This window comes from Youngiibacter fragilis 232.1 (assembly GCF_000495435.3).
Taxonomy (GTDB): Bacteria; Bacillota; Clostridia; order Clostridiales; family Clostridiaceae; genus Youngiibacter; species Youngiibacter fragilis.
In genome coordinates this window covers 1-49645 of record NZ_AXUN02000135.1, presented here as the reverse complement: position 1 = coordinate 49645, position 49645 = coordinate 1, and the positions used below count along the sequence as shown (strand labels likewise).

Annotated in this window: 42 protein-coding genes, 6 tRNA genes and 1 riboswitch; of the genes, 26 read left to right on the top strand and 22 right to left on the bottom strand. The window is 45.5% G+C overall.

What is annotated here, in order from left to right; all coding sequences use genetic code 11:
- Positions 1-268: 268 nt before the first annotated feature.
- Positions 269-1519: an aminoacetone oxidase family FAD-binding enzyme gene (locus T472_RS06910; protein ID WP_023387789.1), complete on the bottom strand. Its 1251-nt coding sequence runs from the start codon at positions 1517-1519 to the stop codon at positions 269-271.
- A gap of 181 nt (positions 1520-1700) precedes the next feature.
- Between T472_RS06910 and T472_RS06905 the strand changes: the two genes are divergently transcribed.
- The 7 genes from T472_RS06905 (at position 1701) to T472_RS06875 (ending at position 2752) form a co-directional block, all read left to right on the top strand.
- Positions 1701-2087 carry a CoA-binding protein gene (locus T472_RS06905; RefSeq protein WP_023387788.1) on the top strand — a complete coding sequence of 129 codons (387 nt, stop codon included), beginning with the start codon at positions 1701-1703 and terminating at the stop codon, positions 2085-2087.
- A gap of 130 nt (positions 2088-2217) precedes the next feature.
- A tRNA-Glu gene (locus T472_RS06900) sits at positions 2218-2292 on the top strand.
- 17 nt (positions 2293-2309) lie between these two features.
- Positions 2310-2385, top strand: a tRNA-Val gene (locus T472_RS06895).
- Positions 2386-2398: 13 nt separating this feature from the next.
- Positions 2399-2475: transfer RNA gene (locus T472_RS06890), tRNA-Asp, on the top strand.
- 33 nt (positions 2476-2508) lie between these two features.
- Positions 2509-2584: transfer RNA gene (locus tag T472_RS06885), tRNA-Val, on the top strand.
- A gap of 13 nt (positions 2585-2597) precedes the next feature.
- Positions 2598-2674, top strand: a tRNA-Asp gene (locus T472_RS06880).
- 3 nt (positions 2675-2677) lie between these two features.
- A tRNA-Thr gene (locus T472_RS06875) sits at positions 2678-2752 on the top strand.
- A 365-nt stretch (positions 2753-3117) separates the two neighbouring features.
- Here the strand turns inward: T472_RS06875 and T472_RS06870 are convergent.
- The 5 genes from T472_RS06870 to T472_RS06850 all read right to left on the bottom strand — a co-directional run bounded on the left by T472_RS06870 (position 3118) and on the right by T472_RS06850 (position 7119).
- Entirely contained in the window at positions 3118-4101 is a 984-nt protein-coding gene (locus T472_RS06870; RefSeq protein ID WP_023388672.1) for an ATP-binding protein, read from the bottom strand.
- 1 nt (position 4102) lies between these two features.
- A complete protein-coding gene (locus tag T472_RS06865) occupies positions 4103-5053 on the bottom strand; it encodes a DnaD domain protein (protein WP_023388673.1) in 951 nt (316 codons plus the stop codon).
- A 35-nt stretch (positions 5054-5088) separates the two neighbouring features.
- Positions 5089-5910 (bottom strand): MBL fold metallo-hydrolase, encoded by an 822-nt coding sequence (locus T472_RS06860; protein ID WP_023388674.1) that lies wholly within the window; start codon positions 5908-5910, stop codon positions 5089-5091.
- Positions 5911-6086: 176 nt separating this feature from the next.
- The gene (locus T472_RS06855; protein ID WP_023388675.1) at positions 6087-6536 is read right to left on the bottom strand and encodes a hypothetical protein; all 450 of its coding nucleotides are present in this window, start codon (positions 6534-6536) and stop codon (positions 6087-6089) included.
- A gap of 43 nt (positions 6537-6579) precedes the next feature.
- Positions 6580-7119: a hypothetical protein gene (locus tag T472_RS06850; protein ID WP_207643956.1), complete on the bottom strand. Its 540-nt coding sequence runs from the start codon at positions 7117-7119 to the stop codon at positions 6580-6582.
- Positions 7120-7507: 388 nt separating this feature from the next.
- Here T472_RS06850 and murA point away from each other — a divergent pair, with 388 nt between their 5' ends.
- From murA to T472_RS06815, 7 genes are all read left to right on the top strand, one after another.
- A complete protein-coding gene (murA, locus tag T472_RS06845; RefSeq protein ID WP_023388677.1) occupies positions 7508-8767 on the top strand; it encodes a UDP-N-acetylglucosamine 1-carboxyvinyltransferase in 1260 nt (419 codons plus the stop codon).
- Between the two features lie 10 nt (positions 8768-8777).
- Complete coding sequence (locus tag T472_RS06840) at positions 8778-9560, top strand: MBL fold metallo-hydrolase (protein WP_023388678.1); 783 nt, start codon at positions 8778-8780, stop codon at positions 9558-9560.
- 22 nt (positions 9561-9582) lie between these two features.
- On the top strand, positions 9583-9777 hold the full coding sequence (locus T472_RS06835; RefSeq protein WP_242864775.1) for a CxxH/CxxC protein: 195 nt from the start codon (positions 9583-9585) through the stop codon (positions 9775-9777).
- On the top strand, positions 9778-10281 hold the full coding sequence (locus T472_RS06830) for an SEC-C metal-binding domain-containing protein (RefSeq protein ID WP_023388680.1): 504 nt from the start codon (positions 9778-9780) through the stop codon (positions 10279-10281).
- Positions 10282-10573: 292 nt separating this feature from the next.
- Positions 10574-11113, top strand: a complete 540-nt coding sequence (locus T472_RS06825; RefSeq protein WP_023388681.1) for a hypothetical protein — start codon at positions 10574-10576, stop codon at positions 11111-11113.
- Positions 11114-11116: 3 nt separating this feature from the next.
- Entirely contained in the window at positions 11117-11563 is a 447-nt protein-coding gene (locus T472_RS06820; RefSeq protein WP_023388682.1) for a 23S rRNA (pseudouridine(1915)-N(3))-methyltransferase RlmH, read from the top strand.
- 50 nt (positions 11564-11613) lie between these two features.
- Positions 11614-13620 (top strand): LTA synthase family protein, encoded by a 2007-nt coding sequence (locus T472_RS06815; RefSeq protein WP_052011770.1) that lies wholly within the window; start codon positions 11614-11616, stop codon positions 13618-13620.
- Between the two features lie 164 nt (positions 13621-13784).
- Here the strand turns inward: T472_RS06815 and T472_RS06810 are convergent, their stop codons facing one another.
- The 7 genes from T472_RS06810 to T472_RS06780 form a co-directional block, all read right to left on the bottom strand.
- The gene (locus T472_RS06810) at positions 13785-14936 is read right to left on the bottom strand and encodes an iron-containing alcohol dehydrogenase (protein WP_023388684.1); all 1152 of its coding nucleotides are present in this window, start codon (positions 14934-14936) and stop codon (positions 13785-13787) included.
- Positions 14937-15540: 604 nt separating this feature from the next.
- On the bottom strand, positions 15541-16899 hold the full coding sequence (locus tag T472_RS06805) for a PFL family protein (protein ID WP_023388685.1): 1359 nt from the start codon (positions 16897-16899) through the stop codon (positions 15541-15543).
- Positions 16900-16916: 17 nt separating this feature from the next.
- Positions 16917-17186 (bottom strand): ACT domain-containing protein, encoded by a 270-nt coding sequence (locus tag T472_RS06800; RefSeq protein WP_023388686.1) that lies wholly within the window; start codon positions 17184-17186, stop codon positions 16917-16919.
- Between the two features lie 102 nt (positions 17187-17288).
- Positions 17289-17373: riboswitch (glycine riboswitch) on the bottom strand.
- Between the two features lie 121 nt (positions 17374-17494).
- Positions 17495-17824 carry a PTS sugar transporter subunit IIB gene (locus T472_RS06795; RefSeq protein ID WP_023388688.1) on the bottom strand — a complete coding sequence of 110 codons (330 nt, stop codon included), beginning with the start codon at positions 17822-17824 and terminating at the stop codon, positions 17495-17497.
- Positions 17825-17839: 15 nt separating this feature from the next.
- Positions 17840-19276 (bottom strand): glycoside hydrolase family 1 protein, encoded by a 1437-nt coding sequence (locus T472_RS06790; RefSeq protein ID WP_023388689.1) that lies wholly within the window; start codon positions 19274-19276, stop codon positions 17840-17842.
- A 68-nt stretch (positions 19277-19344) separates the two neighbouring features.
- Positions 19345-20703, bottom strand: a complete 1359-nt coding sequence (gene celB / locus T472_RS06785) for a PTS cellobiose transporter subunit IIC (RefSeq protein ID WP_023388690.1) — start codon at positions 20701-20703, stop codon at positions 19345-19347.
- A gap of 85 nt (positions 20704-20788) precedes the next feature.
- Positions 20789-21115 carry a PTS sugar transporter subunit IIA gene (locus T472_RS06780; protein WP_023388691.1) on the bottom strand — a complete coding sequence of 109 codons (327 nt, stop codon included), beginning with the start codon at positions 21113-21115 and terminating at the stop codon, positions 20789-20791.
- A 215-nt stretch (positions 21116-21330) separates the two neighbouring features.
- Here T472_RS06780 and T472_RS06775 point away from each other — a divergent pair, with 215 nt between their 5' ends.
- Both T472_RS06775 and T472_RS06770 read left to right on the top strand, forming a co-directional pair.
- On the top strand, positions 21331-24009 hold the full coding sequence (locus tag T472_RS06775) for a sigma-54-dependent transcriptional regulator (RefSeq protein WP_023388692.1): 2679 nt from the start codon (positions 21331-21333) through the stop codon (positions 24007-24009).
- Between the two features lie 114 nt (positions 24010-24123).
- The gene (locus tag T472_RS06770) at positions 24124-24684 is read left to right on the top strand and encodes a hypothetical protein (protein WP_023388693.1); all 561 of its coding nucleotides are present in this window, start codon (positions 24124-24126) and stop codon (positions 24682-24684) included.
- Between the two features lie 80 nt (positions 24685-24764).
- Here the strand turns inward: T472_RS06770 and T472_RS06765 are convergent, their stop codons facing one another.
- From T472_RS06765 to T472_RS06755, 3 genes are all read right to left on the bottom strand, one after another.
- A complete protein-coding gene (locus T472_RS06765) occupies positions 24765-26174 on the bottom strand; it encodes an SAF domain-containing protein (RefSeq protein WP_023388694.1) in 1410 nt (469 codons plus the stop codon).
- A 30-nt stretch (positions 26175-26204) separates the two neighbouring features.
- The gene (locus T472_RS06760) at positions 26205-27194 is read right to left on the bottom strand and encodes a zinc-dependent alcohol dehydrogenase (RefSeq protein WP_023388695.1); all 990 of its coding nucleotides are present in this window, start codon (positions 27192-27194) and stop codon (positions 26205-26207) included.
- 82 nt (positions 27195-27276) lie between these two features.
- Positions 27277-28608: a GntP family permease gene (locus T472_RS06755; protein ID WP_023388696.1), complete on the bottom strand. Its 1332-nt coding sequence runs from the start codon at positions 28606-28608 to the stop codon at positions 27277-27279.
- A gap of 497 nt (positions 28609-29105) precedes the next feature.
- Between T472_RS06755 and otnK the strand changes: the two genes are divergently transcribed.
- Entirely contained in the window at positions 29106-30389 is a 1284-nt protein-coding gene (gene otnK / locus T472_RS06750; RefSeq protein ID WP_040906943.1) for a 3-oxo-tetronate kinase, read from the top strand.
- Positions 30379-30972 (top strand): class II aldolase/adducin family protein, encoded by a 594-nt coding sequence (locus T472_RS06745; RefSeq protein WP_040906941.1) that lies wholly within the window; start codon positions 30379-30381, stop codon positions 30970-30972. The genes otnK and T472_RS06745 overlap by 11 nt, the downstream gene beginning before the upstream one ends.
- Here the strand turns inward: T472_RS06745 and T472_RS06740 are convergent.
- Together T472_RS06740 and T472_RS06735 are read right to left on the bottom strand one after the other, a co-directional pair.
- Complete coding sequence (locus T472_RS06740) at positions 30969-32870, bottom strand: sigma 54-interacting transcriptional regulator (protein ID WP_023388697.1); 1902 nt, start codon at positions 32868-32870, stop codon at positions 30969-30971. The two genes, T472_RS06745 and T472_RS06740, sit on opposite strands and share 4 nt — an antisense overlap.
- Before the next feature lie 31 nt (positions 32871-32901).
- Positions 32902-33657 carry a nitroreductase family protein gene (locus T472_RS06735; protein ID WP_023388698.1) on the bottom strand — a complete coding sequence of 252 codons (756 nt, stop codon included), beginning with the start codon at positions 33655-33657 and terminating at the stop codon, positions 32902-32904.
- A 93-nt stretch (positions 33658-33750) separates the two neighbouring features.
- Between T472_RS06735 and T472_RS06730 the strand changes: the two genes are divergently transcribed.
- Both T472_RS06730 and T472_RS06725 read left to right on the top strand, forming a co-directional pair.
- Entirely contained in the window at positions 33751-36300 is a 2550-nt protein-coding gene (locus tag T472_RS06730) for a PEP/pyruvate-binding domain-containing protein (protein ID WP_023388699.1), read from the top strand.
- 90 nt (positions 36301-36390) lie between these two features.
- Complete coding sequence (locus T472_RS06725; protein WP_023388700.1) at positions 36391-37134, top strand: phosphatase; 744 nt, start codon at positions 36391-36393, stop codon at positions 37132-37134.
- Between the two features lie 136 nt (positions 37135-37270).
- Here T472_RS06725 and T472_RS06720 read toward each other — a convergent pair whose 3' ends face one another.
- Together T472_RS06720 and T472_RS06715 are read right to left on the bottom strand one after the other, a co-directional pair.
- A complete protein-coding gene (locus T472_RS06720) occupies positions 37271-37864 on the bottom strand; it encodes a TetR/AcrR family transcriptional regulator (protein ID WP_023388701.1) in 594 nt (197 codons plus the stop codon).
- Positions 37861-38454 carry a TetR/AcrR family transcriptional regulator gene (locus tag T472_RS06715; RefSeq protein WP_023388702.1) on the bottom strand — a complete coding sequence of 198 codons (594 nt, stop codon included), beginning with the start codon at positions 38452-38454 and terminating at the stop codon, positions 37861-37863. Before T472_RS06715 ends, T472_RS06720 begins: the two co-directional genes overlap by 4 nt.
- Before the next feature lie 238 nt (positions 38455-38692).
- On the opposite strand from T472_RS06715, the gene fdrA reads away from it, so the two are divergent.
- The 5 genes from fdrA (at position 38693) to arcC (ending at position 45218) form a co-directional block, all read left to right on the top strand.
- Positions 38693-40231, top strand: coding sequence for an acyl-CoA synthetase FdrA (gene fdrA, locus T472_RS06710; RefSeq protein WP_040906939.1), 1539 nt, complete (start codon positions 38693-38695; stop codon positions 40229-40231).
- Positions 40232-41653: a YlbE family protein gene (locus T472_RS06705; protein ID WP_040906938.1), complete on the top strand. Its 1422-nt coding sequence runs from the start codon at positions 40232-40234 to the stop codon at positions 41651-41653.
- Positions 41654-41719: 66 nt separating this feature from the next.
- Positions 41720-42973 (top strand): dicarboxylate/amino acid:cation symporter, encoded by a 1254-nt coding sequence (locus T472_RS06700; protein WP_023388703.1) that lies wholly within the window; start codon positions 41720-41722, stop codon positions 42971-42973.
- Between the two features lie 62 nt (positions 42974-43035).
- Entirely contained in the window at positions 43036-44253 is a 1218-nt protein-coding gene (locus T472_RS06695) for a dicarboxylate/amino acid:cation symporter (protein WP_023388704.1), read from the top strand.
- A 20-nt stretch (positions 44254-44273) separates the two neighbouring features.
- Positions 44274-45218 (top strand): carbamate kinase, encoded by a 945-nt coding sequence (gene arcC, locus T472_RS06690; RefSeq protein ID WP_023388705.1) that lies wholly within the window; start codon positions 44274-44276, stop codon positions 45216-45218.
- Between the two features lie 81 nt (positions 45219-45299).
- On the opposite strand, the gene T472_RS06685 is transcribed toward arcC, so the two are convergent.
- Positions 45300-46493, bottom strand: coding sequence for a DNA polymerase IV (locus T472_RS06685; protein WP_040906946.1), 1194 nt, complete (start codon positions 46491-46493; stop codon positions 45300-45302).
- 209 nt (positions 46494-46702) lie between these two features.
- Here T472_RS06685 and T472_RS06680 point away from each other — a divergent pair, with 209 nt between their 5' ends.
- A complete protein-coding gene (locus T472_RS06680) occupies positions 46703-48454 on the top strand; it encodes a flavocytochrome c (protein ID WP_023388707.1) in 1752 nt (583 codons plus the stop codon).
- Between the two features lie 289 nt (positions 48455-48743).
- Here the strand turns inward: T472_RS06680 and T472_RS06675 are convergent, their stop codons facing one another.
- Entirely contained in the window at positions 48744-49181 is a 438-nt protein-coding gene (locus T472_RS06675; protein ID WP_023388708.1) for an MOSC domain-containing protein, read from the bottom strand.
- Between the last annotated feature and the right edge of the window lie 464 nt (positions 49182-49645).

Here is a 49645-nt window from a genome sequence, read left to right as displayed (position 1 = left end):
AATGGAGCAGAGCTAATAGCTGGAAAGAATGACGACATACCAAGAATCAATGGTGCTATCATTGGTGTTTAATTTGCAGACCCCGTTGCCAGGTACTACTGCCAACGTCCTGGCACTCCAATAAAAAATACTAAGGGACTGGGACATTGAGTCACTTGAACGATGATCCCGGACCCTATAGTAATTGCAACTCCAAATCCATATATAGACTGAAGGAAGCCCATGCTGTTACTCGCCTTGCAGCTGGGCTTCCTTATTTCGTATGGATTTACTTTTTTGTCAGGTTTTTCATTTCAATATCCTCTAGTACGGAATGGGCTGATGACCATGCCCACTGCAGGTTGTAGCCACCGCAGGCGCCTATGACATCAATTACCTCACCGGTGAAATATAGGTTAGGGATCTTTCTTGATTCGAGAAAGTCAGTAAGCTCATTTGTGTCAACTCCTCCATATGTGCCCTGTGCCATATTGAAGCCCTGGGTTCCGGTAATTGCAAATCTCCAGTCCTTCATAATCGATGCCAATCTTGAGAAGCAGGAGTAATCAATAGCCATGGAAGCGCTTGAGGGCTTGTCTGCGCCGCTTTCCTTCAAGAGTGTTGAGATCATCTTTGAATTTATGACTCCCTTCAGAAGGTCAAGTGCGCTTCGTGAACCGAATAGCGCGAGCCTTTCGGCAATCATGTCTCTTACCGTCGATTGTTCCATTTCAGGTAGAAGGTCAAGGCTTATTGTAAGCTTTCTGCCATCTGCTAGAAGTGGTCCAGCGAACCTGGAAAGCTGCAAAATAGGAGGGCCAGATATCCCGTAATCAGTGAACAGGAACTCTCCGAACTCAGTTTGGATTTTTTCCAATCCATCGTAAAGGGTTCCGTAGCCATCGAACTTGATGCCGCTGAGAGCTTTGATGTTAGGATAGTCCAGCTTTAGCTGTACAAGCACCGGAACCGGCGCTAAAACGTTTATACCAAGATTGCGAATGACTTTGTACATCGAGCCGTCTGACCCGGTAGAGGGCATTGAGGCGCCACCACTGGCTATTACAAGAATTTCACATCCGAATGATGATGACTCGGTTTCTACAGTGAAATTTGACTCGTGGTACACGGACTTGACTTTCTCCTCCAGGTAAACGGAAACGCCTTTTTCCATAAGGGACATTCGCATGATATCCACAACCGAGGATGCCTGAAGGGACCGGGGGTACATCTTACCCTCTTCAAGGGTAACAAGTGGAAGTCCCAGGGTGTAGAAATATGCTTCAGCATCAGAACTGCCATACTTTTTGAGGGGTGAATAATTATAGTTAGGATTATGAGATGAATACATGACAGGATTTCCTGCAAGGCTTGAGTTATTTGATATGTTACATCTACCATTGCCGGTGGTCAGCAGCTTCTTTAGGATTCTGTCCTTTGACTCAATAATTGCTACATCATGTCCATAGTCCTTGAGAAGGAGTGAAAGAAAAACACCGGATGCACCGCCGCCTATAATAATGATCTTATGCTTTTTCATAACTTACCTCGCTGTCCAGGTTTCCCTGTAATGAGTTAATGATAGCAAACCAGGGTGAAGGAGTAAACAAATGTGACATCCGGTGTGGAAGTAAAATGTCAGAAAATGTTCACTATTATCCGATTCAGGAAATGTATAATATAATCATATCGGTTATCTGATTTGGAAGGAAGTGCTGTAAATGGATGACAAGTGGTATGAAGCTGAGGATCTGATGGAGTTTAAGAACTGGGTTGTTGCTGGAAATGTCATGGAACCATATAAGTACGCATTCAGGATAATGAATGCTCTATTCAGGAATGGGTATAATGTTCATGGACTTCATCCATTGGATATACATGAGGATGTTGCAAGGAACTTCTCTGAGATAAAGGATAAGGTTGATGTCCTTAACCTGTGTGTAAATCCTGAGAGAGGCATTGAAATTGTCAAAGACGCCAGAGCCCACGGAGTTGATAAAGTGCTTGCACAGCCCGGGGCAAGAAGCAGCGAGATAGAAGAATACTGCAGGAACAATGGGATGGCATATGTTGAAGGCTGCACTCTTGTTGAGCTTGGCAAGCTTTAAAATAAGACCAAATAGTTTCTTAGGTTTTATAAAAAATCAGTTGACAGCATTCCTAAAATTGGGTATTATAGTCTTTGTCAGGTTAAGGCCTGTTAAACATGCGTGAAAAAAGTAAACAAATTTATGACGCGGCCCCTTGGTCAAGCGGTCAAGACACCACCCTTTCACGGTGGTAACAGGGGTTCGATTCCCCTAGGGGTCACCATTTACTTTCTTCATTCTGGGAGCATAGCTCAGCTGGGAGAGCATCTGCCTTACAAGCAGAGGGTCACAGGTTCGATCCCTGTTGTTCCCACCATTTTATTTAATATGGCCCAGTGGCTCAGATGGTTAGAGTGCCGGCCTGTCACGCCGGAGGTCGAGGGTTCGAGTCCCTTCTGGGTCGCCAATTCAATTTTCACAGTAATACTGTGATAAGCATGGGAGCATAGCTCAGCTGGGAGAGCATCTGCCTTACAAGCAGAGGGTCACAGGTTCGATCCCTGTTGTTCCCACCATTTTTCTTAATACGGCCCAGTGGCTCAGATGGTTAGAGTGCCGGCCTGTCACGCCGGAGGTCGAGGGTTCGAGTCCCTTCTGGGTCGCCATATGCTGGTGTGGCTCAATGGTAGAGCAGCTGACTTGTAATCAGCAGGTTGATGGTTCGATTCCGTTCACCAGCTCCACAAAAATACCAAAGCGTTTTAGCTTTGGTATTTTTTTTGCATCTTTTCATAGCCCTATCAATAGCTATAAAGAGTGCCGGAATTCTGCAACAATCCACAAATATGTGGATAAGTGTGGATAACCTGTGACTAACTAACAAAATATGTGGATAAGTCCAAGTGAAATTAGCCCAGACTGATTATTGAAAACATTGACAAGACTGGTAGTATTGCATTTGGATATACTAAATAGTGTGTATTAGGTTGAAATATACTACATATTGTAAGAGCGTGTTAAATATAATGTAAACGAATTACAATATTAATACTATTTATTTGGTTGTGGATAATATGTATTTACAGCGAAATTGAGAAGGACTCTGGATTTAGCCCAGAGCCCTTCTTTTTTCCGCATTTATCTTTATTCTCAGGTCATCCCCGGAAAACTTGTAAAGTGTGAAGTCGCCCATAAGCCTTGAGAAGATCCTCTCCTGGTACTTTGACTTCAAATTGTCGATTGTAAGGTTTGTGGATATCAGCATTTTCTTCTTTCTCAGTAGCTTGGTGTTGATGAAGTTGAACAGTTCTACCTTGGCGAATTCTGTTGTAAGCTCTGTTCCAAGGTCATCGATAATAAGCAAATCGCAGTTCATAAGAACATCCATGAGTTCATCATTGTCATTGAACTTTATGTCCTTAAGGTTTTGAATAAGAGAGTCTGAAGTCCTGTATACAACGAACCAGCCCTTATTGAGAAGTTCTCCTGCCATGCATGTGGAAAGGAAAGTTTTACCGACACCAGGATTACCATAGAAAAGAAGGTTCTCTTCAGTCTTTTCAAAGTTCTGTATATAGTTATAGACTGATTCGAGTATGGATTCTATGTTTTTTCTGGGGCTTGGATCCTCGCTTGAAGAATTGGAGTAAAGGTCGAGTCTGAAATCCTTGAAGGAATATTTCTTTATCATATCATTGAAGTCAGAGTTCTTATAGTATAGATTCACGAGCTTCTGCTTATAGCAGTTGCATTTTGAAGCACCTACATACCCTGTATCAAGGCATTTGCTGCATCTGTGCTGAATACTGAGGTAATCCGGACTTAGTCCTCTCTCGACGAGAGCCTCCATCTTTTCACCTCTGAGCTCGATTATCTCAGATTTTAATCTTTCAAAGGTTTCCTCACGGTTATCCTTTTGCTTGAAGTTCAACATAGCAAGTTCCAGGCTGAGCCTGGCGATCTTCTTTTCTATGTCGACAACACGGGGCATATTCTGTTCAGCCCATCTTTTTCGTTCCAGCAGGGCATTGCTCTCTTCCTGTCGGATTTTTTCATACTCTTCCATTATCAGAAAATGGTATCCTCTTATCATTCTACTCCCTTCCCAGTAGCTTCTTCTCGAGCTCGCTGTAGTCGTACTCTCTTTCAGTGAAATCTGAAGTATCCTTTCTGCCTGGTTTGCCCTTTGCCTTAGGTGGCTTCTTCCTTGAATCCACTTCCTCAGGGGTCTTTATGTTCTCTTCGTTCCATGATCGTAATATCGCATCGATGTATTTCAATTCACCTTTACCGAGATTGTTGAAGCTGATATCACATGCCTTTAATATCATCTCTGTCGAGAATGAATATGTGTTGAACCATTTGTCCAGAAGGTCTTCTTGTGGCTTCATGATTTCAGCTTCTTTCATTCCGAGATATGTGAGGACCTTACGGTAGTTCGACCATTTGTCTTCATGCTTCCTGATGTTGCTTTGTGCAAGCGCGACGGTGTTGATACCAAGAGAGTGCCAGTTGATTGCGACCTTCTCCATATATCTCAAGTCAGACACACCCCTATTAAGACAATGCTGGACAAGCAGCATGACTACCTCTCCTGGGAATGAATATTCGGATTTAAAGGACAGGAAGGTATCCATCTCACGTGTGCTTAGAGGCCTGCCCATCATAGACTCGATTTCCATGAGCATTCCATCTGAATATTCCTGCGCGGTCTCTGTTTTTGCCGATGGTACTGCTGGTCCCTTGCTTTCAATTTGGCTATTCAGCTGGATGGATAGGTTTCCTGCGGCATCTATTGTCTTCATGCTTATAAGACCTTTCTGATGCCAGTACTCCAACGCCTTTAGAACATCAGTCTCAAGAAGCCCAAGAGTGTCTGATAGAAAGGATGTGGTGACTCCAATCTCACCAGTCTGCATGTATCTGACAAGCATTATATAGACCTTAACGTACTCGCCGCGGGCTGCAGGCATGTACTCGTCGACAAAAGTGGCACTTAATGGAACGAAAGCATAGTTTTCTTGTTTGAGCATGAGAGTAGTCATTTATATCTCCTGATTGGGATTATTTCCCATATATATTAAGGTCTTGGCAACGTATATGTCCTGCCGATTTCTCCGGGAACGACTCTTGGGTCGGATAAACGCATCGACTTAAGTTTAAACAATGTATCCTCATCATCATCAAGTGCAAATTGAAATGCCTGATAGTGAATCGGGAAAAACAGGCCTCCATTCATGCGTTTGAACATCCTGTAGGCATCATCGGGGCTTGAATGCATATAGCTCAGGGATTCCGGAAGGTAGTTTCCAACAGGTAGAAATGCAATCGAACATTCATTGCCAGAAAGTACTTCAGTATATGCGGTATCACCCATTACTATTATGCTTACTTTATCGTACATTATTTCATAACCATTGGTGGGCTTTAGCCTTCCTTTGTAATATCTTCTGCCGTCATGGGAAAGCTCGACTGCCCTGACTATGATGTTACCCTCAGTATAGGTCTCACCATGCCTCAGCTCTGTTACGTTCAAGAAACCCTTTGAAATCAAGGCTTTGCCGTATCCAGTGGGTACGATTATCCTGGGATTGCCTTCAATACCTTTGATTGACCTTTTGCTGTAATGGTCCATATGCTCATGGGATATCAGTATGAGGTCTGCACAGTTGTGATTACGGGAATCGAGTATGTACTTCCTCCTGAAAAAAACGAAGCCATTCTCAAATACAGGATCTGTGATTATCCTGATTCCGCCTATGTTCATCGACACGGTCGAATGCCCGAGCCAGTTGAAAGAGTTTTCTTCAAGCGGTTCAGGTATTATTGTCCTCCTCTTCCTAAAAAACATGGTCAGGTTCAATTTGATCAGATGATAAAGAAATCTGTTTCTGTTTTCCATTGGTTCCTCTTCCATATTCTTATAGTCACAATTGTAACAGAACTGCCTTGAAGAAAAATTTGTTCCTGCGAGAACACCTGATTTCAGGTAACTGTCTGCTCATATCCCGGCAGCTCTCTTCTCATCCTCTGATAATAGAATAATAAAAAAGCAGACCGGACAATTGATTATGCCGGTCAGCGGATTTTTTCTAACTCCCCGGCAATCTCCTCTTGTGTCAATCCAAGAGACCCTGCCAACATAAGCATGTCTTCCAGGAGATTTTCATAGCTGTCACTTGTAGGAGACATGAACAGTTCGTTTACATTGATAAACAGATTTATAAGCTGGGTGGTTATATCTACTTCGCTAACTCTCGGTTCACAGGAGCTCATGGCTGAGTCTGTTTCCTTACCAAGGAACAGAACATATTCAAGGGAAAGGGCAAAATATCGAATTATCTCTTCCCTGACAGGACCTTTCCTAATCGATTGAGGCGAAGCTGTTATCGTTGCGCTCGATAACGCACCGAGCAATGTAAGCAGCCGCAGGTAAGATTTCTTCCTTATATTGGAGGGGATGTCCAATGATGGCAATTCATCTCTCTTGATGCTGACTGGTTCGGATAGCAATTTCTTGAGGTTCATGTCACTACCTCCAAGCATCCAGCTTTTTAACGAGCAAATGACTTCATATTATATTCGGATCTACAAGGTCAAAAACAGTATAAACTGATTCCTTCTTGAAGTTCAGGTTCTTCCATAGCTCGAACCTATCCACCCTGAATAACTTGTCGTCTCCAGCTTTGAGCACGGGTTCGATTTTGTCCAGTTCCTTAGCCCGTTCTCCAGAAAACAGCACCAGCTGAGCCGCATTTTCCACGGATTCTTCAGTCCTTACCTTGAATCCGTGGAGACCAAGCATGGTATTGAACTTTCTTGAAAGTCGCTTAAGGTAGCCGAAATTGACAACCTCCAGACCGATGGTCTTGTTGTCCTCATCAAAAACCAGATTGCCTTTGACATCGATCCTGAAATATCGGATAGGCTTTATCATATCCTTCAGGATCTGCTCAAGCTTTGCCGGGTCCGGATCTTCAATGACCTCCATGATCACTCCATAATAGGAGGTCTTTTTTTGGGGGCGGAGTTTCTTAACCAGATTCCGGGTTGCATTTTCAATGATTTTTCCGGAGTTGCGGTCAAGCAGTGCAACTAGATAGTACTTCATATAATGGGACCATTACAGCATGTGCATGATCCCTTCACCTCGCTTCCAAGAATGTCGTAGTGATTATAATTTCTTCATATCTTTGATGTAAAATCCATTTGGTGGCTTTTTGGATGCCAAAGTTTGGATTTAATTCCAGTAGAATAATTATATCATAAATCGAAGGTAAAGAGGATTCATTCGGTACCTTGCAGTATCCTGGGCTATGTTTGGATTCAGTGATTACTGTAAGTATAAAATGAATTTTTTACAGCGTTACTTTATGCTATAATATAGTGGTTATAAAAAATGGGCTGACCATGTACACAGGTCGGATTGTATTGATGATCACTGACAAACAATGGATATGCGGGCTTTATAAGCAATGATTGAATATGAGGGTGAAAAAATGGAGAAACTTGTTGTCAGAGGCGGCAAAAGCCTTTATGGGGAGATTGATACCAGTGGTGCAAAGAATGCCGCTGTAGCGATACTTCCTGCAACTATAATGGCATCTGAAGGTGTATGCGAAATTGAAAACATACCGGATATTGACGATGTTAATTGTCTTGAAAGGATCATCGAATCACTTGGCTGCAAGATCAACAGAAGCGGAAGCAATGTGACTGTAGATGCAAGAGGCGATATCAGAAAAATTGCAGATACTGAAGATGTAAGGAAAATGAGAGCATCCTACTACCTGATCGGAGCTCTGCTTGGCAGATTCAAGGAAGCGAGAGTTGAACTGCCAGGTGGATGCGCTATAGGAGTAAGACCTATTGACCAGCATATCAAGGGCTTTGAGGCACTTGGAGCTGCAGTCAAGATGGAGCATGGGTCAATATATGCCGTTGCTGACAGGCTTATTGGTGCAAACATATATTTTGATGTCGTTTCAGTAGGTGCGACGATCAATGTAATGCTTGCGGCATCACTTGCTGAAGGACAGACAATACTTGAAAATGCCGCGCGAGAGCCCCACGTGGTTGATGTAGCAAATTTCATGAATACAATGGGTGCGGACATCAAAGGTGCCGGTACTGATGTCATAAGGATAAATGGAGTAAAGTCACTGAAGGGATGCTCGTACAGTGTCATACCTGACCAGATCGAGGCGGGAACATACATGATAGCAACTGCCGCCTGCGGTGGCGAAGTTAAGGTAAAGAATGTTATTCCCAAGCATCTGGAATCCATATCAGCAAAGCTTATTGAGATGGGAGTATCCATAAAGGAATATGATGACTATGTAGTTGTAACATCAGACAGGTCAAAGCTCAAGGCTATAAACATAAAGACCATGCCGTACCCTGGATTTCCTACTGATGTCCAGCAGCCAATGAGCGCTCTCATGTGCATTGCCAAGGGCAGGAGCATCATAAACGAGAACATCTGGGAATCAAGGTTCAAGCATGTTGATGAGCTCAAGAAGATGGGCGCCAGCATAATGGTAGAAAGCAGGACGGCTATCATCGAAGGTGTTGAGAAGCTGACAGGCGCAGTAGTAAGGGCGACTGACCTCAGAGCTGGTGCGGCTATGGTAATAGCAGCACTGATGGCAGAAGGGAAAAGCGAAGTGCTGGACATTGAACACATAGACAGAGGCTACCCTCATATCGAGGATAAATTCAGGAAACTGGGAGCCGATATTACCAGAGAGAAGTGCTAGGAGTGTTAGAATGATATTTTGCTCCCTATATAGCGGAAGCAGTGGAAACAGCATATTCACCGGTTCCGAAAGGACAAGGATCCTTATTGATGCAGGTCTGACCGGGAAGAGCATAATAAGTGCACTGGAGAACATAGGGGAGAATCCTTCTGAACTCAATGGCATTCTGGTTACTCATGAACATATAGACCATACAAAAGCCATAGGGATATTATCGCGCAGGTTCAATCTGCCTGTCTATGCCAACGCAAAGACATGGCAGGCAATGCAGGCAAACATAGGAAAAATCAGCGAATCGAACATCATGGTATTCGACAGGCCATTCACAATTGGAGACCTTGAGGTATCAACCTTCAGAGTGCCTCACGATGCAGCGGCATGCGTAGGGTATACGATAAGCGATGGGAAAAAATCGGTCAGCGTCGCAACTGATATGGGTGTTTTCACTGAAGAAATCCGGCTTGGAATAAAAGACTCAGACCTTATACTTTTGGAAAGTAACCATGATATCGAGATGGTAAAGTTCGGACCTTATCCTTATCCCTTGAAGCGCAGAATTCTTGGTGAGCTGGGGCATCTTTCAAATGTTGATTCGGGTTTGGCTGCCCTGGAGCTGCTGAGGAACGGAAAAAAGAAGATAGTGCTGGGACATTTGTCAGGTACTAACAATGTTCCAGAGTTGGCATACAAGACCGTGGAGAACATCCTGATCGAAGGTGGCCTGAAAATGGGGGCAGATGTTGACCTCTCCCTTGCAAGCAGGATAAGGCCTTCGAGCTACAGCGAGGTGTAAGATGCAGGAAATATTCTGTTGCATGGACCATTCAGACATTGCGATTGATGATTTTGTAAATGAATATGAAACATTTCCGATAATGGAGACTTCAGGAACGTCCAAATGCGATTATTGTATGAATGTTGCTGAATATGTGCTAAAATTACCGGCTGACCATAATATTGCTGATGCTGGAAATCAAAATAGAAGTAATGATCAAGGAGAGATTGACTAAATGAGCTTATACAAAGATTGGAACGACATGGTAGTGGATTTTGTTCAGACAAAAGGAGAAAAGGCATTCTGGGATGTCTACTCAGACATCGAGAAGAGGATATACGAGGACATACTTTCGAATGGCAGCGAGAAGTTCACATATACAATGAAAGGTCTCGCTGAGAAGGTCGACACGACAGTAGAGTTTGCAATGGGATTTACAGACGGAATCAATGATTCCCTAAGGAATCCGCTAAACCTTGAGGAGCTTGGAGCAGAAGATGAAGTCGAGCTTGATATTGATTTTGAAAAGCTCTATTTCAATATGCTTGATGCGAAGGCAGAGTACCTTTACACGATAGGCTCATGGGAAAACCTCCTGAGCGCTGAAAAGAGGGAAGAGATCAAAAAGACATGGAAGAATTCCAGAACAGTGAAGAATGAGGTTAAGATTGGAAGGAATGACCCATGTCCATGTGGAAGCGGTAAAAAGTATAAGAAGTGCTGCGGAAAGGCATCATAATATTTTAAGCATGAGACCCCGGCAACGCCGGGGTCTCATGCTTAAGTGAAGTATATCTAAAAGATACAAGAGAAGCCTTCGTGATGGCAGGTTTAATATTGGACTAAAATATTGATTTCAGTAATAAATAATTGAAGATATCTCCAAAAACTGAAAATTTCATTAAATTATCCGAATTGAAACCATTTTATGTGGCAATAATATTAATATGAATATGATGCGGAGGGAGAACCTCAAGCAAAGTAATGTGCTGATCAGCGATAATGCCATTGGCTGAAAGGGTGACCCCTTTATGAAGAAACGCGCTGTTTTCATAGCAGCAGCCTTGTCCCTGTTCATTTCATCATGCGCACTTGGAGATTCGGTCAGCCTCCTGGAGGTTAGGCAGAAGACATTCAAGGACGCCTCCGGAAGTTTCACTGTTGAAGCCACGACAAAATGGAATGAAGACCAGAGGCTGCATGAGGAGTCGAGGCTTTCACTGGCAAATACCGATGAAAGCGCATATTTTATCTCGCTTCTCGACCACAAGTCTGCATTTTCAAGCGAGATGAATCTCAGACTGTATTCGGAACTCGCTGGGGAAGCTACAGCAGAAGGACTTCAGGATGCTATTACTGATGGCATGGATAGAATAGCGGTCAACGGCATGGTTGGATACGAGTTTACCATAACAGGGATGATAGAAGGGGTAAGGATCACTTACATGTTTGTCATTATTGAGGATGCTGAGAACTTTATTCAGCTGGTCATTTGGAGCAGCGAGAAGATGATCAGTGAAAATCGGCTCGAGTATATGAAGATACTGACATCATTCGAAAGGATAGATTAGTAATTGGAAATCAGGCTATTGGCAGTCGGGAAGCTCAAGGAAAAATACCTCTCTGCTGCACAGGAGAGTCTGCTGACGGAAATCTCAAAAAGGCATAAGGTCAGGCTATTTGAGATCAGGGACGAGAAGACAATTGATGGAGCAGGTGCCAAAGAAGAGGATCGGGTCAGAAATATTGAGGGTCAGAGAATCCTTTCAACAATTAAGGAAAAGGGCAGAGTCATTGTCCTTGATGTCAGCGGGAAGAAAGTGGATTCAAATTATTGGTCGAAGAAGATAAGGGAAACTGATGAAGAACATGGACTGCTCTATCTGGTCATAGGGGGCAGCCTTGGAATATCGCAGGAGGTGCTGAAGCTTTCTGATGAGAGGGTAAGCTTTTCCAGGATGACGTATCCACATCAGCTTTTCAGGATAATGCTTTTAAATGAGATTGCAGCAGCAAGATAAAAGGTTACGGCAGTATGTATGAAAAAATCAGAAATAAAAGAGGTAATTTGATGAGAAGAAAAAAGAGATTAGCCCATGCGTCCCACGGAAGCACACTTGAAGGACTTGACCTGCTTGTTTATATCCTGTTTTCCGTGTTCTACATGGAGCTGATACTAAGGTTCAACACTTCGGAGAAGTTCATATCCATAGGACTTTTGTACTCACTTCTTTTTTCATTGTCGCTCAGTGCAGGAGTATATCTTATAGCGACTCTGTTCAGGGACAAGGCAAGAAACTTCATAACATCATTCGCACTAATAGCACTGGGGTTATTATTTTCTTCCCAGCTGATATACTTCAAATTTTTCAAGACATTCTATACGGTATATTCCGCAGGGAATGGAGCCACAGTGATGGAGTTCATGAATGATATAGTCAATCAGGTGGTAAGGAATATTCCATGGCTGATTGCAATATTCCTGCCTGCTGTTGCATATGCGGTTTTTTTCAGGACGAAAATCAGCTCATACAGGATGTCAGGAGTGGAAAGGGCTTTGATTGCAGTTCTTATCCTCATTCCTCATGTGCTTGCCCTTGGCGGGATATATATAGGCGACAAGGAGCAGAATTCTGCATATGATGTATATTTCAAGACCAATTATCCGATTGCATCTGTTGATAATCTAGGGCTTTTTACAACAATGAGGCTTGACCTGAAAAGGACGATCTTCGGATTTGATCCTGTTATCGATGTTCCTATAGTAGAGGTTCCTGCCAAGGAAAATGAGCCGGGACCGACTGGTCCGACAACTCCGACACCGACTGAGGAGCCTGTGAAGCCAGTTGAGTACAACGTCATGGATATCAACTTTGATGAACTCATTGCTGGTGCGGGAAGCGATACAGTCAAGAAGATGCATCAGTATTTTTCCACACTGGAACCTACTGCAAAGAATGACTACACTGGAATGTTCGAAGGCTACAATCTTATACTCATAACTGCAGAAGGCTTCTCGAAATATGCGGTTGACAAGGATGTGACCCCGACTCTCTACAAGATGCAGACAGAAGGATTCAACTTCACGAACTTCTATAATCCTATTTGGGGAGTTTCCACTTCAGATGGCGAATATGTTGCTACAACAAGTCTGATACCAAAAAGCGGTGTCTGGAGCTACTATAAATCAGGCAGCATATACATGCCTTTCGGAATGGGGAACATGATGTCCCAGTACGGATATTCAACCAGGGCTTACCATAACCATACCTACACCTACTACAAGAGAAACATTTCCCATCCTAACATGGGCTATGATTACAAAGGTGTCGGTAATGGACTCGATGTAAGGAAGACCTGGCCGGAGTCTGACATCGAGATGATGGAGAAGACGGTTGATGACTTTATAAACGATGAGAAGTTCCACACATATTATATGACTGTAAGCGGACACATGATGTATACATTTGACGGTAACTTCATTGCGGCAAAGAATAAGAGCCTGGTTGAAAATCTTCCGTATAATTCAAGCGGAAAAGCTTACATGGCGACTCAGATAGAGCTGGACAGGGCAATGGAGTACCTGCTGGAGAGGCTTGAAGAGGCTGGAGTAGCAGACAAGACTCTTATAGCGATAAGTGCAGACCACTATCCTTACGGACTTGAAGAGAAGGACCTGAACAATCTAGCAGGCCATACCGTTGAGAAGAACTTTGAACTTTATGAAAGCAGCTTTATACTCTATGCAAAGGGAATGAAACCAGAGACCATCGACAGGCCGGTATCCAGCCTGGACATCATTCCGACCATAAACAACCTTATGGGTAATGAATACGACTCAAGGCTCCTCATGGGAATCGATGCCTTCTCGGATACTCCTCCGCTTGTCATATTTTCCAACAGGAGTTTCATATCAGACAAGGGAAGGTATAATTCAACCACGAAGGTCTTCACTCCAAACGACGGGGTGACGGTAGAAGAGGATTACAGAAAGAATATTTCTGCTCTTATAGACAGGAAGTTCACATATTCAGCTCTGATTCTTGACACAGATTACTACGCGAAGGTTCTGAAATAGAAATATAGTGAGGTGCTTGAGAGACTGAGGTTTCAACAGCACCTCATTACCATTTCCGGGGAATTATGTGTGACATGCTGATAATCACTGCATATTATAGTCAGATATGTTAGAAAAAGCCACTTTGCCGATCGACAAAGTGGCGTATACATATATGCCTGGTATTACATTGCTTTTCTGAAAAGCTCGATTACCTGCTCGAGTGTAGCAAGTCTTGGGTTAGTAAGCTGGCATGCATCCAACTTAGCGTTCTTTGCCATTACCTCAAAGTCTGCTTCCTTGACATTTAGCTTAGACAGTCCATCCGGGATTCCGACAGCCTTTGACAAGGTCTTTATGGCTTCAATTGCTACCTGGCCTGCATCATTGACTGAAAGTCCGTCTACACATTCACCCATTGCAACTGCTATGTCCCTGAACCTGTCTGCCTTGGCGAGAAGGTTGAATTGAGAGACAACAGGAAGAAGGATTGCGTTGCAAACGCCATGTGGAAGGTTGTAGAATCCGCCAAGCTGATGGGCCATTGCATGGACATAACCAAGGCTTGCATTGTTGAATGCCATACCTGCCAGGAACTGTGCATATGCCATCTTTTCTCTTGAGACCATATCAGTTCCGTTAGCAACTGCCTTAGGCAGATACTCTGCAATCAGCTTGATCGCCATAAGTGCTGCTGAGTCGGTTAGGGGATTCGCTATAGTGGAAACGTAGGCCTCCACTGCATGTGTAAGCGCATCCATTCCAGTTGCCGCTGTTAGTGAAGGAGGCATTCCAGCCATAAGTTCAGGATCATTTATGGATACTTTGGCGGTTACTCTCCAGTCTATGATAGCCATCTTTACCTTTCTGGAAGTATCGGTTATTATACAGAAGCGTGTCATTTCTGAAGCGGTACCTGCTGTAGTATTTAATGCAACATATGGTACGAATTCATTCTTTGAAACATCAACGCCTTCATAGTCCTTAATGCTGCCGCCATTTGAAGCGACAAGACCTATACCCTTGGCGCAATCATGGGAGGATCCTCCTCCGAGTGATACAAGTGAATCACATTTGTGCTTTTTCCATGCCTTCAATCCTGCTGCGACATTCAGGTCTGTCGGGTTTGGCTCAGCTCCGTCGAATACGACTGCTTCAAGCCCGGCTGCTTCGATAATGCCTTTGACCCTGTCGGCCATTCCGAACTTTGCCAGCATTGCATCAGTGACTATAAGGACTTTCTTTCCTCCTAGTACCTTGATCTTTTCACCGACTTCGTTGACTGTTCCAGCTCCGATAAGATTGACTGTTGGGATGAAATACGCGCTTACTGACATGCTTCTACCTTCCTTTCAAGTAAAGTTTATTGAGATAACAGTTACATGAAGAATATAACATGATGTAAACGTAAACAGAAGATGGGAAAAGCATATATATTCAGGAAGGTCGGTTAAAAAAATGTCTAAATGAATATATATACATAAAATAAGAATTAAAATGCGAATGTATGCAAATAGAAGTGTGCGTCCAAAAGCTTATGGAAAAGCATTATCATCTGCAGGCGGAAAAATTTTCAAATCTAATTTGTTAATGAAAAAATAAACAGTCTTCAAGGCCTTGGAATGGCTATTTTATGCCATTCTTAGAATCTATAAAGATGGTCAAGCGTAAATTCGCAATATTTGAATATTTAAACAATAAAAAAGTAAGTCAGACCAATAATTGTTCCATTACTGGGCAATGAAATCAGATTATTTCAAGTGTGATTTCGTGATAATGTGCCAATATATGACATAAAAACGCCGAAATATCAGATGCGGATGAAATAGTCGCAATTATCAGGAATCAGTTTATCAAAGGCCTGTTTAGAGTGTATCAAACGAGAACAAAAAGCACCACCCGGTAATAGTATGCCAGGTGGTGCGTGTGTTCCATTATGGGTCAGTTTTTAAAGCTGTGGACCGGTGCAGGAATCCTGCCACCGCGGTTTATGAAGTCTGCGCTTGAGAATCTACTTACCGCCATAACTGGTGCTGTTCCCAGAAGTCCGCCGAACTCTACCGAATCGCCTACTTCCTTTCCGAAGACAGGTATTATCCTGACTCCTGTAGTCTTGTTGTTTATAACACCTATGGCAGCCTCATCAGCGATTATGCCTGATATGGTTTCAGCTGGAGTGTCTCCTGGAACCGCAATCATATCAAGACCAACTGAGCATACGCAAGTCATCGCTTCGAGCTTGTCCAGTGAAAGTGCCCCTGTCACAACAGCCTCGATCATTCCCTCATCTTCGCTTACAGGTATGAAAGCTCCGCTGAGACCTCCAACATGGTTTGCTGCCATGATTCCGCCTTTCTTGACCGCGTCATTAAGGAGGGCAAGTGCTGCAGTTGTTCCATGACAGCCCGTCCTCTCCAGTCCCATCTCTTCGAAGATCCTGGCTACGCTGTCACCGACTGCAGGGGTAGGAGCCAGGGAAAGGTCTACTATTCCGAACGGGAATCCAAGTCGTCTTGAAGCCTCCGTTGCAATCAGCTGACCCATCCTTGTTATCTTGAAGGAGGTCTTCTTTACGGTCTCTGCAAGAACATCAAAGCTTGATCCGTGGACCGACTCAAGGGCTTTCTTTACCACACCCGGTCCGCTTATCCCAACATTTATAACACATTCAGCTTCGCCTACACCATGGAATGACCCGGCCATGAATGGATTGTCCTCGACTGCATTTGCAAATACCACAAACTTTGCACACCCTATGCTGTCGTTGTCCTTGGTTAGATAGGCAGTCTTCTTTATTATGTGCCCGAGGTCGCGTACAGCATCCATGTTGATGCCGCTCTTCGTGCAGCCTACGTTTACTGATGAACAGACCTTGCTGGTTGAGGCTAAGGCTTCAGGTATCGAGTTCATGAGTATCCTGTCGCCTTTTGTGTAACCCTTCTGGACAAGTGCTGAAAATCCACCGATGAAGTTAACCCCCAGGGTATCAGCTGCCTTATCAAGTATCCTTGCATATTCAACATAATCATTGTCATCTGATGCCTGTGCGACCAGTGATATCGGAGTTACTGATATCCTCTTGTTGATTATCGGGATTCCGTATTCCAGCTCCAGGTCTTCTCCGACTGATACAAGCTTCTCAGCATATCTGGTGATCTTGTCGTATATCTTCTGTCTGGACCTTTTGCCATCGCTGTCGCTGCAGTCAAGGAGGGAAATACCCATTGTTATGGTTCTTATATCGAGCTTCTCCTGCTCGATCATGTTTATTGTCTCCATTATGTTCTGGTAGTTAATCATATGATTGCCCTCCGGTGCTAAAGCTTGTGCATTGAGTTGAATACGTCCTCGTGCTGTATCTTTACAGTAACACCCAGCTTGTCGCCGGCATCATCCAGCGATGACTTAAGGACCTTATAGTCTGTTGACATTCCTTCCAGGTCTACAAACATTATCATTGTAAAATACGACTCCACTCTGGTCTGGATTATGTCAAGCACATTTACATTGCAGTCCTTAAGGACGGATGTGATGCCATGGATAATGCCGACCCTGTCTTTCCCGATTACGGTTATGAACGCTTTCATTTTCTTCCCCCTCGCTTCATTTGAATAAAAAAAAGACCCAATCCACGATTCGGCCTACGATAAGCAGATGGTAATGAAAGGCAAGCTGAAGCTGCCTTTGTTCCATCATCCTCTGTCCTTTTACCTGAGAGTTTCGCCATTTGGCTTTCCCCTTCGGTGCTCAATGAGTCTCTCCAGAGGCTCGTCCGACTACGGTCTGTATAATCCCGCAGCCATCAACCGAACTATTGATTTATATGGAATTATAGCATATCAGAGGGTACAGGGCAAACACGAAATCCGGCACATAAGCGCCGGATCTGAAAGTGTCATACGGTATGTTCTTCCTTATGCTTCTTGTATAGCTTTATTGCCTGGACCAGTACTTTAGGGCCGTTGCACATGCCATAGTCAACTGAATCAATTACTTCGACAGGGATGTTGAGCTTTTCCCCTTTTTCCTTCATGTCTCCCAGCTGGAATCGGATCTGGGGTCCGATTAGGGCAACATCAGCCTTTGAAAGGTTCCTGTCGACAGCATCAGTTGATACTGCCCATATTTTCGCTTCGAAGTTCTTTTCAGCCGCATATTTCTCCATCTTGGTTACCAGAAGGCTCGTTGACATTCCTGCGGAACATATAAGAAGTATGTTGAGCATTTTTTATTCCTCCATTTACTTGTATTCAAATTCAAAGTTCTCTGCTGTGAAGGTCCTCGAATCAGTGACGCTCCTGAACCATCTTCCGGATTTCTTCATTCTCCTGTTCCTGTTGTCTTCAAGGTCGATTTCCACAAGACCGTACCTGTTCTTGAATGCGTTCTGGGGAGACACGTTGTCAGTGAAAGCCCAGAGCATGTAGCCGATACAGTTTGAACCTTCCTCAACTGCCTTTAGGAGCCACTTCAGGTGTTCGCTTATGAAGTCTATGCGGTAATCATCCTGGATCACTCCGGATTCATTCTTGTTCAAGTGTTCGTTCTCAACACCCATTCCATTCTCTGCGATGAACCATTCAATATTTCCGTATTCATTCTTCATCCTCATTCCGAAATCATACATTATTTTCGGGAAGATCTCCCATCCTCTGTGAGGATTCATTTTCCTGCCTTGAAGGTCGTGGTGTTCATAGTATTTCTTTGGATGGAAGTATGTTTCCGACCATCCTGACTCTCTCGCCTTGACCCTGACAGGCTGGTAGAGATTGATACCGATAAGGTCGACTGTGTTTTCCCTTATTGTATCAATATCCCAGTCGTTATGGTCGAAGAGGCAACCGTTTTCTGCCAGTATGTCTGTAAGCTCTTGAGGAATAGTACCCTTTATGGACGGGTCAAGGTATATCCTGTTGAAGAATAGGTCGAACATTTCAGCTGCTTCCACATCGTGGGGTGCTGCGCTCCGTGGATAGCATACCTCAGGGTTGAGGATGACTCCAATCTTTCCGCCATCCGAATTGAAGCCTTCTTCCCTGTAGATTTTGCAGGCGGCTGCTGTTGCAAGGATCTTATGGAAGTTCCATTGCATTGCGGTCTTTGTGTCCTGAATGAAAGGCCATCTTACGCTGTCGAGATAGATCCTTGTCTGCACAACTATCGGTTCGTTGAATGTCATGAAGTACTTTACCTTGCCGGAATACCTTTTGAAGACCTCCCTGGAATAGCCTGCATAGAGGTCGACAACATGTCTCGATGCCCAACCGCCGTACTTTTCGAATAGGTAGGCTGGCAGTTCATAGTGTTCAAGGCATATCATCGGCTTTACTCCGCTTGAGATGAGGGTATCTATCAGGTCGTCATAGTATGCGGCAGCCTCTTCGTTGACAGTATTGTTCTCATAATCCTCGATGAACCTGGACCAGTCGATGGATGTCCGGTAGCAGTCAAGTCCGGCTTCCACCATAAGTGCGGCATCCTCCCTATAGCGGTTGTAAAAGTCAGTTGCAATTGTTGGACCATAACCGTTATGCCATAATTCAGGTGTCTTTTTGTACCAGAGGTCCATATAGGAATCCTGGTGGGGCTTCTTTCCGGTCCAGCCCTCTGTCTGCCATGCTGATGATGCAGCTCCAAGCATGAAACTGCCTGGAATGTTGTATATTCTCTTGCTCATTAGATAACTCCTTTTAAGGACAGATTAAATGGTGGCAGGAGGCTGCTTCTAAGGCAACCCCCTGAAAGTCAAATTGCGTTCAGATCCAGATCGAGGTCATCCTCAGTCTGAAGAGACATATTTTCCTCTGCAAGCTTCTGCTTGTCCCAAAGCTTGATGAATGGGATGTAGATCACTACAGACAGGGCTATTGAAAGGAGCTGAAGCACTACTGCCCTTATGTCGCCGTTTGTTGCCAGGAAGCCTGATATTGGTGCAGGGATGGTCCATGGTATTGCAATTCCTGCAGGCTTGCTCACAAGGTCAAGTGCCATGGCAGCGTAGCTCAGGATACCCATGGAAAGGTTCGAGAGTACGAAAGGAATCATCATTATCGGATTCATAACTATCGGTATACCGAATATTATTGGTTCCGATATGTTGAATATTGCAGGTCCCAGGGCGAGCCTGGAAAGAGTCTTCAGCTGGTTCGACTTCGCAACGAGCATTATGGCAATCACAAGGCCTATTGCCGCACCGCAACCTCCGATATTTACGAAGTTGTCATAGAACTGCTTGGTGACTATGTTAGGAAGCGCGGTACCTGCTTCGAGAGCAAGCCTGTTGGCATCCATTGCTGGAAGAAGGACGGAATCCATGACTCCGAAAACTACCCTTGTACCGTGAATTCCCAGTGACCAGAAGAACATGTACATGAATATTGTTGCGATCATTCCCCAGAAGGAGAGGCCTACCTTAGCCATTGGAGCGCCTACAAACTTCATGATGAATGTAAACACAGTCTGGTATGACGTAGCTTCAAATCCGAGTCTTATAAGGAAGAACAATGTTATGATTACGACACCCGGAGTTATGGCAGCAAATGACTTTGAAACAGCCGGAGGAACAGAGTCTGGCATCTTGATGACCCAGTTCTTCTTGATTATGAAAATAAATATTTCTGTAGCCAATATGGCTGTGAGTATGCCTACGATAAGTCCGCCAGCCCCGAGGTTGGTCATTGGGAGGACCCTGCCTAGGTTAAGCACAGTGCCGTCCTTAAGTGTTGCGTTGCTTACGGTGACAACCGGTACCAGCAGCATGAATGCTGCGAGTGACAATGCTCCGGCCGATACACCGTCAACATCCTTGTCACGGGCGATCTGATATGAGACTGAAAATACTGCAAGGAGCGTTACGATGTCGAAGGTTACCCTTACAGGATAGAGAAGCTTCGACGTAAATCCCTGACCGAATACTGAGTTTATGAAAGAATTAATTGCAGGTACCGGTATGTTTCCAAGGATCATGAATATTGAGCCTACGATGATAAGGGGCATTGTTACGGCAAGTCCGTCACGAAGTGCCCTGATATGTCTTTGCTTGGCAATCTTAGCGGCAGATGGCATAATTTTTTCTTCCAGAAACTTCATAAATTTGTTTCCCATTTTATCCTCCTGAGATTTGTTTTTTTTCGTAAGCACATTTCCCTGGCGCCTTCGGTCGATGTGCTGGAGATTGTGTTTCATTTGCTTATCCGAGCTTTTCCTTCAGGGAGTTGACAAGGTCATAGACATCCACGATTTCTCTGGCAAGGTCTCTGACGGTGAGGGCATTCATGAAATGGTCCTGAGCATGAACCATAAGCAGGCTGAGTTCAGTTGAGTTCCCAGCAGCCTCTTCCTGTATCAGGGCAGTCTGGATTTCATGTGCTTTCTCGAGCGATTCTCCGCTCTTAGTAAGAAAATTCCTTGCCTGAGCCATTTCACCTTTCTTTGCAGTCCTGATGGATTCCATGGCGTAGCTTTTGGCGTCGCCTCCATTCATTATGATGTTGAATATGATCGTCTGATTGTCCATGTCATCTTCCTTCCTTCTTCATTAGGTTTAAACCTGGTTTCGCTCAATATATAGCAAGACCCGTGCCAAAACACATCCAGTAAATGGGAAACATTGGAATCAGGCCATTTGGTAAGAACTGGCAAATATTATCGAAACAGATTGGTCAATGTGTTTTAATTATTATCAATCCCTATTATAATATACTCATTGAAAATGTACACATGGAGGCAATGATGAAACGGATTGAACTCATATACGAAAAGCTTTCTTCAGCCGGCAAATCCGGAATCACCGCGCAGGATATAGCTGAGAGCCTTGGGATAACTAGAGCCAATGCCAGCTCTGACCTGAACAGGCTGGTGACTGAGGGCAGGGCGTCCAAGGCTAAGGGTAAGCCGGTGGTGTTCCACAGGCTCGATGTTTCGCCCGTACAACATGTGATGGAGCTTGACCTGTTTTCCAAGAGGAATCCAAGCCTGTATTCCGCTGTAGAGCAGGCGAAGGCGGCGGTAATGTATCCTCCCCGGGGAATGGGCATGCTGGTACTGGGAGAGACCGGTACAGGAAAGTCCATGTTTGCGGAACTCGTTTCGGGTTACGCGAGGGATATGGGTAAGGTTGCAAAGGATGCACCGTTCATAGTATTCAATTGCGCGGACTATGCAAACAATCCTCAGCTGCTTCTCGGTCAGTTGTTCGGCACCAGGAAGGGCGCTTATACCGGTGCCGTTGAAGACAGGCCGGGACTGGTCGAGGCGGCGGATGGAGGGATGCTTTTCCTCGATGAAGTACACAGGCTCCCTCCTGAAGGTCAGGAGATGTTCTTTACGTTCATTGACAAGGGGACCTACAGGAGGCTAGGCGAGACCGACAGGGAAAGACGCTCGGATGTCCTCATAATATCGGCGACTACAGAGAATCCTGAAACGTCCCTTCTCAAGACCTTCACAAGAAGGATACCTATGGTCATAAGGATTCCAAGCCTTATGGAAAGGGGCCTTGAGGAGCGCTTCAACCTTGTCAGGAACTTCTTCATCGATGAGTCTGTAAGGCTCAGCAGGGAGATCAGGGTATCCGTGAACACCATGAAGGCCTTGTCCGGGTACCACTGCCCGAACAATATCGGGCAGCTAAAGACAGATATCCAGCTGGCATGTGCAAAGGCCTATATTGACTGCATGAGCGGAAAGAAGGAGCAGCTGTCCATAAGCACAATGGACCTGCCTCAGCATATCAGGCAGGGTCTCTATTCAGAGACAGAGCACAGGCAGCTGTGGAACAAGCTTGTAGGGATAAGCAGCAGATATTTCGTTTTCCAGCATACCGATAATCCCGAGATAATAAGGACGTCCGGTGAGGATGATTCAATCTACGACATGCTTGATATCAAGATGCATGAACTCCGCAGCTCAGGGCTCAAGGAGGAGGAGCTTGAAGCAGAGCTTGAAAAAAGCATAGAGGACTACTTCAAGGACTACATACACAGCGTTTACGAGAAAAGGGACCTGAAGACACTGGAAAGTCTGATCCAGCCTGATGTAATCAGAGCAGTCGACTCGCTGGTTGATTATTGTGAAAACAGTCTCTCCGTAAAGCTAGAGGAGAAGATATACTACGGACTCGCCGTTCACATATCAAACTCGATAGACAGGGTGAGGAAAAATCAGAGGATAGTCAACCCCAGGCTTTCTGCCATCAGGAACCAGCACAGGCGTGAGTTCAACTGCGCGATAAATGCGCTGAAGATAATAGAAGGCGCATTCGACCTGCAGATGCCCATTGATGAAGCGGGCTTCATCGCCATGTTCCTTGCATATGACAAGGAATCCTACGAAGGCAATGAAAACAGGGTTAAGGTCATAGTCGTCGCACATGGACCGTCTACGGCCACATCAATGGCTGAGACAGCAAACACCCTGCTTGGCGAGAATTACGCCATCGGGATAAATGCTCCGCTTGATGAGAAGCCTCTCCAGATAATCAGAAGGATCAAGGACTTCATAAAGGATTCAGGAATAAGGGAGGATATTTTATTTCTGGTCGATATGGGATCACTGATGTCATTCGGCAGCGAGCTCGAGGAGGAGCTGGGGATCCGCACGAAGACACTGCCGCTTGTATCCACTCTTCATGTTCTGGAAGCCACAAGAAAGGCGATTCTTGGATACTCACTTACAGAGGTGTATTCAGAAACCAGGAGAGTGAACTCGCTTCTTGACGAAAGCGAGCAGGATAGCGGCATGTCCAATGATGAAGGCAGGCTGGCAATAGTGACTGTCTGCACCACCGGTGAGGGTGGAGCCCTTACAGCGAAAAATCTGGTCTTAAAGAAGCTCAAGATAGACAAGAATCTTGTCGAGGTAATACCTGTAAGCTATTCCGGTGAAAAGGACACCCTTGATGAGATCAGAAAAATTGAATCTGAGAGAAGGATTGTATTCATTGTCAGCCCGTTCAGGCTTCGTGGTGAGTTTCCGGTATACGGCCTCGATTCACTTCTTTCAGGAGAGGGTATCTCTGCTCTGCAGAAGCACATAGACCAGGAGATGACTTACATAAAGATGGGATATACGCTCGAAAACCAGCTCAAGATGGTTGACGGACTTTCTGTCCTGAAGGATGTCAAGCTGTTCAACAGCGAGGTTGAGAAAGGTCTTTCAATCAAGATGCCGACAGACATCCTGATTGGTGTGACATTCCATGCGGCATGCCTGATCGACAGGCTTACCGCAAGCGAGGAGACCAAGGCATTCAGGGACAAGAAGCAGTTCATATCAGGCAACAGAAGATTCTACAATGCGGTCAGGAAGGCATCACTGCCTTTGATGGAGAAGTATGACATAGACATTTCTGATGACGACATCTGCCGCCTCATGAGCTTTTTCATGAGCAAGCAGCCTGACATCTCTTAAGGACTGCCAGGGAGAAAAGAGTTTTTCACCGATTAAAGTTGACAAGACAGCTGTATATGCTACAATTACTATCAGATTGTTCATAGACTGTTAATTATTAATTGAGGTGAAGAAATGAAAACAAGTGAAAAAGTGTACAAAATGACAATTGCAGCCCTTTTATGTGCAATAGGAATAATAATCCCAATGTATTCCCCGATAAAGATACTGCTTGAGCCGGCTTCATTCACTCTGGCCAGCCATGTAGCTACAATGATAGCGATGTTCATATCTCCCGCAACAGCTGTTTTTGTAGCCATAGGCACTACACTGGGCTTCTTCATCGGAGGATTTCCAATAGTTGTAGTTCTGAGGGCCGGAACGCACCTGGTATGGGCTTTGATAGGTTCGAGCATACTTAAGAACAGAAGGAACATAATGGATGGCACCGCCTCTAGAGCCGGATTGTCTCTCCTAATCGCAATAATCCATGCCATCAGCGAAATGCTGGTTGTAATGCCCTTCTACTTCGGGAATGGAATGTCTCAGGCATACTATGCGAAAGGATTCATTGTTTCTATAGTATTGCTTGTTGGAGTGGGTACGCTTGTACACAGCCTTGTAGACTTTGCCATCGCCTCATTCATATGGAAGCCCCTTGCAAAGACCACCAGGGTCTCGCAGCTGCAGGGTTAATACAAAGAGGCAGGTGCTATTGTACCTGCCTCTTCACTATAGATGATCCTTATTTGCTTTGCGGGAAGTGGCTTGTCAATTTAAGAGCTTACTTCCTGTGCTTTTCGCAGTTCCCACAATAGAGAATGAGATGGTTCGTTAACCATGTCATAGGTAATAGTTGAACCCTTCTTTATCGACATTCTCGCAGTGTGTCCATTAAGCATATGAGCAGGGACAGCATTGTCTTTTCCATAAACTGTTGAAGGTACTATGTTTGAAGTCAATTTGACGTCATGGTCGTTGCCGAATACCTCTCCAGCCTCGATATCCCTTGCGGCAATCCTTACAAGGTCATAGTCCTGTCTATAGTCTTTTGAGCCTGTATCCAATCCAAGCAGCACAGCAGTCTTAAGTGATGTAGTAACTTCCACGCCGCAAAGATGATACGGTCTGTAGATCACAGCTGTGGACAGGTCATAATTTGGAATCTGACCTTTTGTTGTAAGGATATAGTTGGAGTATGCGTTATCACAGCGAACCACCATGAAGACGCCTCCTCCCATTCCGGATTCGTCAGACCTCCTCAGGCAAGTATGAACATCAATAATCCCCTCTGTATTTTCATATATGCCGCCATTGGTACTTGAGCAATATGCAACAGGAAGCTCGGTTATCCTGAGAGTGCCCTGGGTGAGTGAGGGGGTATATGGCTTCATACCTGTGGAATTAGCCATTATTGTCAGCTCGCAAAGGTCAAAGCCACCGGCATTTGGAAGTGAACTTAAAATTTCTGCCCTTCTATCAAGATACTCCCTTGCGCAGCCTTCGGGTATCATCTGGAGGTAAGTTTTATCCGTGTCTGAAATTTTCACTGATACAGATTCATGTACGGTAATTCCATCAGCAGCTATGGATACAGTGTTGTTTGCTTCATCCAGTATGAACTCACCGTCTCTGGATTTTCCAGCTGTAATTACGGTCAGTCCGATTTCCTTGGCCCACTCAACCATCTGAATTAGCAAACCATGCTGGTCGCCATCGACAGGTGTGTATACCAAGCCTCGTTCTTTAGCCATCTTTTTCAGCTGGGGACCTATAACCGAGTCAAGCTCCTTTGAGATTATGGCAATATGCTTGCCTGAATCGATAGCCATCTTGCAATGATTTGCCGCGGACTCCGGTACACCTGTTCCTTCACAGATTATGTCGATTTCAGGGATTCCCATTATGCTTTCAACAGAATCCGTATATATGTAGAAGCCACTCAGCAGCAGGGACCTCATTTCATCTGAGTCAGCAGAATATTTTATTCTTTCATCTGCGACACCCGCCTTCAGGAAAGCGCCTCTTGCACTCTCGAGGTTCCTGTCTGCAACTATTGGGACAGAAAATCCGCTCACATGAAGCTGTTGAGTTACCACTGCAGTTCCGAAATGGCCTGCTCCAATTATGGCTGCTCGAACAACCTCTTTATTTCCATACTTTTCAAAAATATGATGATATATCATATATATCCTCCTTAGTTATATTTTGTATGATCAGGGTCTGAACACTATCTTTATTGCACTGTCATCCTTGTCTGCAAGGTCAAAACCAGCTTTGATGTCTTCAAGCTTGAATTCATTTGTTATGAGTGACCTTACGTTGATGAGCCCCTGGGCAATGGGCTTGAATACTTCAGGAGTCCAGACATATCTTTCTTGCCATGTATGGTGGACAAGACATGTGTTTATGAATTCAAGGCCATCATCATGCCATCTGCTGATGTTCAGTGTTATCGGTTTGGTTACCCAGCTGTAGAATACGAACTTCCCGTTGTGCTTTATTATCTCGGTAGCTGTATTGAAGGATTCCTCGGTACCGGCAGCTTCTACAACCACGTCGGCACCACGGCCATTGGTAAGCTCGTTAACTATTGAAGCGACATCTTCCTTGGTTGAGTTGATTGTTACATCACATCCCAGATTCTTTGCAAGTTCCAGTTTTCCGTCTAGCACATCAACCACTATTACCTTGTAGGCACCCTTGTGTTTTGCGCACTGGGCTATTATCTGACCCGCAAACCCTGCACCCATGACAACAACATAGTCACCAAGCTGGACACCACTATTCATGCCTGAATACATTGCACATGCAATGGGTTCTCCGAGACTGGCTATGTCAAGGTCTATGCCTTCAGGTACTGGCTGAAGCTGAAATTCTTTGGAAGAGAAATATTCTGCATAGTTGTTGTTCCAACCGAACGCAATAACCTCATCGCCGACCTTGTACTGGGAAATCTTACTTCCTACTGCTACAACCGTGCCTCCACTCTCATGGCCAAGCAGAAAAGGGAACTTGGGGTCCTGCCTGAATTCTGCTGTCTTTGGCGGCATGAAGCCTCTGTAGAAGTTCTTGTCCGATCCGCAGATTCCAATGAGATGATTCTTTACTATTACATCGTCTTCGCCGCATATGAGTTCCCTGTCAATAAGTTCAATATCGTATGGACCGTTAAGCCTTGCAGCCTTTGTTATGAATTTTTCCATGTTTCCTCCTAAGTTATGCATATTGCATAGTACGAATCGTTTATATTCACGGGACCGACTAAAGGTCCCGTGAACAGCTTATTTAAATCAAACCAGAGACATGTAATATTATTGTGAATATCGAACATACTGCTCCCGCAACTGTCGATGCTCCTCCAACTCCTATAAGGCCCTGATTAACATTCATGTTGGACATGGATACAGTAACCCAGAAGCCGCTTGAATTTGCCTGCTTGAACATAAGGGCACCTGATGCGCAGGCAAGGAATGCTGCAAGTGGTGAAATCCCGATGGTTACAAGCATAGGTTGTACAAGTGCTGCTGCTGTCATGACACCCAGTGAGTTCGAGCCTGTGATTACATGAATCAGGGCGGCAATAACAATTGGTACCAAGATACCCGGTAGACTCATGTTGACTACTCCGGCAGCTATTTTATCTGCAACCCCGGCGTTTTTGATGAATATAGCTAGAGCACCACCCATACCAGTAACAAGTATCGGCATCGCTGCAGATCTTACTGCAGATTCCACCCAGTCATTCACGACCACTTTGGTCTTCCATTTCATTCCTGTCAAAGCAAGCGAATAGAAGCAACCGGTAAGCAGTGCAGGTGTTGGAGATCCTGCGAACGAGAAGAACCTTGCTACAGCTGTATCAGGTATGATGTTGTTCAGTATTGTATTTAGCATTATGAGGACCAGTGGAAGGATTATAGGAGCCAAAGAGTTTCCTACAGATGGCAATTTGAATCCATCTGATTTCTTTGCTGCTTCAAGGTACTCTTCCTTAGGCAGAACCATGGTCTTCATGGATTTACTGTAAAGTGTTGCGGCGAATACTCCGGGTATCGCAACCAGCAATCCCCACAGTATGGCTTCGCCAATTGGTACACCTAGGAGCGCTGCGGCAGCAACAGGACCTGGAGTAGGCGGAACTAGTGAAGCTGTGGTAAGGGCTCCCAGATAAAGGGCTGTACCGAAAGCCATCATTGATGCGCCGGCTTCTACTGCCAGAGTTGATACTATAGGAATCAAGAGAATGACAACGGAATCAGCGAATATTGGAATTCCAAGTATTGCAGAGCTTAAGACTATTCCCCAGATAATTCTCTTTTTCCCGAAAATCTTAATAGCAAACTTTGTTATACTTACTGCAGCTCCCGTTTCCTCAAGGACTTTGCCGAGTATGCAGCCAAGAAGAATGACAAGTGCGATATCATCAATCGTACCTGCGAATCCCTTTTCGATTGTTGGCATCACATCGGCCCATGGAGTTCCCAAAGCAATGGCAAGAATGAGTGATGTGAGCAGTATACTTATGACTGGATGAACCTTCGCCTTTGATATGAGCAGAATCATGAAGATGATACATGCGACGAATACTGCGAGAATATACGCGGTTGATGTAAACATACTGTCCCTCCCAATTTTTTGATTGTGCATGGCTTGTTAATCCCCGGGTGAAACAAGCCACGTTGCTTCAAGAGCAATTACCGTGCCATTATATAACGTTTTCAATATTTGTACGAATCTTTTAGAGCCCAGATACCCGGAATAGGCAGTAGATACAGGATTTTAACCAGCATATTGCCGTAGAATCATGATTTTGGAGTACAAGAAAACAAAATAATGCTTGATAGGTTTTACAATCAATCAATTAATGCAATTGTTGCAAGGTGTTGCAAACTGTTGCATCAGCAACAGCTGCAGCGGCGTTGCAACAGTTGATTGCCTGATCCACCATACAGAAGTAATAAATCATATTGATATATGTTTTGATGGGATTCAGGGACTTTTAACCTGTTTATGCATCCTTGAGCAGTAAAAGAACCAGGCTGTCAGTCTTTTAAGGAATATGGTATCTAACTTGCGTATGATAGTTCATGATTATTTATAAGGAGGATAATGGAATGAATGAAACCAATAGGTTATGCTGCATAGCCGATGATTTTACAGGAGCCAGCGATATTGCATCTTTCTTTTCTGCCGAGGGGTTGATGACTTTAGTTACCAATGGCATCCCAGGTGAAGAAATGGATACCGAAGGTGCGGATGTAGTTGTAATCGCCTTGAAGACCAGAACAACTGAGGTTGACGAAGCTGTCTGTGAGAATAGACAGGCGCTTGAGTGGGCAGTAAGGAATAGATTCGGTAAATTTTACTTCAAGTATTGTTCGACATTCGACTCTACGCCGAAGGGGAATATCGGACCGGTTGCAGACATGATGATGGAGGAGCTGGGTGTCAGCTATACGATTGTATGCCCATCACTTCCAGTAAACGGCAGGACTGTCAAAAATGGGATACTATATGTAAATGGAGTCCCCTTAAGTGAAAGCCCGATGAAACATCATCCGCTCACTCCAATGACAAATTCTGACATCAGGGTTCTTCTCTCTGAGCAGAGCAAGTATCCTGTAATCCAGCTTGATGAGGCAGCAGCCCTTGGAGATTCAGGGAGAACTAAGGAAATGCTTGAGGAGATGACCAGAAAATGGGAACACTACTACGTTGTTCCTGATTACTACCTCGAAAGCCACGGGAAAGCCATAGCTGATTACTTCGATGACCTTGTGCTTTATACCGGAGGTTCGGGTCTTGCTTCACATTTGGGTAGGAACATGGCTCTAAGATGTGGAGAATCTAATGATAAGCATCCTGTGGCTGGGGTTGAAGGTTCTTCCCTGATTATCGCAGGAAGTTGCTCAACAGCTACTCTGGGTCAGATAGACAGATACATAACAGAAGGGCTGCCGTACATCAAGGTTGAGCCAGAGATGCTAGTCTTGGGACTGCAGACGATTGAAACCCTTTGGGATTTCATAGCAGCACATAAGGATGGTCCAGTACTTGTCTTCAGCTCGGATACTCCTGAGAATATCAGGAAGGTTCAGGAGCATGGAAGCGGAGAGATATCAAAGCTTCTTGAGAACATGATGTCTGAGCTTGCGAGCAAGGCGGTGGAAAGCGGGTTAAGGAAGCTGATAGTAGCTGGAGGAGAGACTTCCGGTGCAGTAACCATGAAGCTGGGCTACAGGGCGTTTTCAGTCGGCAGGAACGTAGCACCTGGGGTACCAGTATTGATGCCGCTTGATAACAAAAAAATGAGGCTTGTACTTAAGTCAGGGAATTTCGGACGAGGCGAATTCTTCTTGGACGCATTAAGAATAATGGGGGAAAGCAATGTTGACTGATAATATGATAGAAGATGCGATTTGGATAGCGAAATCCCTGTTTGACAGAGGCAAGGCAACCGGCTCATCTGCGAACCTTAGCTTCAGGCAAGGCGACCGTATCTATGTAACAGGAACAGGCACCTGTTTCGGAAGGCTTGATGTGGATGATTTTGCGATATTGAGCTACAAGGATGGCGAATGCCAGCCTCTTAACGATGTTAAGGCAAGCAAGGAGCTTCCTCTACATTTGGCATTCTACATGAAAAGCGACGAAATAAAGGCAGTTATTCATACCCACAGTTTCTATTCAACCGCATTCTCATGCCTTCAGCATGATAAGGAAAATGACGTGATGCCTGACATCACGCCATATCTCAAAATGAAGGTTGGTACTATCGGGCTTGTTCCGTACGCTCCTCCCGGGAGCAGGGAGCTTTTCGAACTCTTCGGGAAAAGGGTAAATGGAGACAACGGTTTCCTGCTTGCTAACCACGGACCGATAGTCGCTGGCAGCGACCTCATGAATGCCTTCTATGGAATTGAAGAGCTCGAGGAGAATGCCAGGATTGCATGCTATTTCAGGTCGGAGCAGCTTCGTTAGAGGGCACCATCCCTCTTGAGTTTTCGCCAGAGAGTGGTCCTGTCGATACCAAGTCTCCTTGCAGCTTCTGACCTGTTATTGCTGCAAGCTTCAAGCATTTTAAGGATATCCTCCCTATCAGTGAGGCCGCCCATGTTTTTCAGCGAATGGGTGGTCTTGCTGGCATAGCCTGCTTCACCAGGATATAATGCGGAGTAGACACTGCCATATGTGACCCTTGTTCCCGATACTGTCACATTCAATCTCTCTGCCAGGTTGCGGAGCTCCCTGATATTTCCATCAAAGGTATGCTTCTTCAAGAGCTCCATGGCATCACTGTCAATTGACTTAGTCTGGATTCCGAATTTTGCTGCGTATTTTTGCATGTAGTGTTCCAGAAGCACCTCTATATCCTCAGGCCTCTTCCTCAAAGGAGGTATATGCAGTTCAAGGGTATTCAGGCGATAGTACAGGTCTTGCCTGAAGGTGCCCTCTGCTATCATTTCCTTGAGGTCCCTGTTAGTTGCAGTTATTACCCTGACATCTACTGACACCACCTTGCTTGCACCTACTCTTCTGACTTCCCTTTCCTGAAGGACCCTAAGCAGTTTGCTTTGGAAAGTAATGGGGATTTCAGATATCTCGTCGAGGAACAGGGTTCCGTTGTGGGCAATTTCAAACAGTCCGACCTTACCACCTTTCGCCGCTCCGGTAAAAGAGCCTTCCTCGTAACCGAAAAGCTCGCTTTCAAGGAGGTTCTCTGAAAGTGCTGCGCAATTGACAGCTACGAATGAATTGCTTCTTCTCGGGCTTGCATTATGTATGCTCTGAGCGAGGAGCTCCTTACCAGTACCTGTTTCACCGACAAGGATGATGTTTGATGAGACCTCAGCATACATTTCTGCCATCCTTACTGTCTTTCCCATTGATGAGCTCCTATACCTTACATCGCTGAATGTGTATTTTGCATTAAGTCCCATGGCGCTGAGCTTCTTTCTGATCTGAGCTTCCATCTGCTGGATTCTGGTGATATCCCTGAAATTGACTACAACACCTGACAGTTCATCAGATGGGGTGATTGGAATGCAATCAACTGAAAGCATCCTGTCATTCAGATTATAGAGCTCATTTAGGATTTTATTCCCGGTTTCCAATGATTTTCTTATATCATCAGAAATAAAGCTGAAGCTTTCCTCAAATCGGCTGCCGACGATACTGCCAATATCCCTGCGGACCAGATTGAGTGCTGTCTTGTTTGCTATATTGATTATTCCATTTGTGCTGATATACAGTATGCCTTCACTGGAGCTTTGGGTTATCGTCCTGAAGATCTCCGACTGCTCACGCTCCTTTTGAACTGCACAGACAAGATGCCAGGCATCACTCAATGAACGCTCTATTGCATCCGGACCGGTGCGTATTAGAAGGTGCTGGATTTTTTTCTGTTTTGCACACTGGCAGATATAGTTACCGCCTATTATGACATCGCATCCGTCGGAAACAGCCTTGCTGACTGAATCTTCAATAGTTGAATGACCTTGCCCGCTGTAAATCCGGATACCGCTTCCAAGGAGGTTATAAAGGCTCTTCATATCGCGAATGTTGTGATAATTGCCTATAAGGCCAATTTTCTCTGGCTTGAACCTCTCTCTGCACTCTGCAATTGCGTTAATTATGTCATAACCTGTAAGCGAAATCTCAACAACTGGTATCCCAGGATATTTTTTTCTGATTACTTCAGATGCGTATCCGCGTGCCACGATAATGCTGCAGTCGGAGGCGATAGTGATCTTGTCTGGTTCGGAAAACTCATGGATTGAAATGCTGTCAAACTTCTTGCCGTAGGAGTTCTCAATGATAATCCTTTCTACATCTTTAATGAGGTCCGGGTAAGGAGTTATGTATTCCAGTTTGATCATAGCTGCCTCCAGATTATAGAGCCTACAGGCTCTATTTGTTGTTGGGTGAGTTGAATTTATCCAGGTAGATCCTTGCAGACCTGTTCATCTCCAGTGAAAATTCAGACATGTACTTCCTCTTGCATAGTGCCCTTACAGATTCTGTTATATCCTTCTCCGGGAAACCGGATTTCCTGTTGAGGTCTGATTGCATTCCCTTATGTTCATCCATTGTAAGCCTTCGATAGCTGTTCTGGTGGACAATGTGTTCAATGGAGAAGCGCTCAGGCTTTTTTCTCTTTATCTGCGATTCGCTGGGATATCCGTATACGACCATTGCTGCGGGAAGCACGTATTCAGGAAGATTGAGGATTTCCCGTACATCCTCGCAGTTCTCTATTATGTCTCCTATGTAGCAGGAGCCAAGCCCTAGGGAATGGGCTGCAACAACCGTGTTCTGGGCTGCTGCAATCGCATCAGCGCAGGCAAGGAGAATATCGCCAGAACCGGGTGTTCTCGGTTCACAGCCTTCAAATCCGAATGCGTCGAACCATCTCTGCCAGTCTGCAAGAAATACCAAAACCATTGGCGCATCGGCGATGAATGGCTGATTGTCGCAGGTTACTGACAGTCTCTTCTTCTTCCCGGAATCAGTGACATCGATTATCGTATAGAGCATCATTGCACCGGCGGTAGGGGCTTCCAGTGCCGATTTCAGGATTTCATTCCTGACATCGGATGGCACCTCCCGCTTCACGAATATCCTGCAGGATTTTCTGTCTTTAAGCTGCCTTATCACTTCATTCATGATACCCTCCAGTATTCTGATTCATTTACTTATGAACAATTATAGCATAAGTGTTGTATAATCTTCCTAAGAAGAGCTTAGGAGGGCGTGTTTATGGCTATGCATGAAAGAGTAGGAAGTGGCCTTGGAGGATTCGACAGGGTCATTGATTATATGCGTCTTGGTGACAATGTGGTCTGGCAGGTAGATTCAATTACCGACTATAGTAATGTTGCGCAGCCTTTTGCTGAAAATGCAATATCTGAAGGAAGAAAGCTCATATACTTCAGGTTTGGAATGCACAATCCCGTTCTAAGTGAATCTTCCTATACGAAAAAGTATGAAATTGACTCGAAGAAGGGCTTCGAAAGCTTCGCTTCTGAGATCAGGAAGCTAATTGAGAAAGAGGGCTTGAAGGCACTGTATGTTTTCGACTGCCTTACGGACCTTCTTGAATTCTGGCATTCGGACCTCATGATAGCGAACTTTTTCAAGGTTACCTGCCCATTCCTGTACGACCTGGAAACGATCGCCTATTTTGCCATAATGAGGAACTCCCACACGTACAGCACCATAGCCGGGATAAGGGAGACAACGCAGCTGCTTCTTGACCTGTACAATGTTGGCGGTAAAAGGTACATACACCCGCTGAAGGTGTGGCAGAGGTATTCTCCGACCATGTTCTTCCCCCATCTTGTGGAGGGAGACGAGGCCTCCACCATAACCTCCAGCATGGAGGTGGCGGAGCTCTTCTCAAACCTGGACAGAGGAAAGGATAAGCTTGACCACTGGCAGATAATGCTCGGAAAAGCCGGAGATACGCTGACCAGGGACAGGAAGGCTCAGGAGGATATCAAGAGGGAGCTCATGTCCACCATAATAGGTGGAGGGCAGAGGATGTTCGACCTGTGTGACCGGTACTTCACGCTTGCAGACATACTTGCAGTCGCATCCAGGGAAGTCGGAACCGGATTCATCGGTGGAAAGAGTGTTGGTATGCTCTTGGCCAGAAAAATACTTGAGAAGGAAGCCGGTGAGAAATTCACAAGGTACCTTGAACCTCATGACTCCTTTTACCTTGGTTCAGATATCTTCTACACGTACATAGTCCAGAACGGATGGTGGAGCCTGAGGACAAGGCAGAAGACAAGGGAGGGCTATTTTTCTCTTGCACCAGAGCTGAAGGAGAAGCTTCTTAGGGGGAAGTTCCCCTCGATAATAAAGGAGCAGTTCTACCAGATGCTTGAATATTACGGACAGTCTCCCATAATAGTAAGGTCCAGCTCACTTCAGGAGGACAATTTCGGCAACGCATTCGCAGGCAAATACGAAAGCGTATTCTGTGCTAACCAGGGTACCCCTGAAGAGAGATATGAGGCGCTGGAGCAGGCAATAAGGACAGTATATGCAAGCACAATGAGCGATGACGCGCTTAACTACAGGCTTAACAGGGGACTGTCGGAAAGCGATGAACAGATGGCCATCCTTGTACAGCGGGTATCCGGGGATTATCATGGGGAGAACTTCTATCCCCACCTTGCTGGTGTTGGAAACTCAACGAACCTCTATGTCTGGGATAAGGACATCGACATAACCGCTGGCATGCTAAGAATGGTGTTCGGACTCGGGACCAGGGCAGTTGAAAGAAGCGTGGGTGATTATGCGCATGTGGTTTGCCTTGATAATCCAATGAGGACGCCGCATATAGGATATGGAGATGAGAAGAAATTCTCCCAGCATTATGCGGATGTCATCTCAATACTGGAGAACAGCCTGCTGACAAGAAATGTTGACGAGCTGGTAAGCGGTGAAATCGGCACTGACAGGAGCCTCTTTGCAAGCATTGATTTCAGGAGCGAAGAGTATCTGAGGGAAAGAGGATATTCCCTTAAGTATCGTCCTATAATCATGGATTTCAAGAAGCTGCTTTCAGAAACTGAATTTCCAGGCCTTATGAGAAGCATGCTCGAGCTCATTTCCAGGGTATACAAATACCCTGTGGACATTGAATTTACAGCGAACTTCACAAAGGATGGCAGGTTCAAGGTGAATCTCGTGCAGTGCAGGCCGCTGCAGACAAGAGGCCTGGGAACTCCAGTTGAGATGCCGAAGCCTGGCGACTGTGAAAATTGCCTGATAAGGTCAAAGGGCAATTTCATGGGCGGAAATGTCAGGCTGCCACTTGACTACACCATACTTGTCAAGACTATGGAATACCTGAAGCTTGATGAGCAGGGTAAGTATGAGGTAGCCCGAACCATAGGGAAACTCAATGAAAGCCTTAAAGGCAATGGTGTGATGCTTGTGGGACCGGGAAGATGGGGAACCACCACTCCAACACTTGGAGTACCAGTCCATTTTACCGAGATATCAAATATGGCAGTGATCTGCGAGGTTTCCTCCGCTGAATCAGGACTTATGCCTGAGCTTTCGTTCGGAAGCCATTTCTTCCAGGACCTTGTGGAAACAGGGATATTCTATGCAGCAATATTTGACGGGAAAAGTGATGTGACATACAACCCGCTTCTGATGCTGATGAAGAAGAACCGCCTGAGCAGTCTTATTGCAGGAGCAGACCACCTGTCTGATGTCATACATGTTGCAGCTACTGAAGGCATGGAGATATTTGCGGATATTGTAAGCCAGACCTTGGTATGCAGATAGGCAGCAACGGACCTGACATTCAAGGAATACTGAAATCTTGAGACAACATGGCCAGTATGATCTGCTGGCAGAGCAAAGGAGAATAAACTGATGAGAATAGTTGTAGATACGCATACACATACGATCGCAAGCGGTCATGCATACAGCACGATACAGGAAATGGCCAAAGGTGCATCGGATAACGGGATAGAGATGATGGCCGTGACAGATCACGGTCCGGACCTTCCTGGTGCACCTGGATTCCTATATTTCCATAATCTTAAGATACTGCCTCCTTCAATACATGGAGTCAGGATAATCAGGGGAGTGGAAGCAAACATTATGGATTTCGAAGGAGCAATAGACCTTCCTGAAAGATTTCTTGGAAAGCTTGATTTCTGCATGGCAGGCTACCATGAGCCATGCCTTAAGCCAGGCAAGGTACATGACCATACCAGAGGAATGGTAAGGGCTCTTTCAAACCCCTATATAGATGCAGTATCGCATCCAGGCAATCCAAAGTACCAGGTTGATATAGAGGAGGTTGTCCTTGCAGCTAAAGAGCATGGAAAGCTTATTGAGATCAACAACCATTCCTTTGCAGTCAGGACCGGCAGTGAGGAGAACTGCAGGCAGTTTGCGATACTATGCAAAAGGCATGGAGTGAGAATTGTGACTGGAAGCGATGCTCACTTCAGTGACAGCGTAGGGGAATTCGGTAAAGTCTACAGACTTCTTGAAGAAGTCGGTTTTCCTGAGGAGCTTGTCCTGAATACTTCAGTCCAAAAGATTGATGCATATATCAGGGAGAGAAAGGAAAGAATACATAGCCTGACAGAGAGGATTCTGTTCTGAAACCAGGACGTTCGAAAGGACGTCCTTTTTTATATGGAAATATTGAAAAAGATGAGGATGGGAAAAGAGGATTTGAAAATGAAGAAGCAGCCTGAGGCTGCTTCAATGCAAACATAGGATTTCCTGATTGAATGCCTTAACGCATAAGGCTAAGAAGTACAAGCCTTTTTTGCCATTTTTCCCTAAGCAGGGATAATGTCTTGTCATCAAGCGCCTCTAGCTTGCTGAAGGTTGTAAGGAACGCGACATCCTTGACCATCAAGGACATCACAAGATTGGAAATCCTGCTTGGGAACTCCTCGCTGACCTTACCACGTATGCTCATCTCCTTGAGGTAACCCTCAAGGAATTCCCTGAGCTGAGGGTAGGCCAGGTAATTGAAGCCCGTAATCTCACTGAACTGTATGGCATTGGAAATGTAGATCCTGGTTATGTGGATGTTTTCAAAGTAGAAATGGTAGAAGCTTTCGACTATGACTTTAAGGTCGGATTCCAGGTCATCGAATGAAAGTCTGTGAAAAATGCTGTTGTAGCTTAGTTCTGCCTTACGTCCATATTTATCAAGCACATTGATATAAAGGTCGTGTTTGGTCTTGAACATCCTGAAAATGGTAGCTTCGCTTACATTCGCAGCTTTAGCTATCTCAAAGGTACTGGTCTCGTTGAAACCCTGCCTTGAAAACAGGAGTAGTGCAGCTTCTTCAATCTGGTCCTGAAGGGATCTTCTCATTGCGTCACCTCCCGAACCTTTACCATTTCCAGGAAGTAAATGGTAGTTTCTTCCACCATGGCATCCAGCCTTCCGCTGAAGCCATCCTGGTCCCTGCTTGTAAGCAATTCAAAGGTTTTGCTGAAGACATGGCTGGAAATCAGGTCTACAAGCAGATCAGCCTCTGCTTCCACCATAAGCCCCCTGCTCATGGCACCGGTCAGATAATGACTGAACAGCTCATTCTGGTTGGAAAGAGCCTTTGAGATTTCTTCCAGTACACTTTCCTTGACAAGCGACCTCTTGATAAGCAGCCTGAAGGAAGGGATCAGTTCAAGGTCAACCTCAAACATTGTCTTTATCATTCTCTTCAGGTCATCATGCAGATTGCCGGTATATTCAAAAATGTTGAATTCGATTCCGATTGCCTTATTGGCAAAATGCTCAATGGACGCATGGAAGAGTTTTTCCTTCGATTTGAAGTTCCGAAACAGGGTGCTTTCATTAATCTCGGCAGCCTTTGCGATATCAGCCGTGGCTGTGCCTTTGTAGCCCTTTTCCATGAACATGGGATATGCAGTTTCGATAAGCCTTGTCCAATTGTCACTCATATAATACACCTTTCCGCTATTTGATCGGTTTACCTATAATATACCACATTTGCGAGCAGACTCCACACCAGGGCAAGCAGAAGAATACATTTCTGCACGTAATCGCTATCATTTATTTTTCAGCCATATTGACAACGTTTAACAGCAGGGATAATATTGAAGTGACCACTTGCATAATTGAAGTATAAAACATGCAATCAAATAAGTAAAGACATGCGCAAGATAAGGAGTGATATTTTTGCAAATCAAAGGAATGATACGAAGCAATGTCTATTATGACTCTGTGTCACTGATGCAGATCTCAAGGGCAGTGGAAGAGCATCCTGGAGTGAGAAGCGCCATGGTCGGTATGGGTACGGACATGAACAAGGAGCTTCTTCAGGCAGCCGGCCTGCTTTTCGATGAAGCCAGGGCTGCAAAGCCAAGTGACCTTATAATAGCCTTTGTTGCCGATGAAGGCACCAGTGAAGAAGAGGTGCTTGCTCTGGTTGAAAGGAAGCTGAACGAGAAGGCCAAAGACGAGAAGAATGAAGAGGCACCACCTTCATCGCTTGGATCGGCAATGAAGAGGTATCCTGAAATAAACATCTCGCTCATATCCCTTCCAGGTGCCTATGCAGCACAGGAGGCAAGGAAAGCACTGAACAGAGGACTTCACGTCATGCTCTTTTCAGACAACATATCTGTCGGAGAGGAAATATCTCTGAAGAAGCTCGCCCATGAAAAGGGACTTCTGATGATGGGGCCGGATTGCGGCACCGCGATAATCAATGGTAAGGGGCTTTGCTTCGCCAACAAGGTCAGGGCAGGCGGAATAGGAATCGTAGGCGCTTCAGGAACAGGAACCCAGGAAGTCAGCGTACTTATAGACCAGATGGGTGGCGGAGTTTCACAGGTCCTTGGAACAGGGGGAAGAGACCTTAGCCTTGAGGTCGGAGGCATCATGATGCTTGATTGCATCGATGCCCTTGACAAGGATCCGTCAACCAAGGCAATTGTGCTCATTTCAAAGCCTCCTGTAGAATCAATAGCCGCGAGGATACTTGAGAGGGCAGTAAGCTGCAGTAAGGATGTAGTTGTATGCTTCATAAACAGCCCTGAAAAAACAGATGACGGAAGGCTCCACTTTGCATCAACACTTGAGGAGGCAGCCAGAAAAGCGGTCGTACTTACAGAAGGTGATGCAGTCCCGCTGGCAGATGAATGGAATATTGAAGAGCTCCGTGGAGTGTCAGAAAGGCTTCTTGCAAACGGTCAGAAATATGTCAGGGGTCTATATTGCGGAGGTACGCTGTGCGATGAGGCTGCAGCCATTTTCGGAAAGGCGCTTCCTGAGGATGTATACAGCAATGTCGGTAAGGTAAGGCAGCTTCCTGATTCGTCGCACAGCATTGCACACAGCTTCGTAGACCTCGGTGATGACAAATTCACAGTTGGTCGGCCTCATCCGATGATAGACCCTGATCTCAGGAACAAGAGGATAGTGTCCGAAGCACTTGATCCGGAGACTGCAGTAGTGTTGTTCGATGTGGAGCTTGGCTTCGGATCCCACAGGAATCCTGCAGGTGAAGCTGCCGGGGCAATCGCGAAAGCTAAATCAGCTCTAAAGGAATCCGGACGCGAAGTGATGTTCATAGCATATGTTCTTGGTACAAAGGGCGACCTGCAGGGATACGAGAAACAGGTACATCTGCTGAGGGAACAAGGGGCAATAGTCGCAAGCAGCAATGCAAGGGCAGCGAGACTTTCGCTCGAACTGACAGGAGGTGCCAGATAGATGGGTGCGATAAACGAACTTTTTTCAAAAGACCTTATGCCGGTGAACCTCGGCATGGACATGTTCAGGGAGGATCTTGAAGCGCAGGGGATACCTGCAGTCCAGGTGAAGTGGAACCCACCGGCAGGAGGAGACCAAAGGCTTATAGAGGCACTTGCGAAAATAGGCGATAACGAAGCTGTAGACAGGGCGAACGACAGGACAATCGAGATAATGATGAGTTCAAAGCTTGTGCTCACCGGAGTATCAAGGGCTATAGACGTTGTTCCCGGGATGACTGAAAAGACGATACTGCATGCGGGACCGCCGATAAGATACGAGGACATGCCGGGACCTATGAAAGGAGCGGTCATAGGTGCCCTTATATATGAAGGGCTGGCGGATGGACCGGAAGCTGCGGCCAGGCTCGCTGTATCAGGAGAGATAACCTACTCCCCATGCCATGACCACCAGATGGTAGGGGCGATGACAGGTGTAACCTCAGCTCACATGCTTGTACATGTAGTTAAGAATGAGACCTACGGCAATTATGCATTCTCTACAGTACATGAGGGATCCGGATATACGGTACAGAGGTACGGGTCCTGGGATGAGGGAGTGATAAGAAGGCTGAAGTGGCTGGACAGCGAGTTCAGGCCGGTACTGAACGATGCCCTTGTAAGGGCTGGCGGGATCGATGCAGGAGCGACAATATCGCAGGCTCTCCACATGTCGGACGAATGCCATAACAGGAACAAGGCATCAAGTGTGCTCTTCTACAAGCAGATACTTCCGCATCTCCTTAGGTCCGAATATGACAAGGAGACGATACTCAGGGTATCCGAGTTCATCAATGGAAACGAGCATTACCACCTGTCAATAACCATGGCAGCAAGCAAGGCGCAGCTGGATGCTGCAACAGGAGTTGAAAACAGCACTATCGTTACAGCACTTGCAAGAAACGGAAAGGACTTCGGGATAAAGGTAAGCGGAATGGGAAAGGACAAGTGGTTCACCGGACCGGCACAGCTTGTCGACGGACTCTTCTTCCCTGGATTCAGCCAGGCGGACTCAACTCCAGACATGGGTGACTCGGCGATTTCTGAAACCGCAGGCCTTGGAGGATTCTCACTTGGCAATGCACCGGCTATAGTCCAGTTCGTAGGTGGAACGGTTTCCGATGCTATGTCATATGTGAAAAAGATGTACGAGATAACCTGGAGCGAAAACAGGAACTATACGATACCATTCCTGAATTTCAGAGGTACTCCGGCTGGAGTTGACATAAGGAAGGTCATCGAGACTGGAATACTTCCAATAATAACAACGGGCATAGCCCACAAGGAAAGGGGAAGGGGACAGATAGGAGCAGGCATTGCAAATCCTCCTTTGGAATGCTTCGAGAAGGCAATTCTGGAGTTTGCAGACAGATTCGAGTCATAGTCAGATCTGATATGATAATCAGCTGCCGGAAATACCGGCAGCTAATATAAAAAAAGGAGTACAAAAATGACAAAGTCAAAGGGTAAGATCAAGCTTAGCACATGGATGATAATTGCCTCAGCTCTGGGAATAATATGCGGATTGCTTTTCGGAAAGTCCATGGGGAACATCAAGTTCCTTGGGGACATCTTCCTGAGGCTAATGCAGATGTCAGTGGTGTTCCTTGTTATGGGAGCCATTACTGAAGCTATCGGAAGCCTTGACATGCATGATATAGGCAAGCTCGGCGGAAAGACAATCGCACTATTTGTAGCTTCCACTCTCTTCGCTTCATTCGTAGGAGTCATATTGTCACTCATAATCAAGCCTGGCGTAGGAGTCACCGGTGTGGAAGGCGCAGCCTTCACAGGTACCCTTCCTGAAGGCAACCCGCTCAACCTTCTTGTGAATTTTTTCCCTAAGAATATCGTTGAGTCGATGTCAACAGGAAGCATACTCCAGATAATCGTATTTTCAATATTCCTCGGTCTCGCTCTGTCGATGCTCAAGGGAAATTCCAGTGCCCAGGCGGTGTTTGGATTCATAAAGGACTTCAATGTCATAATAATGCAGATAGTCAAGATAGTCATGAATTTTGCTCCCATAGGCATATTCGCCCTTGTAGCTGCGCTTACTGGAACCTCAGGAGTGAACATGCTCATGGCGCTCGGCAAATTCCTCATCGCCCTTACTGTTGGATGCATCGCGGTCTTACTTCTCATGGTCGGGATCGTGTCAGCGTATGGAAGACTCAATCCATACAGGCTGCTGAAGAAACTCAACAATACAATAATCGTTGCAATTACCACAACTTCATCGGCAGTTTCACTTCCAGTGCAGATGGAGGATTCGGAACTCAGGATCGGCGTCAGCAGAAGGGTATCAAGGCTTGTTAACCCTCTTGGAATGAACCTTAACAGCCACGGTCTGGCTATCACGGTTGCAGTAGCATGCATAACCGTTGCACAGTTCTTCGGGATAGAGATGAACTTCACGAACTATATCATGATTGGAGTCATGTCCACGCTCGCTACATTTGCCAACCTTGCTGTTCCAGGCGGTGCACTGGTCACAATGGCAATAGGTTTCTCGATGACAGGCCTTCCCCTTGAAGGTGTTGCGATAATGGCCGGTGTAGACTGGTTCGCAGGAATAATAAGGACGCTTCTCAACGTGGTTGACGATGTTCTTATTGCGGTAATTGTCGCCATAAGCGAAAATGAACTGGACAGGGACATTTTCAACTCAGATGAGTCTCCAAAGGCAGAGACTGCAGCCTGATGAAAAATGAAGTGCTGAGGGAATGACGGCACTTATCCAGGATTTGTCCGGGAGGTGTGGTATTGAAAAAAATCAGTTTCAGCTTACAGATATTGATTGCATCGGCGCTAGGAATACTTGCAGGCATACTCTTCGGAGAAAGCATGGGCAATGTAAGCTTTTTGGGAACTATTTTCCTAAGGCTAATCCAGATGTCAGTCGTTTTACTTGTGATGTCAGCAATAATTGAATCCGTGGGCTCCATAGAGCCCGCGGATATTGGGAAAATCGGGATCAAGGCCCTTGTGCTGTTTGTGTTAACTACTGTTGTAAGTGCTGTGATGGGCGTATTGATGGTAAACATCATAAAGCCTGGTGTCGGCATAACTGGTGTACTTCCGGGAAAATATGAAGGTCAGATTTTCAGCATAAGCATACCTCAGCTTATTACAGAGTTCTTCCCGAAGAACGTAATTCAGTCCATGGTAGAGGGTAACATGGTACAGGTTATCGTGTTCTCCATATTCTTCGGACTGGCCATATCACTGACAAGACATAGCGAGGGATCCAAAAGGGTATATGCTCTCGCAGTGGATTTCGGGAAGGTGATAATGGAGATAATAAAGATGGTAATGAGGTTCGCTCCGGTTGGGGTTTTTGCGCTGCTTGGCAGCATAACAGGAACGATTGGCGTGGGGGTAATCGTTCCGCTTGTTAAGTTCCTCGCAGCGACCTTTATCACTTGCATTGCAATACTAATGTTAAACCTGGGTATCGTTTCAGCGTATGCGAGGGTAAACCCGTTAAAAGTGCTTTATAAGCTTAAAAATACGATAATAGTATCAATAGCGACTACTTCATCAGCCATATCGCTTCCTGTCCAAATGGAGGACTGCGAGAAGAAGCTGGGCATTAGTCCAAGGATTTCAAGGCTGGTAAATTCGCTGGCAATGTCATTGAACAGTGATGGGCTTGCTGTGACCATAGCGATATCGTGTCTAATGATCGCGCAGTTCTATGGCATCGAGCTCAGCCTTCAGCAGCAGATTGTGATAGTCGCAGTTTCAACACTGTCAACACTAGGTAACCTGCTGGTTCCGGGGGGAGCCCTGGTTGCCGTGTCAATAGCTCTCAACATGACCGGACTTCCGCTTGAAGGTATAGCACTCATCGCCGGAGTGGACTGGTTTGCGGGTATAGCCAGAACATTCCTCAACGTAGTTGATGATGTGTTGTGCACATTTTTCATCGCCGTAAGCGAGAAGGAGTTCAACAGGGATATTTTTGACAAAAACACTTAAATACATATGGGAGGATAATTTTGGGGAAGAAGATAGTTATTGCTCTGGGGGGCAATGCACTCGGAAATAGTGTAAGTGAACAGCTCGCACAGGTATCTGAAGCTGCGGTTTCGATAGCAAATCTTATTGAAACAGGAAATGAACTTGTTATAACCCATGGAAACGGACCGCAGGTAGGGATGATACATAAGGGGCTGAATCATTCATACTCTGAAGGTGTTATAGGAACTGAAATGCCCTTCGCAGAGTGCTCTGCGCTTAGCGGAGGATACATCGGATACCATATACAGAACGCACTGGTCAATGAGTTCAAGAAAAGGGGCCTTGATAAACAGGTGGCGACTGTCATAACACAGGTGGTTGTTGACCCTGAAGACCCGGCATTTAATGGTCCATCAAAACCAATAGGGGAGTTCGTATCCTTTGAAGAATCAGAAAGGATAGCGAGGGAAAAGGGGTATGTGTTTGTGGAGGATTCGGGCAGGGGGTACAGAAGGGTCGTGCCTTCACCTCAACCTGTCGATATAGTCGAGATAGAGGCGATAAGAAAACTTTCAGATGAGGGCATGGTAGTTATAGCATGCGGTGGCGGGGGGATACCTGTAGTTGCGGTGGATGGAGGTTATAAGGGCGTAGATGCGGTAATTGACAAGGATGCCACCTCCAATCTTCTTGCAGAGTTGCTTGATGCGAATGTCCTCATGGTACTAACGGCAGTGGACAATGTGGCTATTAACTTCAACAAGCCTGATATGAGGAAGCTCCAGAGGGTATCAAGGACAGACCTTGAGAAATATGTTCTTGAAGGGCATTTCGCCAAGGGATCCATGCTCCCGAAGGTGCAGGCTGCCATAGGGTTTGTCAGGAACAGGCTTGGCAGGGAGGCTGTCATAACCTCACTTGAAAACTCAGCACTGGCAATGGCTGAGGGAAATGGTACCATAGTATATGAAGCTTTGACTTAGCGTTGAATGCTTGCAGCGATGAAATAATATTTGAAATATATCAAGGACCTGTGGTGATGACCACAGGTCCTTGATGTCAGTTCATTTGCTCTTCTTGAGAAGGGTTCCCCAGGACACCTTATCCTTCCCGAATTTGTTCCTAATGTCATCTATAGCCTTCTGGATCTTTTCCTCCTTGCCATCAGCTTGATATGATTCATCAGTTAGGTCCGAGAAAAGGTCCAGCTGGATCTCTGACTGTACTTCGAATCCGGAAAGGCTGATACCAAGGAGCCGGACCGGTTTTCGGGAATCCCAGTTTTTTTCGAGCAGCTCGCAGCCGCTGGCGAAAATGCGTTTGGAGATGTCCGTGGGGGGTATCGTCATCTGCCTTGTTATGGTAGTGAAATTACTGTATTTTATTGTGATCTGGACCGTATGTCCGCATTTACAGTTCTTTCTTGCGGTTGTTGATATTTCATCAGACAGCCGCATAAGGACTCTTCTGGCTGTATCGATATCTGTAATATCCTCAGACATGGTGACTGACTTGCCGATTGACTTCATGTCCTCATGGTGCCGGGGCGTAACTGGGTCGCAGTCTATCCCGTTGGCATGGTCGTGCATGACCCGGCCTGCCTTACCGAATTTTTTTGTCAGTAAGGCTTCATCAGCCAAGGCGAGTTCGCCGATTGTCCTTATACCAATTTCTGATAGCTGCTCTTCCGTCTTTTTTCCAATCCCGTACATTTCCCTCACAGGCAGCGGCCAGAGCCTTGTCTTGTAGTCATTGCCCGGGAGCCGTGTAATTCCTAATGGTTTCTTCAGCTCAGAGGCCATCTTGGCTAGAAACTTGTTATCCGCGATTCCTATGGAACACCATAATCCCAGTGTTTCCCTTATATCATCCATGATGAGGCCTGCAGCCCGGACCGGGTCACCGAAGTGCTCTTCCATGCCTGTCATGTCCAGCCATGCCTCATCGATGCTGTTCTGCTCAACTACTGGCGAGTAATGGGAGAGAAGCTCCATGACCCTGTCTGACATTTCACTGTAGAACCTGTGGTCCGGAGGGACTACAACAAGTTCAGGGCAAAGCTTCAGGGCCTGGTTCAGAGGCATGGCGGTCCTTACTCCACAGGCTCGCGCATCATAATTGGCTGCAAGGATTATTCCGGTTCTCTTCTTAGGGTCACCGGCGACAGCTGAAGGCTTACCTATAAGATCCTTATTTCTGGTCATCTCGCAGGTGACGAAAAAGGCATTCATGTCCACTAGAAAAATGACCCTATCCACTTTTGCCAATTTCATCCCTCCGTCTGTTTTGATCTTCAATTGGATTCTAACATCTTATTGGGATTTCCAAAATATGAAAAGTCTAAAAATAATTTCTGTGATAACGATTCAATTGTGAAAACATTATTTCTGGCTATTGTCTATGGATGATGTTTTTGTTAATATATTAACGTTACAAGTGGTATTTGTTATTTGGAGGGAATTAATCAATGAAGAGAATGCTAAAGACAATACTGGTTTGCCTTGCGTTGGTTACTATGGTAGCGGGAATTGCGGCATGCGGAACCAAGAAGACTGAAGGCAAGTTCAATCCGGGAACTTACGAAGGCACTGCAAAGGGCCATGGCGGAGAAGTCAAGGCGAAGGTTACAGTTACAGCTGACAAGATCACTGAAATTGTCATAGATGCACCCAATGAGACAGAGGGTATCGGTTCAGGAGCTGCAAAGGCTGTAATTGAAAATATCATGAACAGCCAGAGTCTTGCTGTAGATACTGTAAGCGGAGCTACAGTTTCAAGTACTGCGATGATTGCAGCCATTACAGCCGCACTTGAAAAAGCTGGTGCTGATATTGAGGCTCTTAAGAAGGCGACTGCCACTACTCCTGCAGCGAAGCAGGAAGACCTTTCTACTGACATAGTAATAATAGGCGCTGGCGGAGCTGGTATGTCTGCAGCGGTTGAAGCCGCAACAGCTGGCAAGAAGGTCATAATTGTTGAGAAGATGCCGATAGTAGGCGGAAATACAACAAGGGCAACCGGTGGAATGAACGCAGCAGAGACTTCAATACAGGCTGCAGCGGGAATCACAGACACTAAGGAAACCTTCTACAACGACACGATGAAGGGCGGAAAGGAAAAGAATGATCCAGCGCTTCTTCAGACATTGGTAGACAATGCTGCCGCTGCAGTTGACTGGATAAACGAGCTGGGCGGAGACCTCAAGAGGGTGACTCTTTCAGGTGGTGCTACAAATCCGAGGATACATACACCAGTTGACGGATCAGCAGTTGGACCAGTTGTAATAAAGGTTCTCTCTGCGAAGCTTGAAGCACTCAAGGTTGAGATAATGCTCAACACAGAGGCTACTAAGATCCTTACCAAGGACGGAGCAGCTGTCGGTATCGAAGCAAAGGATGAAAATGGAAATCCTTTCAAGATAGAGGCTAAGGCTGTAATAATAGCTACAGGTGGATTCGGAGCAAACAGTGAGATGGTAGAAGGGTTCAGACCTGACCTTGTAGGATTCTCCACAACCAACCATAAGGGTGCGACCGGAGACGGAATCGTCATGGCTCAGGCAGTCGGTGCTGACCTGACTGACATCGGCGAGATACAGATACACCCAACTACCGATCCTGAGACTGGTTATATGTTCACTGAAGGACTCAGAGGCGACGGTGCGATACTTATAAACGCTGAAGGTAAGAGATTCACAGATGAGCTTCTTACAAGGGATGTAGTATCTGCTAACATACTCAAGCAGACTGATGGAATAGCGTACCTCATAACCAACGAAGAGATGAGGGCTGAGAACGCTTCACTTGCAGGTTATGTTAAGAAGGGATACGCAGTCGAGGCAGCAACCCTTGCAGACCTTGCAAAGGAGCTTGGAATGGATGCTGCAGTTCTTGAAGAGACTATGGCTACATATGCAGAGGCTGTAAAATCAGGCAAGGATGCTGAATTCAACAGGACACACCTTACAAAGTCACTCGAAGAGGGACCATACTTTGCTCTGAAGGTAACTCCTGGAATCCACCATACCATGGGCGGACTTAAGATCGATACGACTACTCATGTCATAGGCACTGACGGAAAGGCGATTGCCGGACTGTATGCAGCTGGTGAGGTTGTAGGCGGAGTTCACGGAGCTAACAGGATAGGCGGAAATGCCGTAACTGACATAATAGTATTCGGTAAGATCGCTGGACAGATAGCTGCTGAAGAAATGAAATAATCAATAGGACCAGCTTGGCTGTGAGATCAACTCACAAAGTTAGGCTGGTCCTTTCATTTCAAATCTAAGGAATTGACATTCTCACTCCTGCTCCCTGGATGAGCATACCAGGGTTATATTCGCTGAAGATGCTTGAATTGGACGCCTTCTAAGAAATGGGATTAAGCAGCATTATACAGGGCTTCATGTACCATTATCTGCTGAATCTATCACCAGTCGGTCTGAGAGCTTAATTATCGTTTCCTTCAGTGATACTCCGAAGCGGTAAGTACCTCCATGGATAGATTGTCTACCGACCAGATAATATCCGTATCTTGTCTCCAGGATGTATGGATCCGCCCTTCACGACTTTACCGTAGGCACCATGCAGATGCATTCCACAGTTGCCCTCCCTTCCAAATACAGGGCATTCAGGGTGGCATTCCTTTCCTGATTGTGTTATTTCAACTATTCCATCACCAATTGCCAATCTGGTTCCTAATGGTGCCTTCTGATAATCAATACCCCTTGTCAGGAGATTCTCTCCAAACCGAACTGTGCAGAAGCCATCTTTTCTTTCTTCATGCCTGTAAAGCCTTGAGGCCTCGTCAAACAGGCTGATTTCCCTGTCTGCCTTTCCGGCGAACACATCACCCTCAATTCCAAATCCTTCAACCAAAACAGCTTCATCTGCAGCCTCTGCAGGTATGCCTCGCGACCTCTTGATCCTTATTTCTACAAGCTCCAAGTTCTGCATGCCTCCTTTGCCTCATTTTCTTGAGTATATCATCATTACGATAAAGGTGTACAATTGGGTTTTTGAGATTGGATTGCCAGGTCAGCGAAACCAGATAAGTATCTGAGAAACTTAACCTGTAATAAGAATGCATGGGTCAGGATTCCGGGCTTTGCGTAACCTTCTATTTAATAGAAATGCCTATGGCAACATCCAATTTAGATATTATCCTTTGGTATTCAGATAATATAATATAAGTAACTCAAACTTCGCACATTAAAATTGCCCGCAAACTATTGGGATTAATAGATTATTTGTAAAAAAACAACATGAACGAGCCAGAATTTGTTATAATGGAGGTGTATAGCAAACATATATAACACTGGAGGTTCATGTTGTGAAAATCATACCACAAATCCACCAAGACGTACATCCTATTTCGGAAGCGATCATAAATATTTTTAAGTGATATCGAA

Bases quoted from the DNA above. Each gene is read 5' to 3' on its own strand.
- T472_RS06910 (WP_023387789.1), bottom strand. From the start codon at position 1,519: ATGAAAAAGCATAAGATCATTATTATAGGCGGCGGTGCATCCGGTGTT.
- T472_RS06905 (WP_023387788.1), top strand. From the start codon at position 1,701: ATGGATGACAAGTGGTATGAAGCTGAGGATCTGATGGAGTTTAAGAAC.
- T472_RS06870 (WP_023388672.1), bottom strand. From the start codon at position 4,101: ATGATAAGAGGATACCATTTTCTGATAATGGAAGAGTATGAAAAAATC.
- T472_RS06865 (WP_023388673.1), bottom strand. From the start codon at position 5,053: ATGACTACTCTCATGCTCAAACAAGAAAACTATGCTTTCGTTCCATTA.
- T472_RS06860 (WP_023388674.1), bottom strand. From the start codon at position 5,910: ATGGAAAACAGAAACAGATTTCTTTATCATCTGATCAAATTGAACCTG.
- T472_RS06855 (WP_023388675.1), bottom strand. From the start codon at position 6,536: ATGAACCTCAAGAAATTGCTATCCGAACCAGTCAGCATCAAGAGAGAT.
- T472_RS06850 (WP_207643956.1), bottom strand. From the start codon at position 7,119: ATGAAGTACTATCTAGTTGCACTGCTTGACCGCAACTCCGGAAAAATC.
- murA (WP_023388677.1), top strand. From the start codon at position 7,508: ATGGAGAAACTTGTTGTCAGAGGCGGCAAAAGCCTTTATGGGGAGATT.
- T472_RS06840 (WP_023388678.1), top strand. From the start codon at position 8,778: ATGATATTTTGCTCCCTATATAGCGGAAGCAGTGGAAACAGCATATTC.
- T472_RS06835 (WP_242864775.1), top strand. From the start codon at position 9,583: ATGGACCATTCAGACATTGCGATTGATGATTTTGTAAATGAATATGAA.
- T472_RS06830 (WP_023388680.1), top strand. From the start codon at position 9,778: ATGAGCTTATACAAAGATTGGAACGACATGGTAGTGGATTTTGTTCAG.
- T472_RS06825 (WP_023388681.1), top strand. From the start codon at position 10,574: ATGAAGAAACGCGCTGTTTTCATAGCAGCAGCCTTGTCCCTGTTCATT.
- T472_RS06815 (WP_052011770.1), top strand. From the start codon at position 11,614: ATGAGAAGAAAAAAGAGATTAGCCCATGCGTCCCACGGAAGCACACTT.
- T472_RS06810 (WP_023388684.1), bottom strand. From the start codon at position 14,936: ATGTCAGTAAGCGCGTATTTCATCCCAACAGTCAATCTTATCGGAGCT.
- T472_RS06805 (WP_023388685.1), bottom strand. From the start codon at position 16,899: ATGATTAACTACCAGAACATAATGGAGACAATAAACATGATCGAGCAG.
- T472_RS06800 (WP_023388686.1), bottom strand. From the start codon at position 17,186: ATGAAAGCGTTCATAACCGTAATCGGGAAAGACAGGGTCGGCATTATC.
- T472_RS06795 (WP_023388688.1), bottom strand. From the start codon at position 17,824: ATGCTCAACATACTTCTTATATGTTCCGCAGGAATGTCAACGAGCCTT.
- T472_RS06790 (WP_023388689.1), bottom strand. From the start codon at position 19,276: ATGAGCAAGAGAATATACAACATTCCAGGCAGTTTCATGCTTGGAGCT.
- celB (WP_023388690.1), bottom strand. From the start codon at position 20,703: ATGGGAAACAAATTTATGAAGTTTCTGGAAGAAAAAATTATGCCATCT.
- T472_RS06780 (WP_023388691.1), bottom strand. From the start codon at position 21,115: ATGGACAATCAGACGATCATATTCAACATCATAATGAATGGAGGCGAC.
- T472_RS06775 (WP_023388692.1), top strand. From the start codon at position 21,331: ATGAAACGGATTGAACTCATATACGAAAAGCTTTCTTCAGCCGGCAAA.
- T472_RS06770 (WP_023388693.1), top strand. From the start codon at position 24,124: ATGAAAACAAGTGAAAAAGTGTACAAAATGACAATTGCAGCCCTTTTA.
- T472_RS06765 (WP_023388694.1), bottom strand. From the start codon at position 26,174: ATGATATATCATCATATTTTTGAAAAGTATGGAAATAAAGAGGTTGTT.
- T472_RS06760 (WP_023388695.1), bottom strand. From the start codon at position 27,194: ATGGAAAAATTCATAACAAAGGCTGCAAGGCTTAACGGTCCATACGAT.
- T472_RS06755 (WP_023388696.1), bottom strand. From the start codon at position 28,608: ATGTTTACATCAACCGCGTATATTCTCGCAGTATTCGTCGCATGTATC.
- otnK (WP_040906943.1), top strand. From the start codon at position 29,106: ATGAATGAAACCAATAGGTTATGCTGCATAGCCGATGATTTTACAGGA.
- T472_RS06745 (WP_040906941.1), top strand. From the start codon at position 30,379: ATGTTGACTGATAATATGATAGAAGATGCGATTTGGATAGCGAAATCC.
- T472_RS06740 (WP_023388697.1), bottom strand. From the start codon at position 32,870: ATGATCAAACTGGAATACATAACTCCTTACCCGGACCTCATTAAAGAT.
- T472_RS06735 (WP_023388698.1), bottom strand. From the start codon at position 33,657: ATGAATGAAGTGATAAGGCAGCTTAAAGACAGAAAATCCTGCAGGATA.
- T472_RS06730 (WP_023388699.1), top strand. From the start codon at position 33,751: ATGGCTATGCATGAAAGAGTAGGAAGTGGCCTTGGAGGATTCGACAGG.
- T472_RS06725 (WP_023388700.1), top strand. From the start codon at position 36,391: ATGAGAATAGTTGTAGATACGCATACACATACGATCGCAAGCGGTCAT.
- T472_RS06720 (WP_023388701.1), bottom strand. From the start codon at position 37,864: ATGAGAAGATCCCTTCAGGACCAGATTGAAGAAGCTGCACTACTCCTG.
- T472_RS06715 (WP_023388702.1), bottom strand. From the start codon at position 38,454: ATGAGTGACAATTGGACAAGGCTTATCGAAACTGCATATCCCATGTTC.
- T472_RS06705 (WP_040906938.1), top strand. From the start codon at position 40,232: ATGGGTGCGATAAACGAACTTTTTTCAAAAGACCTTATGCCGGTGAAC.
- T472_RS06700 (WP_023388703.1), top strand. From the start codon at position 41,720: ATGACAAAGTCAAAGGGTAAGATCAAGCTTAGCACATGGATGATAATT.
- T472_RS06680 (WP_023388707.1), top strand. From the start codon at position 46,703: ATGAAGAGAATGCTAAAGACAATACTGGTTTGCCTTGCGTTGGTTACT.